Consider the following 42,254-nt stretch of genomic DNA (forward strand, 5'->3'; position numbering starts at 1 on the left):
GCGCGGTCGCCCAGGCCGAGGCGCAGCGTGCGAACGCCGCCGCGGCCAAGGCCCGGCGCCTCGCCGCCACGGCCAACAGCGCCGCCAACACCGCGAAGACGATGGCGGGCCGGGCGTTGACGGCGGCCCAGCAGGCGCGTGCCGCCGCCGTCGAGTCCGCCGGACATGCGAACGCCGCCGCGCAGGCCGCCGAGGACGCGGCGAACCACGCGGGCCAGGCCGCCGACTGGGCCAACCTCGCGACCCGGCACGCGGCCGCCGCCACCCAGGCGGCGGAGAAGGCCACCGCAGCCGCCAACCAGGCCGACCAGGTCGAGCAGACGGCCCGGCAGGCGGAGAAGGTGGCCCTGGAGACCAACCGCGACCTGGCCGTCGAGTCCGCGGAGGAGCTCAAGCAGCAGTACACCGAGCAGCAGTCCGCCCAGGCGACGGAGCGCGCCGAGTCGCTGCGCCAGGACGAGGAGACCAAGCAGCTGCTGGCCGAGGCCGCCGCTCCCGGCACCGCGTCCGAGACGGTGCTCGCCAAGAGCCGCAAGGCGGCCGTCCACCTGATGGCGACCGGTTCGCCGTGGACCGAGCGGGCCGCCGAGGCCGCGCTGTCCGGCACCGACTCCGACGTCCGGCAGTGGCTCGCCACCGGGCGGCGGACGGCCGCGACCCAGGACGACTACACCAAGATCGCCAACCTGGCCGTGACCGGCACCCCCGCGCTGAAGACGGCGGCCCTCGCCGCGCTGGACACCGGCGCGGATGAGCAGGCGGCCTTCCTGGAGACCGGCCAGCACGTCGTCCTCAAGGACGACTACCGGGTGCAGGTCCTCGCGCTGATGAACGAGGGCGGCAAGGCGGTCAAGGAGGCCGGCTCGGCCGCCCTCGACGCCAACACCACCGAGGCCCTGCGCGGCTTCGTCGCCACCGGCCAGTACAAGGCGCGCGAGGAGGACGACAAGGTCGAGGCGCTGCGGCTCTCGGCCGTCGGCGGACCGCGGGTCCAGGCGGCGGCCCAGGTCGCCCTGGCGGGGCCCGCCCCGTTGCTGCGGGAGTTCGTCGGCGTCACCCAGTACACGGCGGCCCAGCGGGACCAGACCGACGCCGTGCACATCGCGAGCGTGCGGCGCCTGGTCGCCGAGGGCAAGGCGATCGCCGCGTCCGCAACCCAGGACGCCGCACAGGCCGCCGCCGCCGCGGCGACCGCGCGCGGTGCCGCCGCCGAGGCCGCGGGCTACGCCAAGCAGGCGTCCGACTCCGCCGACGCCGCCAAGGTTGCGGCCGGACAGGCCTCGGACGCCGCGAAGGCCGCCGACACCTCGGCCCGCCAGGCGGCCCAGTCGGCCACCGCGGCGAAGAACGCGGCCGCCTCGGCGGACGGTTCGGCCGCGCAGGCGACCCAGTCTGCCCACCGTGCCGCCAACTCCGCCACCGCGGCGGCTGCTTCGGCCCGCTCCGCCTACGAGTCGGCCGACCAGGCGTACGCATCGGCGCTGGCGGCGGGCAAGAGCGCGGGTGAGGCGATGGCCTTCGCCGGCGAGGCGCTGTCGCACGCCATGGAGCTGGCTCGCAAGGAGGCCCAGGCCACCGCCACGGCGCCCACCGGCCCGGGCGACCCGGGCGGTTCGGAGGGCGGGTACGAGCCGGAGCACCAGGACGAGGACCTCGTTCTGGAGGGCGGGCTCTCCAGCGCGGACGCCGCCACCCTCGCGCTGGACATCGCCGGCATCTTCGACCCCACGCCGATCAGCGACGGCGCCTCGGGCGTCATCAGCCTGTTCCGCGGCGACTGGTCCGGCGCGGGCCTCTCCGCGCTCGGCATGATCCCCTACGCCGGCGACGCCCTCGGCAAACCGGCCAAGATCGCCAAGCTGCTGGCCAAGAACGCCAACATCGCCAAGAAGGTGGCCGACCCGAAGTGGGTGGAGTGGGCCGCAAAGAGTATGAAGTTCGTGTCGGCGGGCAAGATCGGCGAGGGCGTGGCCACGCTCAACTCGCTCGCCCGTGACGCCAAGAAGGGGTACAACGCGAAATCCCGGGCCGCGGCGATCAAGCACAACCTGCCGACCGACCTCGAAGGCCCCGTCCCGTTCGTCCCGCCGAAGGGCTGGATGGGCTTGCCGGAGAAGGGCGGAGGCTTCAAGGACGCCTACGGCAACCTCTGGAAGAAGGCGACGGACGGCAAGGACGAATGGGATGTCCAGGTGAAAAAGGACTCCAAGTTCTCCATCTTCTCCAGTGGCAAGAATCAGGGGAAGGCCCTCGAACACGCCAACATCGCCCCGGACGGCTATGTGACGCACTGACGACGAACCGATGAATCCCGGCCCGGCCCCGACGGAGACACCCGTATCCGTCGGGGCCGGGGCATTTCCGACCCCTTTCCGGGGATGTGCGAAACCGGACGGAGCGCGGGGATACGATCCGGGAAGCACCGGAATCCAGGCCCGCTCCCATGCCCCGAACCGATCCGCTCTGGAGGCGACTCCGTCATGACCCTGGCCCCCTACCGCTGTGTCTGGATGAACCTCTGGGTGAAGGGGCCCGAGGAGCGGGGCGCCGGGCTCACCCGTGAGGTCGCGGCCGCGCTGGCTCCGCTGGGCCGGGTGACGGTCGTCTCCCGGGGCCCGTACTGGCGGACCCCGGAGGTGCTCGAGTTCGACGTGGAGCTGGAGCCCGTCTCCTCCACCACGGACTGCCTCCTCGCCCTGGGGTTGCGCCCCGACGAGGACGGCGACTGGCCGGCCTGGGAGCGTCGCGGGGACGAGGTGTTCCTGCACCCTGCCGTCCTCGGCGCACAGGTCGGTGAGGAGGAGGCGGCCACACCGCCGCCGTTGGAGAACGGCGAGGTCGTGGTGATCCTCGACGGCCCGGCCGCCCGGGAGGAGGGCCTGGTGGGTGCGGAGGCCGTCGTCCACGGCTCCTTCTACCCCGACGAGCCCGACCCGCTGCTCCGCCGGTGGCACCACCAGGTCATGCCGGAGGGGCGGGAGACGCTGGAGCCCTTCGAGAGCGCCGGGTTGCGCCCCACGGGCCGCCGCAGCGTGATCGCGGAACGCCCCGAGGCGGTGGACGTCGCCCGCGCCGGCGGGGCCTGACGTCTGACGCCGGGCGAGGCCTGAGGTCCGGCGCCGGCGGGGCGGTCCCGGGCGTGGCGTCACCCGTCCGGGCGGCGGGCCCGGTGCCCGCCGAGCCCCGCAGCAGTCCGTGCGCCGGGCGGCGGAAAACCGTTGGCCAGGGCGGCCGGCAGTCGGGATGATGCCGGGTATGTCGCGTACGTTCGAAGACTTGATCGCCGAGGCCGAGGCGGTGTCCGTCGACGGCTGGGACTTCTCCTGGCTGGAGGGGCGGGCCACCGAGGAGCGGCCGTCCTGGGGGTACCAGCGGCTGCTGGGGGAGCGGCTGGCGTCGGCCTCGGCGGCGTTGGACATCCAGACCGGCGGCGGTGAGGTGCTGGCCGGGGCGGGTGGGTTCCCGCCGGCCATGGTCGCCACCGAGTCGTGGCCGCCGAACGTGGTCAAGGCGACGAGGCTGCTGCACCCGCTGGGCGCGATCGTGGTGGCGGACCCGGACGAGCCGCCGCTGCCGTTCGCCGACGAGGCGTTCGACCTGGTGACCAGCCGTCACCCGGCCACCGTGTGGTGGGCGGAGATCGCCCGCGTGCTGCGGCCCGGCGGGACGTACTTCGCGCAGCACGTCGGGCCGGCCTCGGTGTTCGAGCTGGTCGAGTACTTCCTCGGGCCGCAGCCCGAGGCGCGCGAGGGCCGGCGCCCCGACCGGGAGAGCGCCGACGCGAAGGCGGCCGGGCTGGAGATCGTGGACCTGCGGTCCGAGCGGCTGAAGGTGGAGTTCTTCGACATCGGCGCGGTGGTCTACTTCCTGCGGAAGGTGATCTGGATGGTCCCGGGCTTCACCGTCGACGCGTACCGTGACCGGCTGCGCGAACTGGACGCCCGGATCCGGGCCGAGGGGCCGTTCGTGGCCCACTCGGCGCGCTTCCTGATCGAGGCGCGCAAGTAGATCGACCGATCCGGTGCCCGCATTGTATCGATTTAGAAGAGTTGAGGGAAGTCTGGAGGGTCCGGCTGGTCGTCGCTGCCACTGCGAGCATCGATTCATCCGGGAGACGGCACGAAAAGCACTCTGAACTGGGAGGATATCCCGCGCAGTCGATCGTCGAGAGCTCCTCGACAGGCGCTGGGCGGCCGACTGCGGCTGGCGCGATGGGGCTCATGGGCCTCCGGCCGGGAGCCTGCCCGAGTGGGGGTGCCGAGAGTGATCGAGTCTCACGTCTGCGCTTGTTGGGCAGGGTTTGCTCGTGCCTATGCTGACCTTTTGCTGACCATGTCTGACGATCCGTCAGCTGCTTGGCATGGGCCACAATGGGGGTTTGAGGAAATCGGAGCGGAGAGCGGCGCCAAGCCCTCCGTACTCTCCGGCGCCCGTTGACCTGTGGTTCTGTACTGGTTGAGCCTCTGGCAGTCGTGTTGCTCAACTGTCTGGAGTCCAGGGCGCCGGTCGAATCGAAGCGGCGCTCGCACAACAGGCTCGGTTTCGCCCCCAAGCTGACGACGGTGCGCTTCGGCCGCTACTCCTTCCAGCTGTCGGAGATGCCCGGTGGGCTGCGGCCGGTACGCGACCCGGACCATGCCGAGCAGGCGTGAGGGCACCGACCCGCCTGCTCGGCGGTAACGGCCGGACCGTCAGCCCGTGACTGCCGAGAGCTCCGCCACGGCTGCCTTCAGCCTGGCGAGGTCTGGCCCATGCGCCTCAGCAATCTTCGCGCCGTTGGGGTCGGTGTTGAAGGTCGGCAGTGTCCTGACCCTTGCAGCTGCGGAAACCTCGCTCAGCTCGTCGGTGTCGGCCGTGACGAACTCGACATCGGGCGTGTCTGCCGCAAGCTGTTCGCATTTCGGTGCAACAACCTTGCTCGGCCCACTCCAGGAAGTGGTGAACATGACCACGACCTTCTTGCTGCTGCTCACCAGCTCGTCGAAACCGGCCGTACTTGTGACCGCTCTGACTGCCATGACCCGTTCCTGCCGTTTCCGGTGTGATCCACTGAAGTGGCTCTCAAGCTGCTAACGAGCTGCGACCAGCCGTGACATGCAATCAGCAAGTCCGGTCGAAGGTCGCGGTCGCACCTGCGTGGTGCGGACCGGCGCCCAGGACGTTAAGCGCCTGCCGTCGCCGGGCGCGAGGAGGCTGGTCACTGACGAACCCCGTCGTGCCGGGCTCAACCGCTCGCGTTCCGTACGCCTGGCCTGGTCGGCCTGCCCCGATCCCTGGCCCGCCGACCGGCCGTGGCCCCTTGGGGGCGTTGCACCTGGGAATCCCTGGGCGACCCTGATCTTCTAACGTCACCCAGGGCAGATCCGACCTGGCGCACCCGCCCACGCCCGGGTCGGCGAGGCCCTGGCCGGCTGACCGCCAGTCGCTCGGGCGTGGGCACGCGCCCACGCCCTTCTCCCTGGACTGGGCAGCTAGGCCCAATACCGGTGATTTAGGGTGCTTTGTGGCGTTTGGAGTGGGCCTTGGTCGGGGCGACCAGGTGCACGGTAGCCGAGTGTGGCCGGGGTGGGTTGTGGTGTTCGGTTCGTTTGAGTGCCCAGTTGGACATTTTGCGTTTGATCACGCGGGGGTTGGAGCGCAACCGCCTTGCGGGCAGGAGCCGTTCGGTGATCTCACGCATGCTCCGGGTGGTGGCCTTGGCGAGTCGGGAGGGGGGAAAGCGCCGCCTGTCCGGTGACGTGGCGGCGGACGATGCGGAGAGTGCGGGTGAAGGAGATCCGGTCCGGGTCGTGTCCGTCCCGCAGCGCGGCTTTGTGCATCAGGTCCCGCAGGGCGTGGTGGACCAGTAGGAACGCGAAGATCTCCTGCTCGACTCCGCGGGGGTGCTGCGAGCGAAGGACGAGATTGGGTCCGCCCTGGTGGGTCTTGATCTCGTCGAGGGTGCTCTCGATCTCCCACCGCTGGGCGTACAGGGCGGCGAGCTCCGCGGCCGGCGCCTCACGGGGGTCGAGGATGCTGGTGATCAGCCGGTAGACGGTGCCCTCGCCGCCGTCCTGGCCGAGTGTGTACTCGACGACCCGCACCCGTTCCGGGTCCGCCCGCCGGTGGTGGTCCCGCGCGGCGACGATCTCCGACGGGTAGGAGCCGTCCTTGAGTGGCTCGACGACCGGCAGCACGACCACGCTCCGCACCCGCCAGAGCAGCTCGGCGCCGCCCGCCTTCGCCGCCCGCCACAGATCCAGCCCGCAGAACCCGCGGTCGGCCAGCACGAGCATGCCCTCGGTCAGCGCCGGGAACAGGCCCTGGGCCAGGCCCGTTTCGTGGACGGACAGCGGCCCGACCTCGGCCGCAAACACCGCGTGCGTGCCGCATTCGACCAGCGCCGCCACCCGGGCCTGCGGGTATGCACTGCGGCCCTGACCACGACTTGTGCCCGGCCGGCCGAAGAACCCCGCGTTCCCTGCCGTGTCCGGCAGGTCGAAGACCGAACCGTCCACCGCGACCAGCCGCCACCGCCGGTAGCAGGCGCCCGGAGTCCGGGCGATCGCCACCGGCCGGCAGACCCGGGCGAACAGGGCCCGCAACGGCTCCGGGCCCAACCGCAGACGGGCCCGGCCGAACGCCGCCGTCGTCGGCACCCGCCACGCCTTCGCCCACCGGCCCTCCCGTTCCAGCCCCTGGACGAGAAGCCGGGCCACCTCCTCATAGCCCTGCCCGAAGAACAGGCACATCGCCAGGACGAAATAGACCACCACCCGCGCCGGAAGCAGCCGGTGCCGCTGCTCGACCCGACCGCACTCCGCGACCACCTCGTCGATCAACTCGGGCGGGAAAGCCCGAGTCAGAACCCCCAACGCAATCCGATCCGACAACCGGTCACCAACCGGCAACTTCACCTGTCCAGGACGTGGCACACCCCGTCCAACGACCCAGTCCCACCAAAGTCACCGGTATTGCAGCTAGTGCTCTGACCGCATAGGTCCGCCGGGTTGGCTGGCGGGCCCTTGGCCGGTTGGATGTCGCGAGACGTTCCGCTCGGAGGGGTGCGATGGCAGAGCCGGTCAGGGTCCGGAGGCTCACGGACCACGAAGGACAGCAGTTACAGAGGATCGTGCGGCGGGGCAGTACCAGCTCGGTGCGCTACCGGCGGGCGATGATGTTGCTGGCCTCGGCCGGCGGGAACCGGGTGCCGGTAATCGCCCGGCTGGTCCAGGCGGACGAGGACACGGTGCGGGATGTCATCCACCGGTTCAACGAGATCGGCCTGGCCTGCCTGGACCCTCGGTGGGCGGGAGGCCGTCCCCGCCTGCTCAGCCCTGACGACGAGGACTTCGTCGTCCAGACGGCCACCACCCGCCCGACCAAGCTCGGGCAGCCCTTCACCCGCTGGTCCATCCGCAAACTGCTCGCCTACCTGCGCCGCGTTCACGGTCGAGTGATCCGCATCGGCCGCGAGGCCCTGCGCTGCCTACTCGCCCGACGTGGCGTCACCTTCCAGCGCATTACTGACTTCGGCTCGTCAGGGTGAGGTTGGGGTGTCGAGGGGCAGGCCGGTGCCGGCTATGAAGCCGTCGAGGGTGTCGGGCCGGTACTGCAGGCGCTTGAGCCGGTTGCGCACAAGGGCCTCGAGCCGGTCCAGCGCGACCACGGCGAGATTGGCCAGGCTGCGCTTGACGTGTGCCCAGACCCACTCCACGGGGTTCAGGTCGGGCGAGTAGGCGGGAAGCAGGAACACCGTTAGCCAGGCGCGTTCGGCAATCAACCCGCGCATGGCGTGGGAGACATGGGTGTTCAGCCGGTCCCAGACCAGCACGATCGGCGCCTTGACGAGGTGGTGCACCCCGTCGATCAGAGCGATGAAGTCGCGCTCGCCCATGCTGCGGCGCTGGCCCTTGCCTGCGGGGTGGGTGCGCAGGCGGTGGCACAGCCGGGTGCGCGAGCCGGGCCGCATGGCGATCAACCCGGCCACGGACAGGCGCCCCGAGCGGCGGCCGCTGACGGTCACGACAGGGGTGCGGCCGCGTCGGCCCCAGGTGCGGCCTTTGGGCGGTCGGCGGGTGAAGCCTGCTTCGTCCTCGAAGCAGATGTAGCCCCCGCAGGCCGCCCGGGCTCTTTTACCTCCGCCCAGGTCGCCTCCTTCCACGTGGTGACGGCCTGGTCGTCGCGCTCGGCCACCCGCCGCGCGGGGACCTGCGGGCTGAAACCGAGCCGGTGCATCAGCCGCGTGGCGCCCGAGACGCTGTACGAGACGTGGAACTTCCGGCCGATCAACGTGGCCACCCGCCCGGCCGTCCACACCTGGTCCTCGACCCAGCCGTGCGCGGCCGGGCCCTGCTCCAGGTACGCGGCGAGCTTCTCCAGGCAGCGCGGCGACAGGCGGCACCGCGACCCACTCGGGCCGCGTGACACCAACGCCTCGACCCCGCCGTCGCGCCACAACTGGTGCCACTGGTACGCCGACTTCGGACTCACCCTCAGGCGCCGTGCCACCTCCGATGGCTTGACCTCCTGCCCGAACAGCTCGGCGGCCCGCATCCGCACCGTCTCCCGGCGCAGCCGTCCCACGGCGGTCAACCCGCCCCCATCCGCATATCTCACACACCACCGGATACAGCCACCACAACGAGCCCGTCAGGCAAATAGGGACAGTTCACCCTGACGAGCCGAAGTCAGTAAGACGTGGAAGGAGTCCACCGACCCCGACTACGACGCCAAGCTCGACCGGATCGAGCACGTCCTGGACCGGTTCCCCGACCGCACGTTCGCGTTCGACGAGTTCGGCCCGCTCGGCATCCGCCCCACCCCTGGCAGCTGCTGGGCCGAGCAGGGAAGGCCCGACCGGCTGCCGGCGACCTACAAGCGCACCCACGGCGTCACCTACTTCCACGGCTGCTACTCGATCGGTGACGACACTCTGTGGGGCGTCAACCGGCGCCGCAAGGGCACCACGAACACCCTCGCCGCGCTCAGGTCGATCCGGGCTGCCCGCCCGGACGGCGCCCCGGTCTACGTGATCCTCGACAATCTCTCCGCCCACAACGGCAAGAAGATCCTGCGCTGGGCGAAGAACAACAACGTCCACCTGTGCTTCACGCCCACCAACGCGTCCTGGGCGAATCCGATCGAGGCGCACTTCGGGCCGCTGCGGCAGTTCACGCTCGCCAACTCGAACCACCCGAACCACCCGGTCCAGACCCGCGCGCTGCACTCCTACCTGCGCTGGCGGAACACCAACGCCCGCCACCCCGACGTCCTGGCCGCCCAGCGCCGCGAGCGCGCCCGCATCCGCAGCGAGAAGGGCATCCGCTGGGGCGGCCGAAAGCTCCAGATCTCGGCCTGATCTGGCAATCCGTGTGGTCAGAGCGTCAAGGATGCATGCAACGCATCGAACATGTCGCGGAGTTCGGTCGCCTCGATGGGATTGATCTCCATCTGCAGGTGACACACGTCGTCGTCACCGTTGGGAGTCAGTCGCACGAAGAAGGCAAACCCGGCCCCGACGGGTACGGCGCTCAGCACCAGCGGGTTGTTGCGACCCGGGGTGACTGCCGTTGAGAATCGAGAGCCCGAGGGAGAACGCAGGTGGGAGAGCATCTGCGCGGCGAAGTCCGCGACCTCGCCCCTGGTGAGATAGGCGGTGAAGTCGGCTGACAGCGATGAGCACCAGTCCGCGGTGACCTGCCAGCTGTCCTCGCCGGCCTGCACCAGCTCCAGCCACGCTCCACCGCTGCCGAGGCGTATCTGCGGCGTTTCCATCGTCATGCCCTCCGACCCCTCACACCCTGGGCCCGCGATCTTACAGAGGAGGCTCCCCTGCAGGCCGCCATCCCTCAACCCGGCGAACGTATGCGGTCAGAGCACTAGTCACCAAGCGAGCCAGGTTCGCGCCGACTGGGAAGGGAGCGAGCCGGCTCGCCGACCAGAGGTCGTCGATGACGAGCAGGGTGGGCTCACGCTCGCACAGCAGCTCTCCGAGCGCAAAGCCAGCCGCTTCTGGGTCGGTCAGGGTCGGCCGCTGACCGCCCACCAACTCACTGAGGTCGTTGATCTTGTCGGCAAGCACCGGGTCGGGGACGCTCTCGCCCAGCGTCACCCACAGGACACCGCCGGGGAAAACCGCCCGTACGCGGGAGCAGGCCTGCACGGCGAGCGTCGTCTTACCGAAGCCGCCAGAGCCAATCACGCCGACATCCGCTCCGCCCGGCAGAAGCAGGCTGGCCAGCCGGTCGGAGAGCTCCGCCCGTTCGACGAGTCTGCGGGTCGGCGCCGGTGCCATCCAAACGCTACGACGCACGTCACGTCCGGCGCCGAGGTAGATGGTGCCGGCCTGGATGACGGGCCCGTGGACGGTGGTCCCGCTCATGTCGTTGCGGGTCGAAGTCCCGTCGCTCATAGGATCAGTATCGCGGAGCAGCCGGAACACGTTCGCCAGTGGTCGGAGCCGTCGTTGATGGAGTGGCAGTGTGCGCTGACGTCTGACCAGGACGAAGTCTGCATGCATCCCGCAATACCTCAGGTCAGCGGGATCCCCAGGGTAGCCTTGCGGCGCTGTGGGTGGGTCGGCTCCGCCGAGCTTTCAGCGATGTGTCCAGATGATCCATGTTGTCGGCGCGTGCTGTCGACGATGTGCCTGTCCCTACCTCAAGGCGAGTGTGTTGCGCTGCACGATCTCCGATGACAACCCGAACGCCCCGCGACGACCCCCATCCAGGAGGCGCGGTTCAACTACCGGGATACTGATCTGGTGTCGATGGCTGGATGCCAAGCGGGAACCGTATGAGGTGAGGAATCCCTCGGCCATCGACGGGCTGGCGAAGGCCTCGTGATCAACGCATCCATCAGGCCCTGGGAGAACCCGGAGGCCACCCAGCCCCGGAACCGGGAGTGCACCGTCGCCCAGGCCCCGTAGCGTTCACGGACGGCCCGCCATCCTCTGTCGGTTTGGGACTCCCGCAACGCCCCTGTTGAACTGGTCCCGCACCCGCCTCGGCAAGGGCCCGGTGGCAGCCACCGGTACATGTGGTTCGATCAACAAAGGCTTCCGATCCCCGCCCTCGACCGCTCGGGCCAGTGATCTGCGAGGTGCTCCCGGCTGCCCCATCAGCCGGGGTGGGGAACAGATCCAAATCAAGAAATCCGACAATAATCCGCAGGCGCGAACCCTCGAGAAGGGCCAGGTCTACCATCTGCCTCGGATGCCAGAGTGTTCCGCCCAACCCAGACCGGCAGAACACTCTGGCACACTACCTGACCTGCGGCGAAGCATCCCAGACTCACGAAAATGGTGTTGCCCGTGGATGACGCGTGGTTCTGTCGCTGTGCTGGACCGGTTGGCTTCCGTAAGTTGGGGGCGGAATTCTTGAGATGCTACAAGCCCAGTTCCTCACAGCTGAAGCAGAGCGACGGTCTCGGGTTGAGACGAGCAGGAGGATCCGGTCAGTGTTATCGCACTTGCGGACGGTCGAGCGGTCTAGATTCAGGTGTCGGGCGATCGCGCTGATCGTCCAGTGATGCTCCAGCCGCCGGTGTACCTCGGCATACCAGTTGCAGCGACGATCGACCGTCCCGGTCTGCGCGGCGATCTGGAGGCGAACCCCGATGATCACTGCCGGGCTGGGGCGGCCAGCACGCGGGCGGTGCCGTCGTCGCAGCCGGTGGCGATCCACTTCTCATCGGAGCTGAACGTCACGGCGCCCACAGCACCATCGTGCGCCACACGCAGAACCTCGGCGCCCGTGGCCGTGGCGAACACCCGGGCCGTACCGTCGGCGCCGCCGGTCGCCAGCCACCTCCCGTGCGAGCTGAACGCGACCGCCCGTACCACCCCGTCGTGCGCCAGCCGAAACAGCTCAGCACCCGTCCGCGTGTCGAACACCCGGGCCGTCTCATCAGCACTGGCGGTCGCGAGCAACGCCCCGTCGAAGCTGAACACGACCGCCCGCACCGCGCCCTCGTGCGCCAGCCGAAACAGCTCAGCACCCGTCCGCGCGTCGAACACCCGCGCCGTCTCATCAGCACTGGCGGTCGCGAGCAACGCCCCGTCGAAGCTGAACACCACTGCCCGCACCGCGCCCTCGTGCACCAGCTCCGCGTTCCTCGCCCCTGTCCGGGCGTTGAAGATTCCCGCGGTGCCGTCCGCGGAGCCGGTCGCCAGCCGCTTGCCATCCCTGCTGTACGCGACCGTCTCGACCTCGCCGTTGTGCACCAGCTTGAAGCGCTGCGAGCCGGTCGTGGCATCGAACAGGCGGGCCGTGCCGTCGGCGCTGCCCGTCGCGAGGGACAGTCCGTCCTCGCTGAAGGCCAGCGTTCCGACCGCCCCGTCGTGCTGAAGTTGCCGTGCGTCGGCGCCGGTCTCGGCGTCGCAGAGCCGGACAACGCCGTCACGGCCGCCGCCGGCGATCCGGCGCAGCGGCGTGTCGTACGCCACCGTGAGCACGGGGCCGTTATGCGCCTGGCGGACGAGTTCGCCACCGGTGTCGGCGTCGAAGACCCGGGCCGTATCGTCGTCGCTGGCGGTCGCCACCCGACGTCCGTCCTCACTGAAGGAGACCGCGTTCACCGGACCGCCGTGGGTCAACCGGCTGCGCTCCTGCACGACGTCGGGGTCGAAGATGCGAACCGTTCCTTGGACCGCGCTGGCAACCAGCCTGCCGTTCGGGCTGAATTTCGCATCTGCGCAGTCACCCAACAGGCAGAGCTTGGTACCGCTGCCTGCGTCGAAGACGACCCCGCCGCTCTCCTGTTCCGGCTCGGCCCCGAGGACCCACCTGTCCGAGGCCGTGGCAACCCACCGGCCGTCCCGACTGAAGGCCACGCTGTAGATGTCGCGGCCTGCGTGCTTGACCCGGCAGTGCTCCACGCCGCTCGCCGCATCGAAGACCCGGGCCAAGGAGTCCGCACCACCCGTCACCACCCGTTCGCTGTCGGGGCTGAAGGCAACCGCGGCCGTCCGAAAGACGATGACGGTGGCCGAGGGCGGGATCAACCGCGTCCGGAGGGCACCGGTGTCCGCGTCGAGGACCGCCGCGCTCCCGTCCTCGCACTCGGTGGCGATCCATCTCTTGTCGGGGCTCCATGCCAGGGAGGTGACGGAACCGCTCTGAGGGGCGGAGCGGCTCAGCTCGGCGCCGCTCTGGGCGTCGAACACCCTTACCCCGCCCAGATCTGGCGGCGGGGGGAAGAAGCCGCTGCCGCTGCCAACGGCCAGCCGCCGCGAGTCGGGGCTCCAGGCCAGAGTCTTGACCACCTCCTGGGGAGAGCTGGGAGCGGGAAGTCCCAACCGAAGGCCACCGGTGGCCGCGTCGAACACCAGGACCACCTCGCTTGACCCCGTTGCCAGCCAGCTGCTGTCCCAGCTCCAGCTGACCGATGCACCACTCGCGACCAAGCGGTAACGCAGTACCCCCGTGGCCGCATCGAAGACCATCGACATCCCTGAGCCGAAGCCGGCCGCCACCCATTTCCCGTCGGGGCTGTAGGCGAGCGAGCGTGGGACTTCATCGACGGTGATCCGACAGCGCTCGATGCCCGTGCGCGCTTCGGAGACCCGGATGTGCTCTCCGAGGTACGTCGCAACCCACCGGCTGTCGGGGCTCCACGACACCTTGGGCATGACGGTCGCACCCTTCGCTTGCAGGGAACTGACCAACCGGGCCATCCGTGTCATGACTCGCTCCTGACCTCGCGGTCGCCGCCGATGACCACCGGCGCAAGTCCGACCCCCTTGACCATGATGGCGACGGTGCTCTCGACGCCCTTCTCGCACATGAGCACCCGGCTGTACCCCCCGTCGTAGCGGCTGAGGACCGTGCCACCGTCCCGGCAGGGGTAGCGGACCCCGTCCGGGGAGGTCTGCTGCTTCTCCTCCCGGCCCGGACGGAACGGACAGCCGCTGGACTTGAAGAGCACGTCGTCCGGGCGGAACGGTCCGAGGAACTCCCCGTTGCGGTCCAGGGGGTAGACCGTGATCTCGGTGAGCAGCCGTCCGCGCGAGGAGGTCGTCGAGCCGACGATCACCTGGGACTTGTCGGGGTCGGGGGTGATGCCCACCCACTTGGAGACGGTGAGGACCCGTGAGAAGCGGCTGCCGTCCTGAAGCCGTCCCTCGACGTTGACCCGCCAGGTGTACGTGCCCTCCTTGTCCAGCTCGACATACCGGTTGGCGAAGTCGCCGTTGCCGGCCGGGCCGTCGTGGTGTTCGCCGTCGTCGAACAGCCGGTCGGAGCCGTCCTCGAAGATCGCGGACGGCTCGACGACGGGCAGCCCGCCCGGCAGTTCGTGGCGGCGCAGCAGCTCCGTCAGCATCGCCGCCTTGGGTGCGTGCGGGTCTGGCGGCCGTGGCGGGGAGACCTTGAACGTGGTGCCGTTCCTGGCCAGGAAGGTGCCCAGTGACTCCTTCGGTCGGGTGAGCTCCACGGTCACGGAAGCGTTCGTGACCGGGTCGTCGCCCGCACGCAGACGGGCGGTGATCACCATCGGATCGCCGGTACCGTACGTGTCGCGGTCGAACACGACGTCCACCCGAACGAAGAGGTCCACGAAAACCAACAGGTCGGTGTCCGGGAGAGGCAGGTCCGCTCCGGCACTGTCCACATGGACGATCCGCCATTCGGTGCCCGGGACGGAGTCCTCATCGGTGCCGAAGAGCATGGTGAGGTCGACCGAGGCGAGGCCGTGCGTGGGGCACCGCTGGACGGCGGCGGCAACCGGGGTGAAGGAGGCGCCGGAGCCCTGGGTCCGCCAGGCCAGTTCGACGGTGTCGGCCGGGTCGTTCCACAGGACGGCGACCGCCAGCCGGCTCACCCGGGGGTCGAGGCTGACCACGCGCTCCGTCAGCCCGGTGCCCGGATCCGGCGCGACCCGTTGGGTGGACTGGGAGAAGCTGACCATCTGCGCCATCGCGTCCGCGACCTCGGACACCTTGACGACGTGCCGGTACACACCCTGGGACTGGGTGGCGAGGGTGTCGAGGACGTCCTCCTGCACGGTGGGCCCGAGACCGATGGTGTAGAGGGAGAGGTCCTGGTTCACCCGTTGCCGGGCCGCCCCCGTCTGGCGGGCCACGCCGAACTGCTGGATCCCCGAGACGCCGGGCGGGATCGGGGTGGAAGCGGCCACCCGCACCGAGCCGCTGTTCTCGTAGCCGTCGGTCAGCAGGACCACGGTGTACTTCGGATTGCCCCCGGCGGGCAGTACGGCCAGGTCGTCGATGGCCCGGATCAGGCCGTCACCGATCGGCGTGCAGGAGCCGGGCGGCCCGAAGTCGACCTGGCAGACCATGCCGGCTACAGAACCGGGGTCGGACGGCGCGAGTACGGGCTGGATGATCGGATCGGCGACCGGGTGCCAGGTACAGGACGGGTCCTCGAACACCAGCTGTTCGATCCGGTCGGCCGGGTTCACCCCCGCCCGCATGACCGCGAACAGGTCGCCGAGGATCCGGGCGGCGGTTTTCGCGTTCTCCCAGCGGTCGCCTTGCATGCTCCCCGAGCGATCCAGGACGAGCGCCAAGTGCTGCGGCCTGGCCTTGATCGTCAGCGGCTGCGGCGGCGCGGTGTTGTTGAGCGTCCCGACCGGTCCCGCGCAGCCGGTCTCGAACCAGACCTCCTGGGACACCGCGATGCCCTTCTCCACGTAGACCCCGGGCGTGGTGAACACACCTTGCGGTCCGGCCGAACAGGTCGTGGGGAAGGACGGGATCGCCAGACCCCCGGTCTTGCTCCACGTGCGCGCGACGGCGGGGACCGGGCTGCCGACCACGGTCGGTGCGGCCGCCGTGCCCACCGCCGCCGCGGCCGTGAGGGTGACCTGTGTCCCTTCGGATACCGCTCCGACCGTCAGGCCGGGTGCGGTGATGGTGAAGTCCGCCACCGGGTCGCACATGATCCGGGTGACAGTCGGGTCGGCCGGCGTGTTGTCGCCCTGGGTGAACTGCCACACCGGCTGCGGAGCCGTGGCCTCGCCGCGTACCGACCAGGTCTCGCCCGACACCGCTCCGGCGGTGGCCCGGATCTCGATCCCCAGCACGAGATCGGTTCCGTCGGTGGTGGTGTCGGCCACGATCCGGCGCTGGGCGAACGTCGTACTGTCGTTGACCGGGCCGGGCAGCAACGGAAGCGACACGTTGCCGCGGACCAGGTTGACCTGGGCGTCCGCGGCGGCCGGCAGACGCACCTCGACGACCGGGAAGGGTGTGGTGATGCCGACGTCGAGCGTGAGGTCGGCGACCAGCGCCTTGGCGTCGTGGACGGTGTAGACCGGTGATCCGGTGGAAACGGGACTGATTCTCGGCGCTGCCATCGTTGCTCTCTCCTGTGGGCGTGGACGGCTGGTCAGACTGCCGTGACCAGTCGCTTGTAGTACACGTTCGTGACCCCGGCTCGGTCACTGGCCCAGAAGATCCAGAGCGCGTTGTCCGGTGCGACCAGTGCGAACGGTGCACTGTCGTCTCCCGGCGAGGTGACCAGCTGCCGTAGCGGTCCCCAGACCTCGCTGACTGGATCACGGCGCATCACCACCAGGTCGGCGCTGCCGACGTTCCCCCGGCCACAGAAGAGCCAAGTCGCTCCGTCGGCGTCCTCCACGGCGCACGGACCGAACGCGCCGCCGGCCGGCATCGGAATCGTCTCGTCCTGCTCCCAGGCACCGTTTCGGAACCGACGGGCGTGCAGCTGGGTGGCCGATGACCAGGAGACCCACACATCGCCGCTACGGTTGCACAGCACGAACGGCGCCTGGGCGGCCATGACGCTGCCACTGCCAAAGGTCTCCTCGTGATCCACGACGCCCGTGGCCGGGTCGAGCCGTAGGGCCCGGATCCCGGGTCCGGTGAGGAAAGCCACCCAGAGCCGGCCCGTGGGATCGACCGCAGCGTGGAGGTCGGGAGTGGAGGCGGGGGCCACCGACAGCTCGATCGGTCCCGCGGTGTCGACCCAGGTGCTGCTGGTGTGCTGCCAACGGCGGTACTGCCAGCGCTTGGTCGTCGACTGGTGGAGGAGGACGGTCACCAGGGCGCCGGTCAGTGCCAGGAACGGCGCGCCCTCACCGACCCCGGCGGTCGCCGCCACGGAAATCTCGTGGACGTCTTCGCCCGCGAGTGCGCCGAACGGCGCGCGTTTCATGTAGACGTCGGCGCTGCCGACGAGTCCCGACTGGTAGGCGACCAGGAGGTCGCCGCCGGGCAGCAGCACTGCGTGCGGCTTCGTCCGGGAGCCGCCGGTGGTGATCGGCCGTGGGGCGGCGAAACCGCCGCGGACATCGGCCAGGTCCATCCGGGTGGCGAAGATCTGGTCCTGCCCGCCCGTCTGCTGGCCGGACCAGAAGGCCAGCAGGCCGTTGCTCCCGTCGTTCAGAAAGGCTCGGGTGGGTACCTGCGGCGTCACGGACGCGGCGACCGGGGCGTCGGGTGTTGCGGGCAGCTCTCCCCGCAACAGGGCGTTGACCGCGTCCCGCAGGCTGATCGGAGGCCGCCCTCGTCCCCGCCGGTACTCCGCCGGGTCCGTACCCAGCACGTCCTCGACCAGGGTGGCGGGTGGCACCAGCAGACGTCGCTCCCGGCCGTCGGTCACATCACTCGGCTGCACCAGCGGGTCGCCCTCGCGGCGCTTGATCGTGGCCAAGGGCGTGTACGCGTGCGCCGGGTCGAAGTCGTCCTCGTCGGCCTTGGGCACCCGGGTGCCGGCCCGTGCCCGGACCACCCACTCGCGCTTGTACCGGGCGCAGCTCTCGGTGCCCAGCCCGACCGAGACCAGCCTGGGGTCCTCGGCCGGGGTCACCAGGCGTTCCCACACGTCGAGGTAGACGAGGATCACCGGGTCGGTGATCGATTCGAGTCTCCCGATCATCGGAACGCGCAGGTGCGCGGCCAGTTGGACGGCGGACTCCCCTTGACTCTCGTGCAGGGGCTGCGCGGCGAAGTGCACGTCCTGCTCGATCATCACGTCCATGCCCTGGACCAGGCACCGTCCGATCCGATGGAGTGCGTCCGGGGCTCCGTCGAACCCGGCCCGGATCTCGAAGTCGTTCGGCGACCCGGTACCGACGATCCGGAAGCCGCCGTTGCCCTCCGGCACGCCGTCTCCCACGAACCACTTGAGGAACGCCCGCAGTTCGAACTTCTGGATGTCCTCCCGCTCGTTGACGTCGGCGTCCACGATCGGGACGCCCTGCTGCAGCCGGACTCTGACGTACCGGCGCAACGGGTCGAAGGTGTCGTCCGAGATCACTGCCATGGTGTTCCACCTGCTGTTCAGAGGACGAGATCGTTCAGAGGACGAGCCGGATGGTGCGTTTGAGCGTGCTGAGGGGATCTCTGGGAATGGCTGGATGGATCACGTAGTCGATCAGGACGGTCTTTCCGTCGAGGTTGCCGACGAGGCCGAACTCGCGCAGTGTGCCGTCCGTGTGGTGCGTGTCCGGCCAGGGCGGCTGGCCGGGACCGAGCGTGGCCACGATCTGCAGTTGGTTGGTGGGTTCGGGACTGATCTCGGTCCCGGCGAGATAGTCGATCTGCAAGCCGTCGGCCGCGACGGTGAAGGGGTTCGGGTCCGCGAGCTCGATCTGGCCGGGCAGGGCGGGCGGTGCTCCTGGCGACCGGTCCCAGGAGTCCTGGCCCTTGCCCACCTGTAGTCCGGTGATGCCCTGCGTCGTGGTGGAGCCGCTGTGCAGAAATCCGCACAACAGGCGCCGGCAGTCCGTGACGATCGTGTTGCTGCGCACGCCGCTGTCCCACACGACCTGTCCGAACCGGTCGAGCAGGACGTCCCGGTACTCACCGATGAGTGGTGCGGCGGGCGATTGCCCGGTCGTCGTCATATCCGTTCCTCCGGTCACTCGGGGGGTGGGAACCAGGCTCGCCGGCGCAGGCTGGTGAGGTCGGCAGGGTCCGCCGAGACGTGCCCGGGCGTGGTGGCCAGCAACGGGACCCAGCCGGGCAGCGCCGCCTCGGTGGCGTCCTCCGGTCCGGTGATGACTTCGAGGCTGGCGAAGTCGTCCTGGTAGGACTCGGTGATGTCGCGGCCCGGAGGATACGCGTACTCGGTGGTCGTCCGGGGCGCGAACACCAGCACGGCACGGGTGCCGATCGGCAGGAATCTCTTCAGCAGGGGCCGCAGCTGCTCCTCCATCTGCCCGGACAGCGCGGAGCCCGGGACGAACGGGCTGAGGAACAACGCGAGCGTGCCCCGGGTGTACAGGTCGTGGTCGTCCAGCTCCTCGCCGGGCGCCACCCCCTGGGGTCTGCACGGGGTGTACGCGAGCATGTCGTCCCACTGTTTGCGCCGCCCGTTGCGGTCCGCCGCGGCCGGGGTGACCGTGGTGCTTCCGGCGTACCTGCGGAGCGTGCCCGTGTCGGCCGCACTCACGCTGGTCGGCGCCCCACCCCGATCAGGCACGGCGCCGGGTGCGGAGGTGACCCGGTTGTCCGGCTCGGCCACCTGACGGGAGGCCAGGCCCGAGAGCGAGACACCCCGGTCGCTGCGGAAGAGCAGCCAGTCGCTGCCGTCGGGGGCCGTCACCGGGACCGGCGAGCAGTCCTCCGCCGGCCCGGTGAGGACCGGGACCGGGACCGTGGCGACACCAGCCGGTGTGAGGTCGACGGCCCACACGTCCGACTCGCCCAGCCGATCGGAGCGGAAGTACACCCGCAGACCGCCGCCGGGCAGGTGAACCGGGGCCGGCTCACGGTCGGCCGACCGCCCCTTCGGCAGGGGCGACGTCACCGGTGTCTCCGCCTCCCAGTCACCCGTGGCCAGGTCCAGCACCCGGCGCATCAGGATCCACACGTCGTCGCGCGCGTCGGTGCCTTCCCGGCGCGACCAGAACAGCCACAGTTTGCCTCCTCCCGCGTCCGGAACGACGATCGCGGCCGGTTCCCGGTTGCCTCCCCCGCCGGCCGCGAGGTCGTCCGGGGCGGTCCAGGCGGTACCGTCCCATCGTGCGGTCACGATCCTCCAGCGAGCCCCGTCATGTGCGCTCCAGAACAGCCGGACGTGGTGCGGCCCGTCGACCGCTGCGAACGGGTCCGACACCCACCCCGGACCGGTCAGGTCCTCGGAGGGCGACCAGTCCAGACCGTCGCCCCACGAACCCGGGCCGGAGGTGTTGCCCGGGCCGAAGCCGAGTGCCCCGGCGGCGTCGGAGGCGTCCAGCTCGATCTCCAACCGCTGATCGCCACCGGTGTCCCCGGTCGAGAGTTCGACGGTGCCGTCGGGTTCCGCGGTCGCTGCGACGCCGGTGAGCCGGGCGGTGAGTAGGGCCGCCATCGTCACCGGGTCGGCCCTCCCCTGGTCCGGGACGTCCGCTGCGGTGAACCGAACACCCTGTCGACGGTGCCGGGTCCGGACCACCAGGTGGGCCCCGGGCCGGATCGCGAACGGCCCGGCGTGTCCGGACCGGATCCTGGCGGGCTCCGGTTCACGGGCGGTCGCGACGGCGAACCGAATGCGCGCGTCCACGGTGCCCGGCCGGTCGATCCAGGCCACGAAGAGCCGTCGGTCGGGCAGTTCGGCTCCGGCCGGGTGGGCGGCCGGCTCGGGACCGGTGGGCACCGGGCTCGACTCGCCCCAGAACCCGTGGCGATAGGTCTTGATCCGAACGGCACTCGGGCTCCCGGCGACTTCCGTCGTCCCGTAGCAGAGCCTGAGCCGGTCGGTGCCGAAGACACTCAGCCGTCCTGCCGGGGCGCTCTCCAACGTCACCAGGCTGGCCAGGGACTCCTCCACCCGCACCACCGAGCCCGTGCCCACGGTGTTCGACGTGAGCACCAGCCGCCCGCCCGCCTCGGCGGCGGTGACCTCGGACAAGGTCCGGTTGAGCACGGCGGAGATCTCCTGCGCCGTGGCGACGGCCATGACGGCGAAATCGTCCGGCGCGAAGACCACCTTGACGGGGACCCGGTCGTCGGCGGTGACGGTGAGCTGCATGCCGGGACGCAGGGCGAACGGGCCGGCGCCACCGGTGAGTGCCGCCGCGGTCCGGTCCGCCCCGGTCGCCACCGCGTTGTCGCTGCCGAACCCGAGCAGTGGACCGGCGTCGTCGGTACCGCGCGGCCCGACGGGCGGAGCCGTCACGGCGTACACGTTGAACTGCGGTGCCACGTTGGAGCGGGCGATAGACTGGGCCATCTCCGCGACCTGCACGTACCAGCGGGTGTACCGGTTTACGATGGCCCGGAGGTTCGGCACCGTGCCGACGCCGCGGTACAGGTACGGTGCCGCCGCGATCTCGCTGCGCTGCACGTGGACCGGTACGGTCCGGTTCAGCTCCCAGCCGATCAGGCGGGCGAGCGGGGTGAGGAACTCCGGGCGCACGGTGTCGAGGTCGTGGAGCTGGACCAGCCCCTCGGCGAGACTGCGGGTCAGGTCGAGTGCGGCGCCGGCCACCGAGAGGAACCGGTACAGCTGGCCACGGCCGCGCAGCCCTTCCGGAAGCGCGGCCAGCGCGACGACGACCGCCGGCGGAGCGTCCGCGAGCTCCGTTGTCGACAGGGGCAGGTCGAGTCTGCGGTGCACGGCGGGCAGCAGCGCGTAGAGGGCGTCGCCGAGCCTGTGCTCCGCCGTGCCGGCGAAGGCGGCAGCGCGGGAGCCGTCGTCGGCCCACGACGCCGGCGGCGTGCCGGAGTCCAGCGTGAAGACGGTGTAGTAGTGCGTGGTGAGCGGCCGAACGCCGCGGTCGGAGAACGCCGAGACCACCGGCCCGTGGTAGACCGGCTCCCCGTCGAGCGGGTCGAGCGCGAAGGTCCGCTCGCGGCGGACCACCCGGATCCCGGCGAACGGAGGTCCGCCTACGAACGCCTGGGCCGACGGATTCCGCCAGGACAGCTCGATGCGCCCGCCCTCCAGGTGGGGGACGGCACGGAGGTCGGTCACCGTTCTCACGGGACACCGCCTTCGATGATGGTGAAGATCACCGGCCGGGCCGACAGGTCGAAGCCGGCGGCGCGCGGTGGCGCGTCCCGGTAGCCGGGGCGGGGCAGTTCGAACGGCTTCGGGGTGATGACGCCGCTTGACTCCACATCGGGTCGCTCCACGATGTCGGCGGGCAGGCCGGGTTTGCGGCCGAACTTGACAACGGTCAACGACGCCACCTGCTCAAGGTCCTGGATCAGGTCGTAAACCCGGCTCAGGTAGACCGCCTGCCCGAAGTCGATGTTGTCGAAGGCCAGATAGGACGCGATCGCCTCCTCCACGGCCGTTCTGACCGCCTCCCGCGCGAAGTACGGCTGGGCCCGGATCACCGCGCCGAGGTAGATGTCACAGGGCGCGGGACTCACCACCGAGAGGGACACCGTCGCCATCCGGTGCCGTTCGAAGTGGGCCAGCAGGTCGCGTCGGAGTGTCTCCGAGGGCGGGGCGACCTGTCCGGCCGGAGCCACGTAGAGCTTGATGTCGTTCCAGCTGGTCGCCACCGCCTTGACCTTGCCGACGCCGGGGACCTGCCGGGCGACGTCCATATGGTCGTCGAGGGTGACCGCGCGCTCCTGTGCACGGAACAGCCGTGGTGCCAGCGCACGGGCCCGGCCCAGGTCCTCGCCGTCCGTCCCGCCCGAGGCCGGCCGGAGGTTGACCGCTTCGACGATGTCCGGCAGTGAGGAGGTGAACACCAGGTTCGCCGCCACATTGCCCTCCCGGCCTCCGCCGATCCGGTAGGTGGCCTTGATCCGTACGGAGTCGGAGGCGTCCGTCCGCGGCAGCACCGTGCCGTTGACCCCGTCACCGAACCGGATCGCGGCCCGGCCGTCGGCGTCCCGTCTGGTCACGAAGTGCCGGTCGGCGGGCGTGCTGGTGGCCAACGTGGCCACCTCCGTCCAGCGCGTCGCCCCACCGGGCTCGCTCACCGTCACCGAGACCGAGCCGCGGATGACCGGCCGCTTCTCCAGCGGATGGATCTGGTTCGCGCTGCCGTCCGAGAGGCCGAGGAGCTCCTCCTCGACGGTGAGGCCCTCGACCACCGGCAACGGGAAGAATCGCCGCAGCCCGTCGGCGTCCTCGGGAGGCAGCCGGTCGATGAGCACGTCCGCCGTGGTCTCGAAGCCGAGTTGCCGCCCGCCTGGTTCCGAGACGGTGAATCGGGTGCGGGCGGGAACCGTGAAGGGCAACGGGACGGCGGCCGCGAGGGCGATCTCCAGATCTGCGGTGGCCGGTGCCGGAGGCGAAAGTTCATAGCCGATCAGCCGGAGCAGTTGGACCAGCGCATCCGGCTCGTCAGCAGTCTCCGGCAGCAGGTTGGCGGCGATCCGGGTCTGGTAGTAGAGGGTGAGGTCCGCGGCGTACGCGAAGAGCTCGATGAGCAGGACGCCGAGGTCGCCCTCGCTCTGGTCGGTCCACTCCGGCAACCGCTCTCTGGCCAGCTCCAGCATGGACGCCCGCAGGGCGTCGTAGCCGATATTGGTGTAGTCGAGGGGCAATCCCGTCATGGCCGCTCCCCCGCCGGCTGTAGCGCCACGGTGAGCCGCCGAACCGCGTCGCGCGGATGAACCGTGTACTCCAGGGTGACGATCAGCTCCGCGCCGTCCGCGGACACGGTGACCGGGACGGTCAGCCGCACGTGGGGCATGTAGCGGCGCAGGGACTGCTCGATGTCGTGCCGCAGCAGCGCGTGCATCGGCGCCGCGTTCGGCTCCTGCAGCCGATGCCGGATCCCGGCGCCGTAGGTGCGGAGCATGGCCCGCTCACCGGTGCCGCTGGCCAGCAGGTGCCGCAGATCGGCCTCGACCTTGGCGAAGTCCTCGGCCCGCTCGACCCCGCCGCCGGTCCGGATCCGGAAGGGGAATCCCCATCCCATCAGGCGGTCGGTCATGCGATCCGCCCTTTCAGCGCGGACGGCGCGGCCGCCGGCGCGGGAACCGCACTCAGAGCCGCCTTCAGGGCGGCCTCGGCCGGTGTGGCGGCGGCCCAACCGTCGATGGCCGTGGCCACCCCGTCGATCCATCTCTGTACGTCCCGGATCCACTGCCAGAACGCGGCGTCGGCCACCGCGTCGGAGGCCGTCTCGGCATCCGCCGTGAGCGTGCGGTAGACGGCGAGGCCGAGTGCGTCGAGGTTCGCCCGGACCTGAGGGAGGTCGACGTTGTCCCCGGCGATGGGGCGCATGGCCTCGACGAACCGCTCCGCGGTGCTGCCCTGGTCCGCTCCGATCCCCATGACCGCTCCTCACGCCATCACTTGGGTATTGGTGGTCACGGTCATCACCACGGGCGCCCCGAGATTGCCGATGCCCGAGTCGCCCAGCCGGATCACCGGGCTGGATCCCGGGCCGAGCCTGACCAGCGAGCCCTTCACCTCGACCACCCCCGTGCCGCCGTCGACCGTGGTGGAGCCGGCGGTCATCTCGATGCCGGCACCGGTGGCGAGTTCGGCCCGGATTCCCTCGGCCCCGATGGTGATGCGGTGGCCGTGGAGTCCGTCCTCGACCGTGATGCCGTCGGCGTCGAGGGTCAGCACGTGCCGGTGCGCACCATCGGTGATGCGGACCTTCTCCTCTCCGCTCGTGTCATCGAGGAGCAGCAGGTGCCCGGCCGCCGACCGGACCGCGCGGGACCGCGGCGGATCGGCCCGCACCTCCTGGGGCCACTCACCAGCAACGAACTGGACCCCGGTCCACAACGGCAAGCCGGGGTCCCCGCCTTCGAACTCGACCCAGACCTTCGTCCCGACCTCCGGTACGAAGTAGTAGCCGTACGGCAGAGCGGGACGCGCCGGCATGAGTTCGCCGGGCGGGAAGATCGCCGGGACGGACACCTTGACCTGGCCGAGGCCTGCCTCGTCACGGTTGTCCTTCACGATCCCCGTGTACTTCCCGAAGTACTGGTCCGGCACTTCCTCCTCCTTTCAGCGCGCGCACTTGAAGTCGGTCCGGTATCCCCCGTTGTCCACCTTGTGGGTGACCGAGGAGACGTACCATTCACCGTTGAAGCGGTCGTTGACGCCGTGCACGATCACGTTCGACTTCGCGCGGAGCCAGATCGTGCCGGCGGTGCTGCCGCTCGCGGACATGCCGAGCCGCCGTGATTCGAGGGAGTCGTTGGCCGCCTCCAGCTCCCCCTGGTCCGGCACCACCAGGCCGACGGTGACCTGCCGGGCGGACAGTTGCCGCTGCAGCTCACGCTTGCGCTGGACGCCCCGCTCGTAGAGGCTCCGCAGTCTGTCCTGATCCGCGGCGTTCGCCCGGGACAGGCGAGCCTCATCCAGTTCCCAGACCACGACGTCGGCCGGGGCCTTGGGCTGCGAGGAGACCTGCCGGCCGTGCTGGTCGATGTCGGTGGTCTCCTTGAGCCGGTCGATGTAGCTGCTGTCGAAGCTGGGCGAGAAGGCGATCAGGTTGCTGTCGGGGCCCTCGCGGTACCGCAGGACCAGCGTGTCCGGTCGGCGCAGCCGCACCACACGACGCTCGGGGATGAAGTAGAGGACCTCGCGCTCCGCGTCGTCCAGCTCGACGAAGCACTTGGCGTGGTAGTTCTGCGCCAGTTCCTGCAGGAAGGCGAGGTCGGTCTTGCCGTCCTGGGTGATCGGCCGGCTCTTGATCACGGGATCCGGTGCGAGGGACGCCTCCACCCGGGCGAAGCCGTACGGGCCGGCCACGGCCCGCACGATGTCGGTGACCGTGCGGTCGCGCCACACCTTCTTGCGTTCGACCAGGCCCATGTGGATGGACCGGTCCTCGCCCTTGAGCGAGACGGACGGCACCCCGTTGTCCGGGTAGCCGACCTCGACCTTGGTGATGGTGGCACGGATGAGCATCGCGTGCTGGTCCGGATCCGCGTAGCCGAGGTCGACCTCGGCCACGCTGCCCTCGAACAGGCCGTCGGCGTAGACCAACAGGGGATCGGACAGCGAGATGCTGACGCTGTCGGCCTGCCGGTCGTCCTCGGTCACCGAGACCGAGTCCACCCAACCGGTGATGTCCTGGCCTTCGAGCCGGACGTTGAGGTACGGAACCCGGGTCCCCATCTCAGAACTCCCTGGCCCGGGTCGTACGGGTGGCCGGCCCCTGGTCGGGCATGTCCAGTACGTCACTGGCGCGAAGATCCAGCGGGTACACGGCCGGGTTGGCGTCGAGGATGCGCCACCACAGGCCTTCCGCACCGTAGAAGCGACGGGCCAGCAGATCGACGCCCTCGCCTTCAGCCAACCGGTGCGGGCGCACCGGGCCGCTCGGGGGCCGGGTCAGCCGGAGGGCGACCACCAGCCTCGACGAACCGTCGGGCGCGGTCACAGTCAGGGTCGCAAGTCCCGCGAAGCGGGACCCTGGGCTCGGCGTCATCAGCCGATCCCCCTCAGCGGCACGGTACTCGGACCGTCGTCATCCGGCGTCCGCTCGACGAGCGTCACGGAGACGTCCGCGCGCAGCGGAGCAAGCTCGGGGGTGAACAGCAACTCGGTGATGCCGATCTCGGTGACGACGCAGTCGATGGTGCGATCGCCGAATCCGAAGACGCAGTCCGGCGGGGACGCGAACCGCGTCGTGCCCCCGTACAGCCCGGTGAAACTGCCGCCGGCGTTCTGCCAGTCGGGGGTCCGCGGCCACACCAGGGCCCGGAACTTGTTCAGCTCGGGCGCGATGCTGCCTCCGGGGCCCTTGCTGATCGGGATCTGCTCGTCCGCCGGACCGGCGAACAACCCGTCGACCCGGACGGTGAAGCTGATGGTGCGGTCGCCGCCCTGGCTGTACTGCCGCAGGGGCAGCAACCGGCCGGGCGCGTTCAGCGTGGCGTAGTTCACGGTCCGCTTGTCCGACAACTGCGTCGGGTTGTACTGGAACTCGATCAGCACGTCGGGCACTCCCGGGTCGGGCACCGTGCCGAGCAGGAAGCCCCGGACCGGATTCTTGAGCGTCAGCATCAGCCTCACCTTCGCCTTCAGGCCGGTGCAGGGGCGCGTGTCCCCGTGCGGAAGTCCTGCTCGGAGCGGAGCGAGCCGAGCCGCTCCTGGATCCGCTGGATGAGTTCGTCGGACAGGAGCCGGGCCGCGTCCGCCTCCAGCCGCTCGGCGTTGATGTTCACGGTGATGCCGCCCTCCACGTGGACGGACTGGTCGGCGGCCCCCGTCGGGGCCGCGGGCGCCGCGGCCAGAGGCAGTGCGGGACGATCCCCGGCCGCCCCCGGAAGCCCGGCGGGAGCGGGCGCGCCGATGGTCGGCGGGACGGCGCCCGGCGGGAGAGCGGGGGCGCCGGGCGGGCCGGCGGGGGCTGTGGTCGGCTGTTCGGCCGCCGCCTTGGCCCGGCGCTCCTCGTCGGCCTTCCGGGCGTTGGCGACGGCATCCTCCTGGGCCGCGATCTGTCCTTCCAAGCCGCCCTTCACCGGCTGGGGGGTGAACGCCGCCGCGACGTTGATCTGCGGTACCTCCTTCGGCGGGATCAGCCGGGTCTGTACGTCGACTTGCGGGATCAGGGCGGCACGGCTCAGCCCGGCGAGCTGACCGGCGGCGCTGTCAGCAAGCTGGTTGTAGATCCCCAGGACGGTGTTGACGAGGCCGATGAAGAAGTTCTGGATGGCTGTCCCGGCCGCGATGAAGGTGTTGATGACGCCGATACCGGCGTTCTGCGCCGTCGCCACGATCCACGCCCACACCTGACCGACCAGCACGCCGAGCCCGGCGAAGACCTGCCCGATCGTCTGCACCTGGATGCTGATGAAGTTGGCGGCGATCAGGACGGCCAGCTTGATCTCGTCCCAGTAGGCGATGACGACGATGATGATGCCGATGACGCCCAGCATGACCGCGGCCACGGCGAGCCAGGGATTGTCCCGCAGCGCGGCCTTGACCTGGTCCCAGTAGACGATCAGCAGCACGATCACGGCGATCAGGGCGACGACCGCGAGCACCACCAGGACGACGGGGTTCATCGCCATCACCGCGTTGAAGACCGCCTGTGCGGCGGACGCGATCTGGGTGATCCCGGCGAACGCCTGGAGCACCTGCCCCGCCTGACTGACCGCGCCGCCGGCGGCGCCGAGCAGATCCATGTAGTCCTTGGTCGACTTGTTCGGCTTGTCCCACGCCTCGCCGAGTTTGGTCACCGAGTCGTACAACTGCGGGATCGACGTCATGGCCGTGCCGAGCGCGGTCGCGCCGGAGGAGATCTTCTGCCCCAGCGACTCCGCCGCCTTCGCGGACGCCTTGTCCCCGGCCCCGCCCAGCGCGGCGGTGACGCCGTCCTCCAGCTTCTTCTCGAAGCTCTCCTCCGCGGGGCCGAGGTTGACACCGAGCGCGGCGTCGTGAGCGACGTCGGCCATCTTGCCGCTGGGTCCGAACAGCACCTCCATGGCGGGACCGAAGTCGGGGCTGCCGCTGGCCGCCTTGAGAGCCCTGCGGGCGATGGGGCCGTCCGGGCTCCACGTGAATTCAATGGCATTCCCGAAGGCGTCCTCGAATTTCATGCTCTCGATCGCCCGCTTCACCTGTGTTTCAGTGGCGGTCAGCTCGTCCTGCAAGAAGGTGGCGTAAACCGAAAGCCGCTTCTGGATAAGCGCCTCGGCGCTGTCGATGCTGGTCGACTGGATCTTCCAGAGATTCTCGACCTTTCCTGTCGCACCCGCGATCAGGTCCGCAAGGAGCTGTGTCTTCTGCTCGAAGATCGCCTCGTTCAGCGTGGGGAGGGCCCTGGCGAGGTCGCCGGTCTTGTGTTCGATGTGCAGGTCCAGTTCGCCTGCCTTCCGGGCGACGACATCCACGATACGAACGAGTTCGAGAACCTTCCCCGAGGCCGTCTCGACCTGCACCGTGACCATCTGATTGATCGTGGTCTCGTATCCCCGCCCCTGGTACGCCACCGCATCCTGCAACTGGCCCAGGGAGTGCAGGACGTCGCCCGCCGCCACGCCCGCCTGCTGCATGACGGTGGACATCTGGCCCAGGATCGCAATCAGGCCCTCCGGAGTCACCACGGCCGCTCCTCACCTCCTCGCCGCGCCGTTGATCATGTCCTGTTCCCGCTCCAACTGCTCGACCAGCTGTCGCACGTAGTGCCATCGCTCCTCGGTCGGGAGGCCGAGGATCTCGTCCCGTCCCCAGTGCAGGTGGTACGCGAGGAAGAAGATCTCCTGGCGCAGCCGGTCCTCCTCTCCTACGAAGCTGCCAAGAAATTCGACATGTCGATCGCCGCCCCGTACTCACGACCGCAGCCACCGCAGTTCACGGACCGGCGCAGGTTGATGCCCGGGCCGCCCTTGTTCATGGCCTGGTCGATCAGGCGGCGGTCGGAGAGCGTCAGGTCGTTGAAGACGGAGCTGCCCAGCGCCTCCAGCCTGGGCCGGGGCATGTCACCCATCGACTTCAGGCAGCGGGCCATCAGGGCGTTCTTCCCGTTCGCCGCGTTCTCCCTGATGACGGCGGCGATCCGCTCCTCGTCCGCGCCGGTCGGGTGCCGGAAGACCAGGACGTCGAAGACAGTGCCCGACCGGTCCAGATACCCGTCCTCCAGCCGGACGACGACGTCCTCCAGCACCTCACCACTGCCCAGCCGGACCACGTCCAGATCGGCGAGGTCCTCGATCAGGACGGTGGCCTCCTGACAGGTGGGACAGGAGTACGTCGCCTGCATCTCGGGGCCGAAGGTGATCTCGCGCAGCTTGACCAGCAGGAAGTGCCGGTCAGCCGACAGGAGCTGCTGGACGGTGCGCAGGTCCGGATTCTCGATGCTGCCGATCCGGACCAGGCAGCTGCCGAGCAGTTCCGAGATCATCCGGGCGCCATTGGACCGATGTCGCTTGTCGGCCATGATCGCCTCGTCGCGCCCGGTCATCTTCCTCAGGACGGCGGTGCGATGGATCTGGTTGTCGGAATCCTCAAAACCCACGGGAAGTTCGAATTCGAATTCTCTGACACGCGTTTGCAGCGTCTCTCCGACCATGCCTCAGAACACCCTTTCCAGCCCGTTGTGCTCGATTTCCACCGTCTGCTTGAACAGGTTGGTCGATCCCGCTTCCAGGTCCGCGAACTTGGAGGACTTGACCCAGCCCTCGTAGAAGGCGAAGCGGAGCACCTCCTGTCCGTTCTCCAGCTTCAGCACGGCGCCGTTGCGCCGGACCGAGGACCCACCGCTCGCCCCGTTGAGTGCGAACATCTCCTTGAACCAGTCCCGGAACAGCTTGTCGAACGGGCTGCCGTCCATATTCCGTTCGACCACCAGGGTTTCGAACTTGACCACCCCACTGGCGATCTTCCGCACGACGGGGGAGCCCCCGTCGGGCTGATCGATGGTTTCCGCCGTCCCCTCACTGAGGCCGGTCACCTTCGTCACCGGACAACCGACCCCTTCGATCTCCAGTGCGAACCCGTGGGTCCGATAGGACTCGTGGAATGTCAGCTCTGCCATGTCCTCACCCTTCCTCAGGCCTCTGCCGTAGCGGCGCCGCTGTCCTGCTGACCGACGACGACCAGGATCGTTTCGGCGGGCTTCGCCGGGTAGAAGAGCACCTCCACCTTGAAGTTCCCCACGTTCACCTCTTCCGGCGGATTGTTCTCCGCGTCGCATTTCACGGTGAAGGAGTCCTCGGCCGGATCCGACCCGAAGGCGCCCTGTCGCCACAGGCCGAGCAGGAACGGCGTCACCACGTTGAAGCGAACCCGCCTGCGCAGCTCCTCCGAATGCGGCTCCTGGGGTACCCACCGCAGCCCGTCGCGCAGCGAGGACTTCACGTAGTTGAACAGCCGCCGGACACCGACGTAGAGCCACCGGGTGTCGGTGCTGAGGGTCCGTGAGGCGTCGATGATCACCCCGGCGCCGGGGACGGCACGGATGCCGTTGACGCCGGAGTTCTTGACCAGGTCTGTGTGGTCGGCTTCGGTCATGGGGAACTCCACACCCAGCGCGGACGCGAGCATCGCCTCGTCCCCTGCCGGCGCCTTCCACACACCTCGCGCCTCGGCAATCCGGGCGTACGCACCGAGCACGTGCCCCACCGGCGGAACGAACAACCAGGGATCGTCCCCGACCCGGTCAAGGGGGTTGACGATCTGAATCCACGGCGCGTACAGCGCACCGTAGACCTTCCGGCCCCGGAAGGGTTCCGCGTAACCCTTGATCGCTTCCAGATCCATGCCTTGCGGCGGCGTACCGACGAACATGGCGTCCCCGCGCCGTTCGGCATAGCCGAGGCAGGCGTTCACCACCCCCCGCGAGGTCGAGTCGGGGCAGGCCAGCAGCTGGATGTCCACGGTGTCGAAGGCGAACAGCCCGGTCCGACGGGCCGGATCACCGATGTAGTCGAGATCGCCCGGGGAACCGCCGTCATTGCCTGCGGTCGTCGCGCCGAGCTGATACGTCCCGGCCGCCGGCACGTCGTCGACCGGGCCGGACGCGCTGGCCTGATCGGCGACGGTGACGAAGCGCGAGCCCGACTGCTGGTGGTTGACCACTGTGCCGACGAACCAGTCCAGTGTGTTCTGCATGGAGAGCGACTCGAACCGTTCGACCTCGCCGCCGTCACGGCTCACCACCAGGTCGAACTCGGCGGAGCGGACCCTCACCGCAGTCTGCATCAGGGCCGCGAGCGCGCTGTCCCAGACCACGAACCTTCCCGCTTCCGACACGTGCTCGATCGTCTTCCGCTCGACGACCCCTTGCACGGGCGTGGCATCGGTGAGTCCGAGAGCCTCGGTCGCGTCCGTGGCGCCCGCGGCGACCGAGACGCTTGATTGGGGACCGTAGCTGTCCGACACGAGCACCAAGTGCCGGTCCCCGTCCAGCCTCGCCGAGAAGCCCCGCGCCTGCCGGTTGACCGCCGCAACCACCTCCGGAGCTGTCATAGCTTCCAGGCCACCCTTGAAGTCCGCCTTGTGGAATACCACCTCGACCTGCGAGACGGCACCGTCCACCGTGACCGCGACGGAGGCACCGTCGGCGATGGCAGCTGCCATCCCATGTTTCGCCACCAGCGCGCCCCGGCTCTCGACGCTGACCGCCGATCCGGCGGCCAACCCGCCGATGGACTCCAGGGCTACCAGCGTGCTCCCAACGGCCAGCGAGCCGGAGTTGTCGTTGTCGGGGCTGTTGAAGCCCAACGCGTCCGCCGCGGTACCGGCGGCCCTCAGCCGGACCGTCGCGCCGGGGCCCGAAGGGACGAGCAGGAGACTGCCGTTGGGAGCCACGACGGCCCGGAATGCGGTGGTCTGGCGGGCCACCGCAACGCTCACCTCGGCAGGCGAAGCCGCACCAATAGTGGAGGCGGTGAAGTCGGCACCGTGGAAGGTGACCGTAACGGGCGGTTCATCATTCACCGTGACGACCAGAGTCTGCCCGTCCGTCAGGGCGAACGGCCCGGTCCGGGCACCGTGCAGCTGGGCGGGAACGACGACGTTCGCCCGCGGATGGTCGGCGATCCGCACGGACAGGGAGTTGCCCCACGCGCCCCGGTCCTCGCGGCCGCGGTGGCCGGCTCTGATGTCGAGGGTGTTGACACCCTCGAGGTCGGTCACCATCACCGCGGCGGCGAGGCTGCCGGTCCGGTCCACCACGCGAACGGCGTAGGCCTCCGTTCCGCCGTTGTCGAAGAACCCCCGGACGGCGTGCGGTCCGAAGAGCCCGGGCATGACGCCGCCGAAGTGCGCGGTGAAGTCGCCCATCCCGCGCAGCGGGACCGGGACATCCGGGACGCCGCGCTCGGTGCGAAGCAGGAAGCCGGTCACCGAGACGGGCGCGGCGACGATGGTCGGCGCCGCCCGTCCGTCGACCTCGACGACGTTCACTCCGATGTTCAAGGCCATCGCTGATTTCCCTTACCCCTCGGCGGCGGTGCCGCCGCCGGGCTGCTGGCCGACGACGACGGTGACGGTCTCGGCCGGCCTGACCGGGTAGAAGTAGACCTCCAGGCGGAAGTTGCCCTGGTCCACCTCGGAGACGGGGTTGTTCTCCGCATCGCACTTGACGCTGAAGACCCGCTCGGGCGGATCGGACCCGAAGGCACCCTGCCGCCACAGTCCGGTCAGGAACGGCGTCACCACGTTGAGCCTGACTGAGCGGCGCAACTGCTCGGTGTGCGGCTCCTGCCGCACGAAGCGCAGGCCGTCGCGCAGCGACGCCTTGACGTAGTTGAACAGCAGCCGGACGTTGACGAACCACCACCGGGTGTCGGTGGACAGGGTCCGGGACGCCGCGACGACGATGCCTGCCCCACGGACCGGCCGGATGCCGTTGACTCGGCTCTCGCGCACCAGGTGGGTGTGCTGTTCGTCGGTGAACCGCGCGGCCACGTCGAGCGCGCCCCGGAGCTGGGACTGCAGCCCGGCAGGCGCTTTCCAGATACCCCGCTCGGTGTCGGTCCGGGCGAAGATTCCCAGCACATGACCGTCCGGGGGAACGAACCGGGTCGGTGCCGGGCCGGCTCCCGCCGGATCGACGACCTGGATCCATGGTGCGTACAGCGCCCCGTACACCTTGGCTGCCTGGAACTGCTCCGCGTAGGACGCCACGTCGATGAGATAGTCGCTTTCCGACTTCTTGTAGTCGGCGGGAGCGCGTGGGACGGTGACTCTCTCGGCTCGGCCCCGGTCGGGGGCCGAGCCGACGAAGCAGATGTCGCCACGCTGGGCGCAGTAGTCCAGAGCTCCGCGGACTACGCTTAGTCGGGCGTCGTCGGTCAGGGTGTGGGCGTCCGGTAGGGCGAGCAGTTGCACGTCGGTGGTGTCCAGGGCATGCAGTCCGGTACGGGCGGCGGCAGTGCCCAGATAGTCCGTGGCGGTGACCGGGTTCTCCGTGCCGTCGCCCAGGTCCTGGCCGGTGACGGGCACTGGATTCCGCACGCCGCTCGGAGTGGTGTCGGCCGCCAGATCCGTCAGCGTCACGAATCGTGAGCCGGTGACCCCGTGGTTGAGCCGGGTGACGGCGTAGTCGGCGGAGTCCGGCTCCATGCTCAGCTGCCGCCAGGTCTCGACCGCTTCAAAGTCTCCGGCCGGCTCCGGGCGGTAGCGGATGGTCAGGGTGAACTCCGCCGTGCTCACCGTGGTGGCCCCGACCGTCATGGCCGCGCTGACCGGTTCGGACCAGGTGACGGTTCCGGTCGCGGCGCGCGGATCGCCCGTCACGTCGACATCGACGGCGGTCACCTTCCGGTACTCCTTGGTGGTGCCGCTGGTGAACAGCAGCACCGTGCCCGTTCCCACGTCAGTCAGGGACGCCAGGCGGGCTTTGGTGGCGTTCGCCGCCGCGTCGGCGAGCAGCTTCGTGCGGGCCCGCGGATCGTCCGTCACGTCGACCCGGAGCCGCTCGCCCCAGTCGCCAGGGTCGCTCTCCCCGCGGTAACCAGCCGAGACCCGAAGGGTGGGGGCGGCCGTCGCCTGCCGGTCCACGAGCACTCGTGAGGCCGGCACGCTTCCCGCCCCGACCACACGGCTGACGTGGGCGGTGACCCCGCCGTTCAGGAAGAAGCCGTCCAACGCATGGGCGAGGACCCCGTCGGGACGATGTCTGCCGAACCTCTCCCGGAACTGTGCCGGGCCGGTGAGCCGTACGGGACGATCGACCGGGCCGCGTTCGGTCAGACCGACGAAGGCGGCGACCGAGGTCGCGGCGCCCGCGATGGCCGGCCGCGCGGTGCCGTCGACCTCGACGACGTTCACTCCTACATTCGCCGACATACGGCGCCGTCCCCTCGCTGTCGCGTCCTGCCGCCGCCCGCGACGATGCGGGCTGCGGTGCACGGCGCGGTGCGCCGTCGCTCGTGGGCCGGATCCCTCGTGCCGGAGGTCGGCGCGGTCCGACGGGAGTTCATGACTCCGTCCCCACCCCTTCGTCGTCGCCGGGTACGTCCGGCCGGCCGGCCCGGACCTCCGTGCGACGCACCCACGGGAGCTCCTCGCGGGGGCCGGTCTGCATCCGGGAGCCCACCCGGACGTACACCGGCGCCGACTGCCGAGGGGTGCGTTCCTCCAGCGGGGGCGGGGGAAGCACCTCGACGGGTACGGGCGCCTCGTTGATCCACAGGGCTCGATCGGCGGAGAGCCTGCTCAGCACACCGTTGTGGACGGTGACCTGCGCTGCGTGGCTCCCACCGAATACGGAGACTTGGTAGTCGGCGTGGAAGGCCCGGGCCGGCGGCCTGACGGCGCAGGCCGTGAGCCGGCCTCGGGGCCGGAAGCTGTCCCGCTGGGCGATGTAGCCGGTCCGCTCGGGGTCCTCGCGGACATCGGTGCACGACAACACCACCCGCGGCGTCACCGTCTCGTCGGGATCCGATGCACTCTCCGCCGCGACCGGCACCGTCACGGACGCGAATGACGTCCCGGCGGTGAAGGTGCCGACCAGCGGCGAGGCCTCCGGGAAGGTCAGCCGGGTCCGGCCCGCCGCTCGATCGTGCTCCGCCCCGACCACGTCGTGCACCTCGTCTCCCAGCGGACTTCCCTCCAGGAAGATCCGGTTGCCGGCCGCCATACCTGGCGCGTAGTCCAGCGTCACCGTCGAATCGCCCGGATTGGCCGTGGCCCGGACCGGTACCCGGGTCAGGCCGGGTAGTGACATACCGGAAAGGGCTTCCCCCAAGGCCCGTTCGATGTCCTCCAGCATCTCCTCGCGGACGGCCACGAGCCGGAACAGCTCAGTGGTGAAGGCTGTGGTGCCGACCGTCTCCACCCGGAACCGGACGACCGCCCCTCGACGGTCGGCACTGATGCCGATCACGCGCTGTTCCCAGACCTGCGGCTCGTTGACGGGAACGAACCAGCGATGCTGCTCCTGCAAGGTGTCCTCGGCGTCCTCGTAGGAAAGCGCCAGATAGAAGGGGCACGCGGTCGTGCCGTCCGCGGGGGCCTCGGCACGGATCCAGACCCGCAGCTCGTCCCACTCGGTGAGGTCGAGCGGACGATCGGGGACGAACTCGGCTACCGCCTCCGTCGGCCCGCCGGAAAATCGGAGCCGATTGACCGTCACCTCCCGGTCTAGGAGCTTCCGGCCCTCGGTCGTAACCTCCAGCGCTGGATGCGTGGAGGTCCACGCGCTATTCGTGTCGTGCACGAGCAGGGTCGTCATGGGCATCTCTATGCAAGGGAAGGTGCAGCACGCTCATGGGAGATCCCGGACAAGGAATGTGTGCCGGCCTGTGTCATGGTTCGTTTTCGCGGTTCCCGACCCGGGTCGGGCCTGTGATCCGGCTTTCGCCACAGTGTCGCCGGTTGTGGCCTCCCCCAATCGCGATCTCGTCCACGTGGAGTACCGCATTCACCTCTCCAGGGCGTCCATGACCGTCACACTCGGGCGGGTACCGTTGACAGCCGCTCGATGATGGCCGTACCTCGTGCCGGGCTGCCTGCGGGCCCGGGTGCCGTGACCGCGGCCGCTACCGATCATCGGGGTTACCGCATGACAACACCGGCTCCAGGCGCGACGAAAACCCCGGCCGGCGGAGGCCTGCGCGGTCTCGTCGACGTGGACCAAGGTGTCGTCGACGCCCGGATGGACGCTTGGCCCGTGCCGGTGACGGCCAGGTAGACGGATTCAACGGCGACGCCGACGAATATCCCGGCGTACGAGGGTGATGCAGGGCGGCGTCGTTCAGGGGTTCTGTTCGGTTTGATCACCTGATGCCGAGGGTGGCGAGCGGCCGGGCGGAGTCTCGGCCGTGTCTGCGCAGGCCGGCGGCGAGTGTTGTCGTACCCGGTCAGGCGGAGGGCGCCGATGCCAGCTTGCGCAGTGCCGCCATTGCCCGGGACGCGTTACCGGTCCGCACCCGCGAGGCGTCTTCGGCGAAGGTGGTGTCGCGCACGTGGTGGATCTTGTTCTCGATTCCCCAGTGCTCGCGTACGCGATGCGCGATCTCGGGAGCGTCGGCCAGCTCCGCTGTCAGGTCGGTGACCGCGTAGACGCGTTCCAGGGTGACCTTGCCAGTGGTGATGAGCCGGCGGCGGCGCACGGCCTGCAGCGCGTGCGGTAAGCCGGGGCCTCGCGTGGTGGTAGCGGTCTTGACGCGGCGGATCTCGTCACGGCCGTGCTCCGTGGCGCGGGCCGCCGAGGGCGGCCAGGACGGCGGCGGGGGCGTCTGCGGCCCACCGGCGATGGCGGTCAGGGACTTCGCGCCGGCCAGGACCGCGCATGCGGCGAGTGCGAGGACGAAGGCGAGGGGGTGGCGGCGACCCATGGCCCGGCGTGGATCGGGTAGCGCCGCGAGACAGTCCAGCAGCTGCGGGCGTTCCCCGGGCTCGGTAGGCCGGGCGTCGGCGAGCTGGGCCAGGCCGGCCGAGATGGGCGATGATGATCGGGCAGGGACGGTCTTCCGTCGTGGTGATCACGGACTCGACACCTCATGATCACCCGGAGGCCGTGCCTGCCTCCGTTCCAGCCCGGTCCGCGAACTTTACTGCCGCATCAGCTGCCTGAACGGATATCAACAGGGACACTTCGCCTGAACGACGTCACCCTGCCTTACCATCGCGGACCAGAGCCCTGCTCCTGTCCAGCACCAGAGCCGGAGGAGCGTCCCCCAATCGGAGGGGACGGTCCCGCCCATCGCCGAACTGGGCGACCACCTCGCCTCGCGTCCCCACCAGTTGCCCTTCCTTGCCCACGACCTCTACGGACCACAGGCACAAAGCCCACCGGACCCACGGGCCGGCCGCCGACCGTGCGCCACGGAACCACGAACGGCGGCTCGACCCCGGCGAGGAGCACCACGATGCCGCCCTACAGGACCTGTTAACCGTCCCTCTGCCGACCGATCGGACATGTCTGAGCTTGACTCTGTCGGGGATCTTGGAGCTTCCCGGTGTGCCCGCCTGAGCAGCGGGCATGCTCGTGGCTGATCGAAGACCGATGCAGTTGTCGAGGTGTCACTTGTCGCTCCGTCCCCGTTTCGGTGAGCAAGTCCCGTCTCTGACTGCGCAGATCGCGCGGGCGAGCAATCCGGGCGGTACGACGGCGATGTGGGTGCGGGACCGGCTCGACGGGCTGTGGTGCGACGAGGACTTCGCCGGCTGGTATCCACGGGACGGGCGCCCAGGCATCTCGCCCGCCCAGCTGGCCACCGTCTGCGTGCTGCAGTTCCTGCTCGGCCTGTCGGACCGGCAAGCGGCCGAAGCGGTGCGCTGCCGCATCGACTTCAAGTACGCGATGACCATGGAACTGGACGATCCCGGCTTCCACCACAGCGTGCTGGCCGACTTTCGTGAGCGCCTGGTCCTGGAGGACCGCGCCGACCGCCTCCTCGACCTGGCACTCGCACGCCTGAAGGAGGCCGGACTCGTGCGAGAGCGCACCACGCAGCGCACCGACTCCACCCACGTCCTGGCCGCGGTCCGGGACCTGACCCGGCTGGAGCTGGTCACCGAGGCGGTCCGTGCCGCGCTGGAGGAAGTGGCCCGCACCACTTCGCACCTGTTGACCGGCCTGGTCGACGAGGAGTGGGGGCGCCGCTACGGCCGCCCGGTCCGCCTGGGCAAGAACCCCACCCGGCCCAGGACCAGGATCCTCGCCGCCGGCGACGACGCCTGCCGCCTGCTGGAGCACCTCCACTGGCACGGACCGGGCTACCGGCCCGGCCCGCACGCCGATGCCCTGCGGCAGATCATGATGCAGAACTACTACCGCGACGCGGCGGGCCGCCTGCGCTGGCGCACCGCTGACGACGGTGGCCTGCCGCCCTCCGGCTCGGCGATCGTCTCCCCCTACGACACCACGGCGCGCTACGTCCGTCACGGGCACATCATCAGCTGGAAGGGGTTCGCCGCGCACGTCACCGAGACGTGTGCCTCCGACAACGTCAACGTGATCACGGATGTGGCCACCACCTCGGCCGCCACGAACGACGGCCAGGCCCTGCCCGGCATCCACACCCGCCTGGCACGTCGCGAGCTGCTGCCCGCCGAGCACCTGGTCGACGGCGGCTACACCTCCCTGGTCCATCTGGAACGAGCCGCTCGCGAACACGAGGTCACCGTCAGCGGGCCGCTTCCGGGCAACCCCACCCGCCAGCACCGCAAGAAGGAGGGCTTCGACCGGGACGACTTCCACATCGACTTCGACCTACGACAGGTCACCTGCCCGAACGGCCAGGTCAGCGCCGGCTGGCACGGCCCCTACCCGACCTCCTCGCCCACCGCGGCACCGCTGATCGTGGCACGGTTCACCAAGAGCCAGTGCCAGCCGTGTCCGGACCGCCCCCGCTGCACCAGCTCCAGCGACGCCCGGAACGTGGGCTTCCCCCCACGAGAACTCCGCGACCTGCAAGTCCGCGTCCGCACCGAGCAGCAGACGCCCGACTGGAAGGCCCGCTACGCGGTCCGTTCCGGGATCGAGGGCACCATCAACGAGTTCGCCCACGGACACGGCATGCGCCGCTGCCGCTACCGAGGACAGCCGAAAACCCACCTGCAACACATACTCACAGCCATCGCCGTGAACATCGAGCGCCTCAGCGGCCGGTCAGTCACGGAGAAAGCCCCGTCACCGAGGCCGCCGACCGCGTTCCAGACCTTTCTGGACGAGAACGACATCCCCCGAACGAAGTCCTGGCGGACCCTCGGCACTTGAGCCCGACCGTCCAAGATCCCCGACAGAGTCAAGCTGAGAGGTCGGCGCTTGGCGGCAAGGCGAGATGGCCTGAGGTCCTGAGATCACCAGAACGGGTGGCGTCCCCCGATCCGACAGAGTGCCCCGCCGCTGCGCTGGCAGGGTAGACATGGGCGAAGACCGTAGGCAGTCGCGGACTGCCGATTGCAGGGCGATGCGTTCAGCTGCCCGAGACAACAGGCGGCACCTCCCCCGCAGTTCGCGAAGGAGAAACGTACGCATGCTCGACCCCGAACTCCCCAGCCGCCCCGCCCCCGGACCTCGGTGAGCAGCATCAGCCGACAGCCCGCGCCAGCGGCCGTCGCACCTTCGCGAAGGGGTTGGCCGGCGTCGCCGCGGCAGGCGTCGGCGCGCTGCTGCCCACGTCGGCACAGGCTGCCGACGGTCGCGGCGGCCGGTCGGCCCGGAGCGCGTTCCCCTTCCCGCTGCCGGCGACGGGTGTCGAGATCCCCAGCAGCCTGTACGCCGCCAACGTGCCGCTACAGATCAACGCCGGCGTCCTCAACCTCGACTTCAAGGGCGGCATCCGGGGCTGGGTCGAAAGGTCGGACGCCGATGGACTGAAACTCTCGGTCATCGGCTTCAGGGCCACAGCGGAGAGCCCCGTGCTCGGGACCGTGACGATGGAACATTCCGACACCCCGTTGAGCGTCCTGCGGATGGGGATCAACTAGTGCTCTGACCGGCAACGTTCACCGGGTTGGCGATGATGGCGCCCGAACCGGTTGGGTGGGGCGACATCCGATTCGGCGTGGGGAGGCGTGGTGGCGGAGCCGGTCAGGGTCCGGAGGTTGACCGATCAGGAGGGCCAGCAGTTACAGCGGATTGTGCGACGGGGCAGCACGAACACGGTGCGCTACCGGAGGGCGATGATGCTGCTGGCCTCGGCCGGCGGGAACCGGGTGCCGGTGATCGCCCAGCTGGTGCAGGCGGACGAGGACACGGTGCGGGACGTGATCCACCGGTTCAACGAGATCGGCCTGGCCTGTCTGGACCCTCGGTGGGCGGGAGGCCGTCCCCGCCTGCTCAGTTCTGACGACGAGGACTTCGTCGTCCAGACGGCCACCACCCGACCGGTCAAGCTCGGGCAGCCCTTCACCCGCTGGTCGATCCGCAAACTGCTCGCCTACCTGCGCAAGGTGCACGGTCGGGTGATCCGAATCGGCCGCGAGGCCTTGCGTTGCCTGCTTGCCCGACGCGGCGTCACCTTCCAGCGCACCAAGACGTGGAAGGAGTCCACCGACCCCGCGTACGATGCCAAGCTGGAACGGATCGAGCACGTCCTGGAGCACTTTCCAGACCGGACGTTCGCGTTCGACGAGTTCGGCCCGCTCGGCATCCGCCCCACCGCGGGCAGTTGCTGGGCCGAGCAGAGCCGGCCCGACCGGCTCCCGGCGACCTACAAGCGGACCCATGGCGTGACCTACTTCCACGGCTGCTACTCGATCGGCGAGGACATCCTGTGGGGCGTCAACCGGCGCCGCAAGGGCACCACGAACACCCTTGCCGCGCTCAGGTCGATCCGGGCCGTCCGCCCGGACGGCGCCCCGGTCTACGTGATCCTGGACAACCTCTCCGCCCACAACGGCAAGAAGATCCTCCGCTGGGCGAAGAACAACAACGTCCTCGTGTGCTTCACCCCGACCAACGCGTCCTGGGCGAACCCGATAGAGGCGCACTTCGGACCGCTGCGGCAGTTCACGCTTGCCAACTCGCACCACCCGAACCACACGGTCCAGACCCGCGCACTGCATGCCTACCTGCGCTGGCGCAACGCCAACGCCCGCCATCCCGACGTCCTCGCCGCCCAGCGCAAGGAACGCGCCCGCATCCGCAGCGAGAAGGGCCTGCGGTGGGGCGGACGACCGGCCCTCGCCGCGTGACGAATAACCGGCGAACGGCACCGGTCAAAGCTCCAGACACTGTCACGACCGATGGAGCGACGAGAGGAACGTCTTGGGCGTTCGGGCGTGATCACGCTGGACCGTCTCAGTCGTATGGCGACAGACTCGTTGGCATGGTGACTCTGCGGGTCCTCACGACAGACGGCTGGCCGCTGTGGCGGACGCTTCGCCTTGCGGCACTGGCGGATGCGCCGCACGCGTTCAAGTCCCGGCTCGCCGACTGGCACAAAGGCGAAGAAGAACGCTGGCGTGTCCGCCTGGAGATTCCCGGCGCTTACCATGTCGCCGCGCTGCTGGACGGCTACGCTGTCGGCATGGCCAGCGGCCTCCCCAGCGACGGCGATACCAGGGAGCTGAGGTCCGTTTGGGTCCGTTCCGGGGCGCGAGGCCGCGGGATCGGCGCCCGGCTGATCACGGCAGTGGAGACCTGGGCTCTGGAATCAGGCGGAGCGGTGTTGAAGCTGGCGGTGCTCTCGGGCAACGAGGCCGCCTTGACCCTCTACCGGCGCAGCGGGTTCATCGCCGTGAAAGAGCCCTGCGACGTATTGCCCGACGGGAGGACCAGGGAACACGTGATGGTGAAGGCATTGCGCCGGGCTTGACCGGCAAGAGCGATGCCTCTGGATCGCCGCCCCACTCCGCCATGTCGAAGCCGCCACCAACTCGGCGAACTACTCGGGCTGCCCTGAGAACGGCTCGGTCCACGCCGGGCAGCCGGCCCGGGCCCGACTGCTGCCAACTCGGTGAACCTTCGCGGTCAGAGCACTAGTGCCGTATCAGGCAACGTTCGCCTCGTCGTGACGTGTCGCCCGGTTGCTGAGCCGGGCGGCACCGGACCGTCAGAATGATCACGTGGCTGAA

The 42,254-nt window shown here is 69.8% G+C and carries 33 protein-coding genes and 3 pseudogenes; 10 read left to right on the forward strand and 26 right to left on the reverse strand.

The window, feature by feature from the left end; translation table 11 throughout:
* The 4 genes and pseudogenes from ABZ885_RS07730 to ABZ885_RS07745 form a co-directional block, all read left to right on the forward strand.
* Positions 1-2,294, forward strand: a pseudogene (locus ABZ885_RS07730) (hypothetical protein); the annotation flags it as partial.
* Positions 2,295-2,480: 186 nt separating this feature from the next.
* On the forward strand, positions 2,481-3,086 hold the full coding sequence (locus ABZ885_RS07735) for a hypothetical protein (RefSeq protein ID WP_360184614.1): 606 nt from the start codon (positions 2,481-2,483) through the stop codon (positions 3,084-3,086).
* A gap of 169 nt (positions 3,087-3,255) precedes the next feature.
* Positions 3,256-4,008, forward strand: a complete 753-nt coding sequence (locus ABZ885_RS07740) for a class I SAM-dependent methyltransferase (RefSeq protein WP_360184616.1) — start codon at positions 3,256-3,258, stop codon at positions 4,006-4,008.
* Positions 4,009-4,472: 464 nt separating this feature from the next.
* Entirely contained in the window at positions 4,473-4,652 is a 180-nt protein-coding gene (locus ABZ885_RS07745; RefSeq protein WP_360184619.1) for a hypothetical protein, read from the forward strand.
* A gap of 39 nt (positions 4,653-4,691) precedes the next feature.
* Here the strand turns inward: ABZ885_RS07745 and ABZ885_RS07750 are convergent, their stop codons facing one another.
* A complete protein-coding gene (locus tag ABZ885_RS07750) occupies positions 4,692-5,018 on the reverse strand; it encodes a thioredoxin family protein (RefSeq protein WP_360184622.1) in 327 nt (108 codons plus the stop codon).
* A 654-nt stretch (positions 5,019-5,672) separates the two neighbouring features.
* Positions 5,673-6,914 (reverse strand): IS4 family transposase, encoded by a 1,242-nt coding sequence (locus ABZ885_RS07755; protein WP_360184625.1) that lies wholly within the window; start codon positions 6,912-6,914, stop codon positions 5,673-5,675.
* 134 nt (positions 6,915-7,048) lie between these two features.
* Between ABZ885_RS07755 and ABZ885_RS07760 the strand changes: the two are divergent.
* Positions 7,049-7,501 (forward strand): annotated as a pseudogene (locus ABZ885_RS07760) (helix-turn-helix domain-containing protein); the annotation flags it as partial.
* A gap of 18 nt (positions 7,502-7,519) precedes the next feature.
* Here ABZ885_RS07760 and ABZ885_RS07765 read toward each other — a convergent pair.
* Both ABZ885_RS07765 and ABZ885_RS07770 read right to left on the reverse strand, forming a co-directional pair.
* Positions 7,520-8,086, reverse strand: coding sequence for a transposase (locus ABZ885_RS07765; protein WP_360184691.1), 567 nt, complete (start codon positions 8,084-8,086; stop codon positions 7,520-7,522).
* Entirely contained in the window at positions 8,002-8,574 is a 573-nt protein-coding gene (locus ABZ885_RS07770) for a winged helix-turn-helix domain-containing protein (protein ID WP_360184627.1), read from the reverse strand. Before ABZ885_RS07770 ends, ABZ885_RS07765 begins: the two co-directional genes overlap by 85 nt.
* 91 nt (positions 8,575-8,665) lie before the next feature.
* Here ABZ885_RS07770 and ABZ885_RS07775 point away from each other — a divergent pair.
* Positions 8,666-9,340: pseudogene (locus tag ABZ885_RS07775) on the forward strand (transposase); the annotation flags it as partial.
* Between the two features lie 17 nt (positions 9,341-9,357).
* Here the strand turns inward: ABZ885_RS07775 and ABZ885_RS07780 are convergent.
* The 22 genes from ABZ885_RS07780 to ABZ885_RS07885 form a co-directional block, all read right to left on the reverse strand.
* Positions 9,358-9,762 carry a hypothetical protein gene (locus ABZ885_RS07780; protein ID WP_360184630.1) on the reverse strand — a complete coding sequence of 135 codons (405 nt, stop codon included), beginning with the start codon at positions 9,760-9,762 and terminating at the stop codon, positions 9,358-9,360.
* Positions 9,763-9,796: 34 nt separating this feature from the next.
* The gene (locus ABZ885_RS07785; RefSeq protein WP_360184632.1) at positions 9,797-10,393 is read right to left on the reverse strand and encodes an NB-ARC domain-containing protein; all 597 of its coding nucleotides are present in this window, start codon (positions 10,391-10,393) and stop codon (positions 9,797-9,799) included.
* A 1,209-nt stretch (positions 10,394-11,602) separates the two neighbouring features.
* The gene (locus ABZ885_RS07790; RefSeq protein WP_360184635.1) at positions 11,603-13,666 is read right to left on the reverse strand and encodes a PQQ-binding-like beta-propeller repeat protein; all 2,064 of its coding nucleotides are present in this window, start codon (positions 13,664-13,666) and stop codon (positions 11,603-11,605) included.
* Positions 13,663-16,299, reverse strand: a complete 2,637-nt coding sequence (locus ABZ885_RS07795) for a vWA domain-containing protein (RefSeq protein ID WP_360184638.1) — start codon at positions 16,297-16,299, stop codon at positions 13,663-13,665. The genes ABZ885_RS07790 and ABZ885_RS07795 overlap by 4 nt, the downstream gene beginning before the upstream one ends.
* Before the next feature lie 32 nt (positions 16,300-16,331).
* A complete protein-coding gene (locus ABZ885_RS07800) occupies positions 16,332-18,230 on the reverse strand; it encodes a DUF6519 domain-containing protein (protein ID WP_360184641.1) in 1,899 nt (632 codons plus the stop codon).
* Positions 18,231-18,264: 34 nt separating this feature from the next.
* Entirely contained in the window at positions 18,265-18,813 is a 549-nt protein-coding gene (locus tag ABZ885_RS07805; protein ID WP_360184644.1) for a hypothetical protein, read from the reverse strand.
* A 14-nt stretch (positions 18,814-18,827) separates the two neighbouring features.
* On the reverse strand, positions 18,828-21,866 hold the full coding sequence (locus ABZ885_RS07810) for a hypothetical protein (RefSeq protein ID WP_360184646.1): 3,039 nt from the start codon (positions 21,864-21,866) through the stop codon (positions 18,828-18,830).
* Between the two features lie 5 nt (positions 21,867-21,871).
* The gene (locus ABZ885_RS07815) at positions 21,872-23,413 is read right to left on the reverse strand and encodes a putative baseplate assembly protein (RefSeq protein WP_360184649.1); all 1,542 of its coding nucleotides are present in this window, start codon (positions 23,411-23,413) and stop codon (positions 21,872-21,874) included.
* Positions 23,410-23,796 carry a GPW/gp25 family protein gene (locus ABZ885_RS07820; protein WP_360184652.1) on the reverse strand — a complete coding sequence of 129 codons (387 nt, stop codon included), beginning with the start codon at positions 23,794-23,796 and terminating at the stop codon, positions 23,410-23,412. The genes ABZ885_RS07815 and ABZ885_RS07820 overlap by 4 nt, the downstream gene beginning before the upstream one ends.
* Complete coding sequence (locus ABZ885_RS07825; protein WP_360184655.1) at positions 23,793-24,140, reverse strand: hypothetical protein; 348 nt, start codon at positions 24,138-24,140, stop codon at positions 23,793-23,795. The genes ABZ885_RS07820 and ABZ885_RS07825 overlap by 4 nt, the downstream gene beginning before the upstream one ends.
* Before the next feature lie 9 nt (positions 24,141-24,149).
* Positions 24,150-24,815, reverse strand: coding sequence for a phage baseplate assembly protein V (locus tag ABZ885_RS07830; RefSeq protein WP_360184657.1), 666 nt, complete (start codon positions 24,813-24,815; stop codon positions 24,150-24,152).
* Positions 24,816-24,827: 12 nt separating this feature from the next.
* Positions 24,828-25,946, reverse strand: a complete 1,119-nt coding sequence (locus tag ABZ885_RS07835; protein ID WP_360184660.1) for a contractile injection system protein, VgrG/Pvc8 family — start codon at positions 25,944-25,946, stop codon at positions 24,828-24,830.
* Between the two features lies 1 nt (position 25,947).
* The gene (locus ABZ885_RS07840) at positions 25,948-26,211 is read right to left on the reverse strand and encodes a tail protein X (RefSeq protein WP_360184662.1); all 264 of its coding nucleotides are present in this window, start codon (positions 26,209-26,211) and stop codon (positions 25,948-25,950) included.
* A 47-nt stretch (positions 26,212-26,258) separates the two neighbouring features.
* The gene (locus ABZ885_RS07845) at positions 26,259-26,837 is read right to left on the reverse strand and encodes a hypothetical protein (protein ID WP_360184665.1); all 579 of its coding nucleotides are present in this window, start codon (positions 26,835-26,837) and stop codon (positions 26,259-26,261) included.
* Between the two features lie 17 nt (positions 26,838-26,854).
* Positions 26,855-28,882, reverse strand: coding sequence for a hypothetical protein (locus tag ABZ885_RS07850; protein WP_360184667.1), 2,028 nt, complete (start codon positions 28,880-28,882; stop codon positions 26,855-26,857).
* A gap of 9 nt (positions 28,883-28,891) precedes the next feature.
* Positions 28,892-29,047 carry a DUF6760 family protein gene (locus ABZ885_RS07855; RefSeq protein ID WP_360184694.1) on the reverse strand — a complete coding sequence of 52 codons (156 nt, stop codon included), beginning with the start codon at positions 29,045-29,047 and terminating at the stop codon, positions 28,892-28,894.
* A gap of 14 nt (positions 29,048-29,061) precedes the next feature.
* Positions 29,062-29,793 (reverse strand): hypothetical protein, encoded by a 732-nt coding sequence (locus tag ABZ885_RS07860; RefSeq protein WP_360184670.1) that lies wholly within the window; start codon positions 29,791-29,793, stop codon positions 29,062-29,064.
* A gap of 57 nt (positions 29,794-29,850) precedes the next feature.
* Positions 29,851-30,312: a phage tail protein gene (locus tag ABZ885_RS07865; RefSeq protein ID WP_360184672.1), complete on the reverse strand. Its 462-nt coding sequence runs from the start codon at positions 30,310-30,312 to the stop codon at positions 29,851-29,853.
* A gap of 14 nt (positions 30,313-30,326) precedes the next feature.
* Positions 30,327-32,702 carry a hypothetical protein gene (locus ABZ885_RS07870; RefSeq protein WP_360184674.1) on the reverse strand — a complete coding sequence of 792 codons (2,376 nt, stop codon included), beginning with the start codon at positions 32,700-32,702 and terminating at the stop codon, positions 30,327-30,329.
* A 12-nt stretch (positions 32,703-32,714) separates the two neighbouring features.
* Positions 32,715-34,553, reverse strand: a complete 1,839-nt coding sequence (locus ABZ885_RS07875; RefSeq protein WP_360184676.1) for a phage tail sheath subtilisin-like domain-containing protein — start codon at positions 34,551-34,553, stop codon at positions 32,715-32,717.
* Positions 34,554-34,701: 148 nt separating this feature from the next.
* Positions 34,702-35,958: a hypothetical protein gene (locus ABZ885_RS07880; protein ID WP_360184679.1), complete on the reverse strand. Its 1,257-nt coding sequence runs from the start codon at positions 35,956-35,958 to the stop codon at positions 34,702-34,704.
* Between the two features lie 628 nt (positions 35,959-36,586).
* Positions 36,587-37,168, reverse strand: a complete 582-nt coding sequence (locus tag ABZ885_RS07885) for a transposase family protein (protein WP_360184697.1) — start codon at positions 37,166-37,168, stop codon at positions 36,587-36,589.
* A 674-nt stretch (positions 37,169-37,842) separates the two neighbouring features.
* Here ABZ885_RS07885 and ABZ885_RS07890 point away from each other — a divergent pair.
* From ABZ885_RS07890 to ABZ885_RS07905, 4 genes are all read left to right on the forward strand, one after another.
* On the forward strand, positions 37,843-39,450 hold the full coding sequence (locus ABZ885_RS07890; RefSeq protein ID WP_360184681.1) for an IS1182 family transposase: 1,608 nt from the start codon (positions 37,843-37,845) through the stop codon (positions 39,448-39,450).
* Between the two features lie 359 nt (positions 39,451-39,809).
* Entirely contained in the window at positions 39,810-40,163 is a 354-nt protein-coding gene (locus ABZ885_RS07895; protein ID WP_360184683.1) for a hypothetical protein, read from the forward strand.
* Positions 40,164-40,253: 90 nt separating this feature from the next.
* Positions 40,254-41,372, forward strand: coding sequence for an IS630 family transposase (locus tag ABZ885_RS07900; RefSeq protein WP_360184685.1), 1,119 nt, complete (start codon positions 40,254-40,256; stop codon positions 41,370-41,372).
* 134 nt (positions 41,373-41,506) lie between these two features.
* Complete coding sequence (locus tag ABZ885_RS07905) at positions 41,507-41,995, forward strand: GNAT family N-acetyltransferase (RefSeq protein ID WP_360184688.1); 489 nt, start codon at positions 41,507-41,509, stop codon at positions 41,993-41,995.
* The last annotated feature ends 259 nt before the right edge of the window (positions 41,996-42,254 follow it).

Origin of the sequence: Kitasatospora sp. NPDC047058 (assembly GCF_040643935.1) — a bacterium.
Classification (GTDB): Bacteria; Actinomycetota; Actinomycetes; order Streptomycetales; family Streptomycetaceae; genus Kitasatospora.

Excerpts from the sequence above, each read along its gene's own strand:
- ABZ885_RS07735 (WP_360184614.1), top strand. The coding sequence starts at position 2,481 with ATGACCCTGGCCCCCTACCGCTGTGTCTGGATGAACCTCTGGGTGAAG.
- ABZ885_RS07740 (WP_360184616.1), top strand. The coding sequence starts at position 3,256 with ATGTCGCGTACGTTCGAAGACTTGATCGCCGAGGCCGAGGCGGTGTCC.
- ABZ885_RS07750 (WP_360184622.1), bottom strand. The coding sequence starts at position 5,018 with ATGGCAGTCAGAGCGGTCACAAGTACGGCCGGTTTCGACGAGCTGGTG.
- ABZ885_RS07780 (WP_360184630.1), bottom strand. The coding sequence starts at position 9,762 with ATGACGATGGAAACGCCGCAGATACGCCTCGGCAGCGGTGGAGCGTGG.
- ABZ885_RS07785 (WP_360184632.1), bottom strand. The coding sequence starts at position 10,393 with ATGAGCGACGGGACTTCGACCCGCAACGACATGAGCGGGACCACCGTC.
- ABZ885_RS07790 (WP_360184635.1), bottom strand. The coding sequence starts at position 13,666 with ATGACACGGATGGCCCGGTTGGTCAGTTCCCTGCAAGCGAAGGGTGCG.
- ABZ885_RS07795 (WP_360184638.1), bottom strand. The coding sequence starts at position 16,299 with ATGGCAGCGCCGAGAATCAGTCCCGTTTCCACCGGATCACCGGTCTAC.
- ABZ885_RS07800 (WP_360184641.1), bottom strand. The coding sequence starts at position 18,230 with ATGGCAGTGATCTCGGACGACACCTTCGACCCGTTGCGCCGGTACGTC.
- ABZ885_RS07805 (WP_360184644.1), bottom strand. The coding sequence starts at position 18,813 with ATGACGACGACCGGGCAATCGCCCGCCGCACCACTCATCGGTGAGTAC.
- ABZ885_RS07815 (WP_360184649.1), bottom strand. The coding sequence starts at position 23,413 with ATGACGGGATTGCCCCTCGACTACACCAATATCGGCTACGACGCCCTG.
- ABZ885_RS07820 (WP_360184652.1), bottom strand. The coding sequence starts at position 23,796 with ATGACCGACCGCCTGATGGGATGGGGATTCCCCTTCCGGATCCGGACC.
- ABZ885_RS07825 (WP_360184655.1), bottom strand. The coding sequence starts at position 24,140 with ATGGGGATCGGAGCGGACCAGGGCAGCACCGCGGAGCGGTTCGTCGAG.
- ABZ885_RS07835 (WP_360184660.1), bottom strand. The coding sequence starts at position 25,946 with ATGGGGACCCGGGTTCCGTACCTCAACGTCCGGCTCGAAGGCCAGGAC.
- ABZ885_RS07845 (WP_360184665.1), bottom strand. The coding sequence starts at position 26,837 with ATGCTGACGCTCAAGAATCCGGTCCGGGGCTTCCTGCTCGGCACGGTG.
- ABZ885_RS07865 (WP_360184672.1), bottom strand. The coding sequence starts at position 30,312 with ATGGCAGAGCTGACATTCCACGAGTCCTATCGGACCCACGGGTTCGCA.
- ABZ885_RS07870 (WP_360184674.1), bottom strand. The coding sequence starts at position 32,702 with ATGGCCTTGAACATCGGAGTGAACGTCGTCGAGGTCGACGGACGGGCG.
- ABZ885_RS07880 (WP_360184679.1), bottom strand. The coding sequence starts at position 35,958 with ATGACGACCCTGCTCGTGCACGACACGAATAGCGCGTGGACCTCCACG.
- ABZ885_RS07890 (WP_360184681.1), top strand. The coding sequence starts at position 37,843 with ATGTGGGTGCGGGACCGGCTCGACGGGCTGTGGTGCGACGAGGACTTC.
- ABZ885_RS07905 (WP_360184688.1), top strand. The coding sequence starts at position 41,507 with ATGGTGACTCTGCGGGTCCTCACGACAGACGGCTGGCCGCTGTGGCGG.